The sequence below is a fragment of the Pseudomonas lini genome (assembly GCF_030812475.1).
Classification (GTDB): Bacteria; Pseudomonadota; Gammaproteobacteria; order Pseudomonadales; family Pseudomonadaceae; genus Aquipseudomonas; species Aquipseudomonas lini_A.
Map to the genome: position 1 here is coordinate 55,351 of NZ_JAUSSR010000018.1, position 57,523 is coordinate 112,873.

Sequence of the window (57,523 nt, forward strand, 5' to 3'; positions counted from 1 at the left end):
CGGCAAAGGGGCACGCCAGCACACGGGCCAGCTCAACGACCGTTACACCTTCCAGGGGTTTCATGACTGCAACTCCGTTTGGCGAAAGGCACGCATCTGCGCATTCAATTGCTGACCGATCTTCAGGCCTTCGCTGAAGGGCAATTCGGTCACCCGGTGGAAAATGCCCTTGGTGGCCTGCATCGCCTGCACCGGATGGGCGGCGATCTGCCGGGCCAGGGCGCGGGCCTCGCCAAGCAAATCGGCGTCGGCCACGACCCGGTTGACCATGCCCAGCTGCCGAGCCTCATGGGCATCCAGGGTGCGACCCGTGGCGACCAGGTCGAAGGCGGCTTTGCGCCCGACATGCTCGACCAGCCCGGCCATGACAATCGCCGCGACGATGCCGTGCTTGACCTCCGGATAGCCGAAGCGTGCACTTTCGCCCGCCAGCGCCAGATCGCAGGACAGCGCCAGGCCGCTACCGCCGCCCATTGCGTAGCCATTCACGGCTCCGATCACCGGCTTGCTCATCTGCTTGACCAGCCCCTGCAACTCGGTGGTCAGCGCGGCGCGCTGCTCGACCAGCGGTTGATTGTCCGGGGTCAGTACCGTGAACTCGCGGGTGTCGGCACCTGCGCAGAAACCACGACCGGCACCGGTGACGATAACCACCCGCACCGATGTGTCGGCATCGGCCTCCTTCAGCGCCTGGACCAGCCCCTCGGTGAGTGCAAAGTTCAAGGCATTGAGTTTGTCCGGGCGGTTCAGCGTCAGCGTCTGTACGCCATCCCGGGTTTCGCGCAGAACGACCTGTTGTTCGGTCATATAAAGTGCTCCTGTCAGGGTTGCATGGCGCGCAGGCGGGCAAGGGCCTGTTCGAGTTCTTCAATGAGGGAGTGCATGATGGCCGCGGCGGGCAGCAATTGATGGATCAGTCCGGCACTTTGCCCGGCTTCCACTTTGCCGTTGTCGACATCGCCATCGAATGAAGCCTGTTTCAGGCTGGCCGAAGCCAGCAGTGCCGCATAGTCATCGGGAGCCACCTGTGGCATGCCGTCGCGCTCGGCCAGGGCAACACGCTCGGTAAAAGCGTTGCGCACGCTGCGCACCGGTAACGATCCGCGCCCGACCAGGACGGTATCGGCAATGTCAGCGTCGAGAACCTTCTGCTTGTAGGCCGGATGAAGGTTCGCTTCCTCGGACAACATGAAGCGGGTACCCAACTGCACGGCATCGGCACCGAGTGCGAGCAGGGCGGCAATGCCGTAACCGTCGGCGACCCCGCCGCCGGCCACGAGCGGGCAGTCGACCTCCTGCAAGACCCGTCGTACGTTGACCAGCGTGCTCACTTCATTGGCGGGCGGATGACCGCCTGCTTCGCTGCCGACCACGACCAACCCATCGACCCCTGCTGCGGCTGCCTTGCGTGCGTGCTCGACGAACGCGACAACGTGCAGCCAGGTGGCGCCGTAAGCCTTGAAACGTTGCAAGTGCGCCTTTGGCGAGCCTTGGCTGGCAACGATCACCGGTACGCGTTCGGCCACCAGCAGGTCCAGGACTTCATCTGCGCCTTTGCGATACAGCGGGATATTCACCGCAAACGGTTTATCTGTCAGCTCACGCACCTGGCGCAGTGTGCTGGCCAGGTCGGCCAGGCGCATCGGCCCTGCGGCGATAACGCCCAGGCCACCGGCATTGGACACGGCGGCGGGCAGGGCTGCGCAACTGGACGCCCAGCTCATGCCGGCCTGAATGATCGGGTAGCGGATGCCGAGCAAACGGGTCAGGCGGGTGTCGATCGACATGCTTCATTCCTCATCATCATTCTCCGGACTCAGGTTGTACGGATTGTTTTTCTTGAGTTCGCCGTAGTACTCGAGGCTGTTGCTGTAGACGCGCTGCATCAGTTCACGCAGTTGCTTGAGCTCGTTGGCCGATAAGCCGCTCAACATGCGTTCGTTTCGTTCCAGGGAGTCTTCGAGGATCCGGTGGACCATCGCCTTGCCTTCCGCACTCAGGCAGAGCAGTGCGCTACGCCCGTCCTCCGGGTTGGGTTGACGCTCGATCAATTCCCGCTTGGTCAGGTTGGTGACGATCCTGCTCATCTGGCTTTTCAATACGCTGGCATGCTTGGCGACTTGGACCAGAGGCGCCTGGCCGAGGTAATCGAGAATCGCCAGGGTTCGCCACTCAAGCACCGTGATAGCGAAATGCGCGGGGATGGTCATGGCGGCGATACGACTCGACAGGCCGGCCAGACGTTGCAGCTGGACAGAGAACAGGTCGCGCATGTCCGTGGTGATTTCAGGGTCTCGAGCGGCGGCTGCTGTGGTTTTTTTCATAAGGCACCGAAGGGCTATCTAGGGGAAGGAATCAGCCTCTCATTGTTCGGGAGTCCGGACCTGGGCTCAACCGCTAAACCGCGATTGCTCGCGCAGTTGCGCCAGGCTGGCATCCAGACCTTTGCCAAAAGCCTCCAGCACCACGTCGACTTCCGCGGCGGTGATGATCAGCGGCGGTGCGAACACTACGCTGTCGTTCAACGAGCGGGCCGTGACTCCATTGGCTTCGGTGTTCTTCGACACGCTCAAGCCGACCTTCCAGTCTTTCGGGAAGGCCGCCTTGGTGGCTTTGTCCGCCACCACCTCGACGCCCCACATCAGCCCGGCGCCGCGTACCTCGCCCACCAGCGGATGGTCGGCCAGCTTGCGCAAGCCCGCGCCCAACCGGGCACCGACGTGTTGCGCGTGCGCCGGAAGTTGCCGTTCTTCGTAAATATTCAGGCATTCCAGTGCGACGGCGGCCGGGACCGGATGGCCGCCATAGGTAAAACCGTGGCCGAAGATGCCGATTTTTTCGCTCTGGCTTTTCATTGCCTGATACACCGGCTCGGAAATCATCAGTGCGGAAATCGGCAGGTAGGACGCCGAAAGTGCCTTGGCGCAGGTGATCATGTCCGGCTGCAAGCCGAAGGTTTGCGACCCCCACCAGTTTCCGGTGCGGCCAAAGCCGCAGATCACTTCATCGGCCACCAGCAAAATGTCGTGACGCTTGAGCACCTGCTGGATTTTTTCGAAATAACCGGCCGGTGGCGTGATAACCCCGCCGGTGCCCATCAGGGGTTCGGCGAAAAAGGCCGCAATGGTGTCGGCACCTTCGTGCTCGATCAGCGTTTCCAGCTCGGCGGCCAGGCGGGTGGAGAAGTCCTCTTCAGTCTCGCCTGGCAACCCTTCGCGGTAAAAGTGCGGGCAGGTGACATGCAGGAAACCCGGGAGCGGCAGGCCGAAATCCTGATGCAAATGAGCCAGGCCGGTGAGGCTGGCACTGGCGATGGTGGTGCCGTGATAAGCACGATTGCGACTGATGATCTTGCGCCGTTGTGGCTGGCCGAGGGCGCTCCAGTAGTACCAGGCCAGCTTGATCGCGGTGTCGTTGGCTTCGGAACCCGAACAGGCGAACAGCACTTTGGACATCGGCACCGGCGCCAGCGAAATCAGGCGCTCTGCCAACTGAATGGCCGGCTCGGTCGAGCGATGCGCAAAGTTCTGGTGGTAGGGTAATTGCTTCATTTGGCGCAGCGCCGCAGCTTCCAGACGTGCTTCGCTGTAACCCAGCGCAGCGCTCCACATGCCGGACATGGCGTCCAGATACTGCTTGCCCTGGTCATCCCAGGTATAGATGCCCTCGCCACGCACCATCACCGTCGGGCCGACCGTTTCATGGCTGGCAAGGTTGGTCTGGCTATGGATGTGATAAGCGATGTCGCTGGCGTGCAGTGGGTTGGACATGGCGGTTCTCCGTTCGGGTTGCGATTGGCGCATTGAGTGCAATCGTCGTTGATTGGGTGGCTTCAATATGGTTGACAATGTGAATCATGTGGTTCATGTTGTCAACCATCTTCTGGCGCTTCATGCCGTGAAGAGAAACGACCGCAGACACGGTCGGGCTGGTGCAAAGCTGCTCCAAGGTTTGATCTTTATCTCTGCCTAATAACAAGTCCGCGCTCATCGGGCGCTAGAAACAGGAGATGGCAAATGTTCGACACCCTGAAATTTTCAGCAGTAAGGCGGCATCTGTTGGCGGTTGCGGGCGCAGCGTTGATCGCGCCGCAGGTGTGGGCGGCCGATCCGTCTACAGTGACCGTCGCCGGCTACGGTGGTGGTTTGCAGGATGCGTTGATCGCCACGTTGTGGAAGCCGGCTGCGGAAAAGGCCGGTTTGAAGCTGCGCACAGAGTCCCATGACGGACAACCCGCCGTGCGCCTGCAGGTGCAATCCGGCAAGCCCGCATGGGATGCCATTCATATCGGCGCCAACGACTGCGCGGCGTTGGCCAAGCAGGGGATGCTCGAACCGCTGGACTACTCCGTGATCGATGCCAACGGTGTCCCGAGCCTGGCGCGGGATAAAAACTGGATCGCGACCAACAGCTATTCGGTGGTCATGGGCTGGCGGACAGACAAATTCAAGGAAGGCCCGAAAAGCTGGAAAGAGTTTTGGGACGTGAAGAAGTTTCCGGGTCGCCGTGCGCTTTCCGTAGCGCCGGATGAAATGCTTGAAGTGGCCTTGCTCGCCGATGGTGTGCCGCGAGATCAACTCTACCCGCTCGATATCAAACGCGGCCTCGCATCGCTGGAAAAGATCAAACCTCATGTCGCCGTCTGGTGGACCTCCGGTGCTCAATCCGCGCAACTGATCAAGGATGGCGAAGTCGATCTGATCGCGATCTGGAGCAGCCGCGTCGACTCCGTGGTGAAGGACAAGGCGCCGGTAGCCTATACCTATGAAGACGGTCTGCTGGGTTATGGCTGCATGGCCATTCTCAAAGGTGCCGGGAACGTGCCAGGTGCACAGAAGCTGATCGCCAATTCCGTCTCCGCGCCGATCCAGGCCCGGATCGCGACCATGATGGGTTACTACGGCCCGACCAACAGCCTGGCCTTCGAGCAACCCGGTGTCCCGGCCGACGCGCTGAGCAGTTCAAACATGTCGCCAGCCAATCGGGCCAGGCAAACCCTCATGGACGCTCGGTGGTGGGGCGAACACATCGGTGATGTCCAGGAAGACTACAAAGAGTTGATTGCACGGTAAACGGTGTTTTATGGAGGTCGGCGTTATGCAAGGCAATATAGCGATTCGGGATGTCTATAAAGGTTACGGGTCGTTCACCGCAATCGATCATGTTTCCCTGGACGTCAATCCTGGTGAATTCCTGACGCTTCTGGGCCCGTCGGGGTCGGGGAAGACAACCTTGCTCAATGTGTTGGCGGGCTTCATCCGCCCGGATTCGGGGAGCATCAAGGTCGATGGCGTAGAGTTCCTGACCTGCCCGCCGCACAAGCGGGACATCGGCATGGTGTTTCAGAACTACGCGCTGTTCCCGCATATGACCGTTGCAGAAAACGTCGCTTATCCCTTGCGCTTGCGCAAGGTCAGCGGTGCGGAGCGAACCCGCAGGGTCAAGGCTTCCCTGGAAATGGTGCAGATGGATCACCTCGGCGAGCGCGGGATCCATCAGCTGTCAGGCGGCCAACGGCAGCGCGTTGCGTTAGCCAGGGCAATGGTGTTCGAGCCGAAGATCATGTTGATGGACGAACCGCTCTCGGCGCTCGACAAAAACCTGCGCGAGCACATGCAACTGGAGCTCAAGCGCCTGCACGCCCGACTGGGCATGACCACGATTTATGTCACCCACGATCAGAAGGAGGCGCTGACGCTCTCCCACCGCATCGCGGTGTTGAACAAGGGCAAACTAGCGCAACTGGATACACCGGACGCGCTCTACGAGCGACCGCAGAATCGTTTTGTCGCGGGCTTTATCGGCGAAAGCTGTTTCTTCCCTGTGGAAGAGGGCGGGGATGCCGTGCTGTTCCAGGGGCGGCCGCTGAAGTTGCCGCCGGGAACGCCCCTCAAGCAGTCGCAACCGCGGGTGTTGATGGTACGCCCCGAGCGTCTGCAATGGCAGGTTCCGACCGACGCCAGCGCGATGAACCGGATCGACGCCGTGGCCCGTGATGTGGTTTATCAGGGCGACAGCTATCACGTCGGTCTGGTGCTGTCCGACGGCAGCGAGCTCACGGCTCGCCACCAGAAAGGATTCCGCGACGTAGCGGTACCGACACCCGGTGCTGCGGTTCAGCTTTGGCTGCATGCCGAAGACACCTTGCTGGTGACGGAGGGTGCATGAATGCCGATCTTCCCCCTCGTCAAAAGCTCCAGAGGGTCAAGCCGATGAAAGAAGTCAGTCTCTATACTCGCACAAGGGACAGGGGCGCCAGCGGCGAAGACCCGATGGTCCGTCGCCTGGCGATGGCCGAACTCAAGGAACGCTGGGCCCTGCTGTCCTTGACGCTACCGGGTTTCATTCTGGTCTTCCTGGTGCTGGCGGTGCCGCTGGGCTGGCTGTTCTGGCTCTCTGCGTTTGACAGCAATGGCGCGCTGACGCTGGACAACTACCTGCGCCTGTTACGGCCGGTGTACCTGAGCAGTTTCCTCATCACCTTCCAGATGGCGTTCTGCGTCACGCTGGTGTGTGTGCTGCTGGGGTATCCGCTGGCCTACCTGCTGTCGCAACTGCCCGACCGCGCCAGCCAGATCTGCATGGCCTTCGTCCTGCTGCCGTTCTGGACCTCGATTCTGGTGCGCACCTACGCCTGGCTCGTGTTGTTGCAGCGCCAGGGGGTGATCAACAACTGGCTGCTCGACCTGGGCCTGATCCATGAACCGCTGGCGCTGGTGAACAACTTCTTCGGTACCGTCGTCGGCATGGTGCACGTCATGTTGCCGTTCATGGTGCTGCCGCTTTACGACAAGATGAAAAACATCGATCCGCTGTTGATGTCGGCAGCGGCCAATTGCGGTGCCACGCCGTCCCAGGCATTCCGTCAGGTCTTCTTGCGGTTGTCGCTGCCTGGCCTGGCGTCGGGCATCACGCTGGTCTTTGTGATCTGCCTGGGCTTCTACCTGACCCCGGCATTGTTGGGCGGTGGCAGGGTGTCGATGTGGTCGATGAAAATCAGCGACACCATTGCCCTGTACGGCAACTGGGGGGCGGCGAGTGCGTTGGGTGTGGCCTTGCTGGTCGCCACGGTGCTGATCCTCTGGGGGATGCGCAAACTGTTCGGGCTTAATGGACAAGGGAGGACCGACTGATGTTCAAGCTCAATCAAGCGGTGACGCCGACGCAGATCACCCACGCGCACCGGCTCTGGTTATACGCGCTCGTCGGGTTGATCCTGCTCTTCCTGATCATTCCGTGCCTGATCGTCATTCCGATGTCGTTCTCCGCGTCGCAATACCTGGAGTTTCCGCCCCGGGAATGGAGCCTGCGCTGGTACGAGGCTTACCTGGGGTCGCCCGAGTGGATGATGGCGACCTGGGTCACGGTGAAAGTGGCGGTCATCTCGACCTGCATCGCCACGGTGCTGGGCACGCTGGCAGCCTATGGCCTGTCGCAGGTGCGCGGCAGCGCGGCGAAGCTGGTCAACAGCCTGATGATGCTGCCGATGCTTGTACCGATCATCCTGGTGGCGGTCGGCGTGTTCTTCGTCTATTCGCGTACCGGGCTGAACAACTCCATCACCGGCCTGGTATTGGCTCACAGTGTGCTGGCGATACCCTTTGTGCTGATCGCCGTGGGCAATGGCCTGCAGGGCTACGACATGAATCAGGAAATGGCGGCACGCAGCCTGGGCGCTTCGCGGCCCTGGGCTTTCCTGACAGTGACCTTGCCGCAATTGCGCTTGTCGATCTGTTCCGGCGCGCTGTTTGCCTTTATCGCTTCATTCGATGAGGTGGTCATTGCGCTGTTCATCGTTGGCGGTGAAAGCTCGACGCTGCCCCGGCGCATGTTTGCCAACATTCGCGATCAGATCGATCCGACTGTGGCCGCGGTGTCGACCTTGATGATTGTGCTGTCGATCCTCCTGCTGGTGGCGATGCAGTACATCAAGCGTCTGGAGCGTCGTCAGCAACACTGATTCGCTACGCGGGTGCCCATAAAAAAACGCATGGACCCGGGTCCATGCGTTTTTTTTCGGCCCTACGAGTGCAGCGCTGTTACTCGAAGTAGATGGTTTTCGCCGAATCGTATGCCGGAGCGTCGAAGCTGATGAACAGCGCCGATTGCTTGCCTTCGACGTAATACTTGTGTGGGACATTCTGCGGAATGGAAACGTAATCGCCTTGCTTCAGGATGCGATCTTCAGTCGGGGTCACGACCCGCGCGCTGCCGCTGAGAAGAATCAGCGAGTGATCGGCGTCAGGGTGACTGTGATTTTTCAGCTCGGAGAACATCTCCACCAGATTGACGCGCTTTTGCGGCGTCTTGATCAAGGTCCAGCCACGGTCACTGGGGTCATTCCAGCCAGGCGGGCTGGCCATGACCGCTTGCTGTTTCTTGACGACTGGCGTGGGGCCATTGGTTGGCGTGGAGAAATCGACGGCAGTGGCCTTCGCCATGTCGATGGTGGGCACATCAAAACCCAGGAGCAGGACTTTCTCCTTATCCAGCGGCGTCATCCGATAAGCCTGTCCCGGCGGGATCGCCAGGTAATCGCCGGCTGCGAGGGCCACTTCCCGGTCCGCGAAGCGAACCTGCACGTTGCCTTGCAGCACGATCAGCGTGCGCTCGCCGATGTCATGCCTGACCACCGGCGTCTGCTGGTCGAGCTGCACCAGGGTCGTGCGCGACAGGGCGGTCTTGTGCATTTCCCAGATGTGCTGGCCCAGCAGTGTTTCGCTCGCCGGGCCGCTGATCAAATCGTCACGTTCGACCAGCAGCAATTTATCACTGGCGAACACGGGCGTCGAAAGCAATAACACGCCGCAGAACAACCGTAGCTGGCGGGCAACCGGATTGAGACTGAGCATTTTTATACCTCTTCTTCAGATGATGTCGCTTGGGGGGAATGGGTGTTCAGCAGTGGATTCAGCCCGCTGCGCAGCACCCGGCTGTGCAGTTCGCGACCGAGAGCGGCTTCACATTCGGCCGCCACGTCAAGCAGGCGGTCCAGGTCGATACCGGTGCGCACGCCCATTGACTCCAGCAGGTTGATCCAGTCTTCGGTGCTGACGTTGCCGGTATGGCCGCCGCCATACTTGACCTTGGCCGGATGTCCGCCGACACCCCCGAAGGCGCAGTCGTAATGGGTGACCCCGGCTTCCAGGGCCGCGACGTAATTCACCAGTCCGGTCGCGCGGGTGTCGTGGAAATGAGCGATCGGAGTGATCTCGGGAAACGTCGCCAGCACCGCACTGAACAGGCGTCTGGTGCTCTGTGGCGTCGCGACGCCGGTGGTATCGCCCAGGGTGACGAACTTCACCCCGCGCCTGGCAAACCGTTCGACATCCGCCAGTACAGCGGCCTCACTGACGCGCCCTTCGAACGGACAGCCGAACGCCACGGAAATCGTGCCGATCAGGCGGAATCGATTGAGGGCCTTATCGGCCATCTGTTCTATGTTCAACCATTGATCTTCGCGGCTGCGCTTGAGGTTTTTCAGCGAGTGCGACTCAGAGGCGGATACCAGCAGGCTGATTTCATTGGCACCGTGGCCAGCGGCGAGGTCGCTGGCCGCTCGCTCCACTGCCCGCACGTTGGCGCAGGTCGCTTTATAGAAAACCCCGGCACGCCGTTGCAGCGTCGCCAACAGCGCGCTGGCGTCGGAAAATTGCGGAATCACCGCGGGGTTGGAGTAGGAGGTTGCTTCGATCCGTTGAAAGCCGATTTGAGCAAATCGCTCCACCAGTTGGCGTTTTATCTGGGTAGGCAGAAAGTCCGGTTCGTGCTGCAGACCGTCGCGGGCGAAACATTCACACAGGATGACGTCTCTCATTGGGGCCTCAGAGGTGATCATGAAACATGGTTGACATGGTGAACCAAATTTACGAGTATATGGTTGATAGTGTCAACCTGTTACTGCGTTTTCAGGACCGCTGATGCAGGGTCGATGCCTGCACCATCGCCTGCGTCCAATGACCTTTTCCGAGGAGTGATCCATGTACACCGACTTGTTGTTCTACATCGACGGCCAATGGACTGCCGGCAGCGCCGGCAACACGGCGGCGGTTCTCAATCCGTCGACGGGGGAGACGCTTGGGCAGTTGCCACTGGCTTCGAGCGACGATCTCGATACGGCACTGGCTGCCGCTGCCAGCGGATTTGAAACATGGTCTGCGACGTCTGCCTTCGACCGCTCGGGCATCCTGCGGCGAGTGGCTGCACTGGTACGTGATCGCCATGCGCTGATGGCCGAGTGCATGACGCTGGATCAGGGCAAGCCGCTGGCGGAATCGACCATGGAAGCCAAAAGCGCGGCGGACCACATTGAGTGGTATGCGGAGGAGGGGCGGCGTGCCTATGGCCGTATCGTGCCCTCACGTCACGCAGCGGTACGCCAGTTGGTGGTGCGCGAGCCGGTCGGCCCGGTAGCGGCTTTCACCCCGTGGAATTTCCCTATCAATCAGGCGGTGCGCAAGATTGCAGGGGCGCTGGCGGCGGGTTGCAGCATCATCATCAAAGGTCCGGAGGAGGCGCCTGGCGCCGTGATCGAACTGGTGCGCTGTTTCCACGATGCCGGTGTACCCAAGGGCGTGCTGAACCTGGTGTTCGGTAACCCGGCACACGTTTCCGAGTACCTGATCCGGTCGCCGGTCATCCGCAAGGTCTCGTTCACCGGTTCGACGGCCGTGGGCCGGCAGCTTGGAGCCCTGGCGGCGACGCATTTGAAACTGACGACAATGGAGCTGGGTGGCCACGCGCCGTTTATCGTTTGCGCAGATGCCGATGTGGAAGCCGCCGCTGCGTTGGCCTGCGCCCTCAAGTTCCGCAATGCCGGACAGGTGTGCGCTTCGCCCTCGCGCTTCTATGTGCATGACGACGTGTTCGATCTGTTCGCCCGGCGATTTACCGAACTGGCAGTGCAATTGAAGGTGGGCGACGGTTTCGACCCCTCCAGTCAGATGGGGCCGCTGGCGAACGCCCGGCGCTTGATGATGGTCCAGGAGTTGATCGCCGATGCCCGGGATCTGGGCGCCACGGTGCTGACCGGCGGAAACCGCATCGGTGCCACCGGGCATTTTTTCGAACCGACGTTATTGACCGACTTGCCGAAGCAGGCGCGGCTGCTTAATGAAGAACCCTTCGGTCCGGTGGCCCCGTTATTGCGTTTCAATGACCTGGACAGCGTGATCGCGCAAGCCAATAGTCTGGAGTACGGGCTGGCTGCGTTTGCATTCACCCGCTCACTGAAAACGGCCACCGAATTGGGCAATCGCCTGCAAGCCGGGATGGTCTCGATCAACCACTTTGGTCTGGCCCTGCCGGAAACGCCGTTCGGCGGCATCAAAGCCAGTGGTCACGGCAGTGAGGGCGGGACTGAAGGCCTGGATGCCTATCTGACGACCAAGTTCATCAGCCAGGCGGGGCTCTGAAGTTTAAAGAGACCCCGGTAACGGGGTGCATGGCGCACTGGGGAGGCGGTTGATCCCTGGCCCTATAGCGTTGTCGCAAGGCAACCCCGGGACCGCCCGGCCCACGAAAACCGGGCGGTCACGGGTTGATTGGTGCGGGGCAGCATCCGAAGCCAGTCAGGACTTCGACCCGCGACCTCTTTAATTGTCCAGATAGCTTTGAACGCTATCCAGATACCAGTTGACGAAGTCGATGACCTTTTTCTCATCATTCGAAGAGTACGGACCCGGGACATAGCCCGCGCCCTGCACGCCACGGAAGTTGTTCTCGGCCAGCCATTTGTCCTGGTCGTTGGTCGCACTCCACAAGGCGGTCAGATGCGGCAGTTCGTAATCACGACCCTCCACCGCATCCTTGTGCACCAGCCACTTCGCCCGCACGTGCGTGGTGCCGACATCGATCGGCCAGGCCTCGAAGGTGAAGGCGTGATCCCGTAGGGCATGGCTGAACGCGTTCGGCTCGGTGGCCCATCGCAACGTGCCGATGTTGCCTTCTCCGGTGGGAATCAGCAGTTTCGAGCAGGCGTAGCGTCCATCCAGCGTGAGGGATTGGACGCCGTCCTTGATCGGGAAACGCAGGATGTCGAACCACGGACCTTCGGCCGGACCATTGATCAGCCCGTTGCTGCGGCAGATGTCCTCGAAGTGGGTCATCCAGTCTGGCTGGCCTTCAAAGTAATCGTCTTCGGTGGGATCGCGGAAGGACGACAGCAGCTCGGGATGCCGTGCGCTGCAGTGATAGCACTCCCGACCGTTCTCCATGACCAGTTTCCAGTTGGCGTGTTCGGGCAGTACCGCGGCGTGAGCGATCTTGGCGTTTTCCAGATCATGGGGCGCCAGCATCGGTTCGATCTGGCGGCGGAATTCGCCGAAGTCAGGCACGTCATCAGACAGTGCGATAAAGATCACGCCGGCCACCACTTCGCATTGAAGCGGGATAAGACTGTGCCGGCTTTGATCGAAATCGGCCGGCATGTTTTTGGCGAAGATCAGGTTGCCTTTAAGGTCGTAGGTCCACTGGTGATAAGGGCAGACCAGGCGCCGAGTCGAGCCTTTTTCGCTGGTGCAAATCATCGAGCCGCGATGCCGGCAGGCATTGAAATAAGCACGCACCGAACTTTCCGATTCACGGATGATGACGACGGATGTTTTGCCCAGCTGCACGGTGATGTAATCGCCGACTTTGACGACTTCCGCCAGATGCCCGGCCTGTAGCCAAGAACGTGCGAATACCGCTTTCATCTCGAAGTCGAACACGGCCTCGGACGTGTAGAGCTGTTGCGGCAAGGTGTGACCCCGTACGCATTGCCCAAATAGATCGGCCATTGCACTGCGTGCGAGCGTGCTTGCATTGCTGTTGTGGCTGCAGCCTGTCATCTCCATTCCTCATCAAGTATCGCCGGCACGGGCGTTCATTATTTTTATCCCGCCGGGTATCTGTTCGAGAGGCCGGCTTTGGTCTGAAGCCTGCTTTTTATAAGGCATGCACCTGCCCCCGCCAAACGAAAACGCGGCATGGCAGTCATTCCGTTTTTCATGGGTTCGGCAGGCTATTCCACGAGGGAATCGGCGCATGTCAAACGTTCCTTTGCGGTGGTTGTGGGGGACATTCACTATTGAAATCGCAGCGTGACCCGTAGAACAACAATCAAGAGCGGACTCGATATGAATACCTTCGCGCAATCCACTACTGCGCAGACCTGGAACAACGGCCGGCATCTCGTCCGTTGTGTCAGGACTGTTCAAGAAACACATGACGTTCGAACGTTCAGTTTCGTAGCCGAACAGCCGCTGATGTTCTTCTTTAAACCGGGTCAGTTTGTCACCCTGGAGCTCGAGATCGACGGCGAACCTGTCATGCGCTCCTACACGCTATCCAGTTCACCCTCGCAGCCCTATAGCTTTTCCCTGACCATCAAGCGCGTGCCGGGTGGCAAGGTCTCCAACTGGCTGCACGATAACCTCGGGGAAGGCGATCAACTGGCAGTGCACGGCCCGTCGGGTCAGTTCAACGCCATCGACTTTCCGGCGGACAAGGTGTTGTTGCTCTCCGGCGGTGTCGGCATCACCCCGGTAATGTCCATGGCACGCTGGTTCTTCGATACCCATGACGCGGTGGACATGGTGTTCGTGCATAGCGCGCGCACGCCCAGGGACATCATCTACCACCGCGAACTGCGCCACATGGCATCGCGCAGTGAGCAGTTCAAGCTGCATCTGGTGTGCGAAAGATACGAGACTGGCGAAGCCTGGGCCGGCTATCGCGGTTACTTCGGGCGAGCGATGCTCGACCTGATGGCGCCCGATTTTTTTGCGCGGGAGATCTTCTGCTGTGGCCCGACGCCCTACATGTCGGCGGTCCGGCAGCTTCTGGAGATGGCCGGTTTTGATATGCGTCGCTATCACGAGGAAGCGTTCGCTCCACCTCCCGCCAAGGCGTGCAAGCCGATCGCCGAAGCCCCGGAGCAGGTGACGCACCTGGTAGCGTTTTCCCGCAGCGGAAAAAGCGTGCGCGTGACGCCGGGCGAGACCTTGCACGCGGCGGCCGGCAAGCTTGGTCTGCATATTCCCAAAGCCTGCGGCATGGGCATTTGCGGCACCTGCCTGGTACTCAAAAGCGCCGGTGAGGTGGTTCTGGAGCACAAGGGTGGCATCAGTGACGAGGAGTTGGCGCAGGGCTATGTGCTGTCCTGCTGCAGCACGCCAAAAGGCGATGTGACCATCGATTATTGAACGCTGCAACAAATTGCCCAGGTGAATGTTTGGCAGTACCCTCAAGCGCTTCCGATAAAGCGTCTGATCGATAGGGATCTGTCCATGAGCTCGAAGAAGTTGCCGCCCTTGAGTGCCATCGTGGCCTTCGATGCAGTCGTACGGCTCGGCACTTTCACCAGGGCGGCCAGCGAACTCCATCTGACCCAAAGCGCTGTCAGCAAACAGATCAAACGCCTGGAGCTGAGCCTCGGTACGCCTCTGTTCGAACGCAAGGGCAACGATGTGATTCTCACCTCCAGCGGCGCCGTGCTTTATCGGGCGGTGACCCAGAGTCTTCAGTGCATCAAGGAAGCGGTGCAGCAGATCGATGACTGTCTGGCGCCGAGCCTGTCCATCAGTGCCAGTTCCGGCATCGCCAGTTATCTGGTCATTCCCATGATTTCCCTGTTCCGCAAATCTCATGCCCAGATCGATGTGCGGGTGGTTGGCGCACAAGATCGTTTGAACATGAAGGGTGCCGACACCGATTTCGCCATCGTCTACGGCGATGGCAGCTGGAAGGATCTGCGGGCGCACCGTATCGCGGAGGAAGAGATTTTTGCCATCTGCACGCCAGAATACCGTGACGAACATCGTATTCGATGCCTGGCCGACCTGTCCCACTGCGACCTGATCGAACTTGAGTCCAACGACCCGGCAACAATCTCCACGCGTCAGTGGATGCGTCAGGTGGGGTACCTGGGGGCGCACAAGGGCTCGATCATTCGAGTGTCCAGTTATGACCTGGCGATCAAGGCGGCTCTCGCCGGCGAAGGTGTTGCACTTGCCTGGGCGGAAGCACTTCCCGACGAACTCCGCACCCGGCAGCTATGCCGGGTTTGCGACGAGACGTTGAAGACCGGGCTAGGTGAATACCTCACCTGCCCGGCAGCGCGTGAGCTGACGCCAATGGCGCAGACGTTGTGGGATTGGGTAGTCGCCACTACAGCGCAACAGCTTGTGCGCGACTGATCGCCATTCCTCAGGCATCCGTCGGGAGGTGTTGCGCCTTGGCGGCGTTTGCATGCGCCTGACGCATGCAGTGCACAAGGAAAATGCGCTTTTGCCAATCCCTTGCCGCGGGTAGTTTGGACCTGCACACGGACTTTGCCGTCCATCCCTTCCAACAAGAACAACGTCTGAGGGAAAACCATGTCCATACCGTCGAACAGCATCAGCGGCACCTTGTCGCCCAGTGCTTCATCCGTGGTCGCCAGTTCCGGCGCCTGGACCACGCTTTTTATTCTCACCGCGGTGTATGCGATCAATATCGCCGACCGCTATGTCCTGTCCACTCTGATCGAACCGATCAAAAACGAGTTTCAACTCAGCGACGCCTCGGTCGGCTTTCTTACCGGTGTGGCGCTGGCGATCTTCTATGTAGCCGCTGGCCTTCCGCTGGGGGCGCTGGCAGACAGGACCAACCGCAAGCGCATGATCGGCGCGGCGGTGGCGGTCTGGTCGGCCATGACCGTGTTCTGTGGCCTGAGCAGCAGCTTCTGGCAACTCTTGCTGGCGCGTATCGGTGTTGGTATCGGAGAGGCAGGCGGCACACCCCCTAGCCATTCGATCATTGCCGACAAGTTTCGACCTAAACTGCGCGCCTTTGCCCTGTCGGTTTACGGTATCGGCGCCAGTGTCGGTGCCTGGTTCGGTGCATCAGGCGCGGGTTACCTGAATGACGCCTATGGCTGGCGCACCACGTTGCTGGTCTTCGGGCTATGCGGACTGCCGTTCGCCCTGTTGGTATGGCTGTGCATCCGCGAACCGAAGAGGGTGCACGATGAGGGCATCAGCCCTGACATCCACAGCGAAAACACCAGCTTCAGGGAGACATTCCGATACACACTGCAGAGCCGGGCGCTCTTCCACCTGATCGCCGGGGCCACTGTAGTCACCTTCTGGGGGTGGGGCATTCTCTGGTGGACAACGTCCTTCCTGGTGCGTACCTACTCGATGTCGGTGGGTCAGGCGGGCGGCATGCTCGGGCCGATCCATGGCCTTGCCGGTACCGCGATGATGGTGATCACCGTGCTGGTGATGCTGCTGTTGCGCAGCAAGCCGATGCACCAGCAATCGAGCTTCGTGGCCTGGACGACGCTGCTCGGCACGCTGTTCTCCATCGCCCTGTTCGCCACCGACAGGCTGGAGATCGCGCACGTCCTGCTCTGGCTCTTCATACCGATCACCTACATCTACATCGGCCCTTCCATCGGTCTGCTGCAGAACCTCTACCCCGCGGGCATGCGCGCCAAGGGTTCGGCCATCCTGCTGTTTACCGCGAACATCGCCAACCTCGCGATCGCGCCACAGCTCGTTGGCCTGCTGTCTGACTTCGTCGCGCCACGCATCGGCAATCCGGCCGAGTCGTTGCGCTACGTGCTGCTGGGCTGCGCCTTCACCGGCCTTTGGGCGGCCTACCACTATTGGGCTTGCGCCCGGCACATGAAAAGGGAATCGCTATGAACCAGCCACTCAGTGTCAACGAAGCGCAGGTGCGCTATAGCCAGCGACCGCTCTCCGGCAATGCCCGGGTCGAAATGGGCTGGTCCATCGCGCAAGACGATGACGGGCCGTTGCTGGCCGGATTTGCGAAATGGGACGGGGATGAGTCGCCTTACAAGACGCTGAACTACGACGAGGTGATGATCGTGCTGGAGGGGACGTTCGGCTTCCAGCTGGAGTCCGGTGAACGTTTTGAAGGCGGGCCCGAGACCACCTTGCGGATCCCCAAAAACACCGCGGTGAAGTATTTCGGCTCGAAGGCGAAAGTCTTCTTCGTCATCACACCGCCAGGCGAGTGACGGATCATGGATGCAGCGCAGATGGACATAAAACTCAAACCTCATGATGACCGCACCAATGGCTGGTCGGCGATTCTTGCGCCGCGGCGTCCGCATCCCGCCTTGCGGCAGCAGGTGGATGCCGACTGGCTGATCATTGGCGCAGGGTATGCCGGACTTGCGGCCGCCCGGCAGTTGGCGCACAACTGCCCGAACGACATGATCGTGGTGCTCGAGGCGGGCGAGGCGGGGGACAATGCTTCCGGTCGCAATTCCGGATTCGCCATCGATGTGCCGCACAACGTCGGGAGCTCCGTTGCGGAGCTGGAAAAGGCGGGCAATTACAAGCGCCTGATGAAGGCGGGCATCGCCTACCTCGATGACATCGTCAAGGCGCGGCAGATCAAGTGCGACTGGAGCGAGAAGGGCAAGTATCACTGCGCAGCCGCGCCGCATCTGGCCGAGACCTTGCTCAGGCATCATGCCCACGAATTGCAGTCGCTCGGTGAGCCTTACGAATGGCTGGAGCAGGCGGCGCTTGCCAAGCGCCTGGGCACTTCATTTTTCCATGCCGGGATCTACACGCCGGGCTGCATCCTGCTCAACCCTTCGGCGTTGACCCGCGGGCTGGCGGATTCCTTGCCGGACAACGTCTCGGTCTTCGAGAACAGTGCCGTGACCCGCCTGGAATGTGGCAGGATGATTTGCGCCACCACCGCGCAAGGTTCAGTCAGCGCACGCAAGCTGATTCTTGCCAACAATGGCAGTGCCTCACAGCTGCCCGGCTTTGAACGGCAAATGTTCAACGTCGCTTCCTATGGCACGCTGACCCGGCCATTGACGCCGGAGCAGCGCGCGCGGATAGGCGATGTGGAGGAGTGGGGCGTGACACCCGCGAACGCGGTCAGCGGCGCGACCATGCGCTATACCCGCGACCACCGCATCCTGATTCGCCAGCAGTTCGATTTTACCCCGAGCATGCAGGTCAATGAGAGCACTCGCTCGCGGGTACGCGAACAGCACAAGACGGTGTTCCTGGCGCGTTTCCCTGACCTCGGGGACGTGGCGATGGAACACTTCTGGATGGGCTTTTTCAGCATTACGCGTAATGGCGCGCCGCGCTGGGGCCGTATTGACGATAATGTCTATGCGGCGGTGGGGTGCAACGGCGTCGGTATTGCCAAGCAGACCATTGCTGGCGTGACGTTGGCTGACCTCGCCTGCGGTGTGGAGAATGACCTGATCGCCGATATGCTGGAGCTGGGCGAGCCGCAGAAATTGCCGCCCAGACCATTCCTGGATATTGGCGTGAAAGCCTATCTGGCCAAGGAACGCTGGGTCGGGAGGCAGGAGTACTAGACAGACGATGTTTCCCAGGGTGGCCATGAGCATTTCACGAAAACGACTTCCTCCGCTGCAGAATCTTGAAGCGTTTGAATCCGCCGCGAGGCATCTGAGTTTTACCAAGGCGGCGGAGGAGGTAAACCTCTCGCAAAGTGCCGTGAGCCGTCAGATCAAGCATCTGGAAGAGTGCATGGACGTGCAATTGTTCACTCGCACGCACAAGACCCTCAACCTGACGAAGGCCGGCAGAACGTTGTTGGGCGGTATCGAGCGAAGTTTGTCGGAGCTGCGCCGGACGCTGGATACCATCGAGAACGACAGGAGCCCGACCGTCACGATCAGTGCCAGTATGGCGATCGCCAGCTTCTGGCTGTTGCCCGGGATCGCTGAATTCAAGGACCAGCATCCGGATATCCGGGTCCGGGTGATTGCCGGTGACGGTGACGATTACACCGCTATCCAAAACAATGAAACCGACTTCACGATTCTCTATGACCAGGGACAGCGGGGCGGTTTTGTGTCCACTGGCCTGTTCGAGGAAGTGATCTTTCCCGCCTGTACTCCGCAATATCTGAGGGGCCGCAGCATCAGCAGTATCGAAGACCTTTCCCGGGAAAAGCTGATCGATTTCGAGGTCAAGCACCTGCGCACGGTGAAGGGCTGGCCGGACTGGTTCAGCCGCGCGGGTTGTGAAACCGGCGGCATCAACTACACCATCTCGGTTTCCAACTACGACCTTGCCTGTCGCGCGGCCTTGGCCGGGCAGGGCGTGGTGCTGATGTGGGCCTATGTCGCGCCGCTGGCGGAGTTCAGCAACGGTACGCTGCTGCGACCGGTCGCAGAAGTGGTGAATACCGGGCACGTCGAGCATCTCGTTTATGCCAAGGCGTTGGAGGAATCTCGCCCGCACATGGTGTTCAAGGACTGGATCCTCGGCTACGCAAAGCGCACCAATGAGGCGACCCGAAGCCTTCTGGGGCTTGCCTCGGACAGCTGATTGTCGCCTTTTCTCCAGCATGCAAAATGCGCATGCACTGCACTGAAAATGATCGTTTGTCCGGCTTTGGCCGACGCAGCAACACTGGCGCCTCCTCATACAAGAACAACTAGAGGTTGGCCAACGTGTCCTATCCTGTCCGTACTCCATGCATGCTCTGTGCATGCACCTTAATGCTGTTCAGTCTGCCCCTGATGGCCGCCGACGACGCCGCGCGGCCGCAGGGTTTCGTTGACGGCAGCTCGCTGCAACTGATCAACCGCAACTTCTACTTCAACCGGGATTTTCGCAGCCGCGGCGATGGCGTTTTCAACTCGCGCCAACAGAGTTATCGCGAAGAGTGGGCCCAGGGTTTCCAGGCATTTTTCAGCTCCGGCTACACCCAGGGGCCAGTTGGCATCGGCGTCGATGCCCACGCGTTGCTGGGGTTGAAGCTGGACAGCGGCGGCGGCACCTCGGGCACCAATCTGCTGCCGTTGGACAGCCAGCGCCGCGCCGAGGATGATTTCTCCGCAGGCGGCGGGGCGCTGAAGCTGCGAGCGTTCGATACCGAGCTGAAGGTGGGCGATCTGTTTCCGGTCACACCGGTGTTCCAGCGCGGTGACGGACGTCTGTTGCCGCAGAGTTTTCGGGGAGTCTCGCTGCAGAACGCTTCCATCGACGGCCTGACCCTGCAAGGCGGTCATCTGCATGCGGCGCGCCACAAAGCCAGCAGCAATCATGACGACGAAATAACCACCGAATACGGCGGTACCCGCTTCCGTTCCGCCAGCTACCTGGGCGTCGACTACAGCTTCGCCGACGGCACGTTGCTGAGTGTGTATCAGGCCCGTTTCGAGGATGTCTGGAATCAGACCTACATCAACCTTGCCAGGACCTTCAACTTCGACGATGGCCAGTCCCTGGCGCTGGGTGCCAATCTTTATCGCACCCGCGATCAGGGCAGTGCCCAGGCGGGTGAAATTCATACCAATAGTTGGAGCAGCTATGCGCGGCTGCGTACAGGCGCGCATTCCATGATGCTGGCGTACCAGCGTATCGATGGAGACCAGCCCTTCGATTATCTCGGCGACGGCGATTCCATTTACCTCGCCAACTCGGTGCTCTATTCCGATTTCAACTCACCGAACGAGCGCTCCTGGCAACTGCGCTATGACATCGATCTCGCCGCCTTCGGCTTGCCGGGCTTAAGCTTCATGACCCGTTACCTGCGTGGCTCCGGCATCGACAACACCAAGGTCGATCCCAATGGCGCCTATGCCTATTACGCAACGCTGGGTGACGGGGGCAAGCACTGGGAGCGCGATGTCCAGCTGCAATATGTCATCCAGAGCGGCCCGGCCAAGAACCTTTCCTTCACCGTGCAACAAACCATCCACCGCGCCAATTCAGCCCAGGCTGATGGCGATGTGGATCAAGTGCGGATCATTACTAATTACCCACTGGATTTATTCTGATCGGGGGCGGCGTTCAATTCTGTGGGGGAAAAAAAGCGAGCCGATGAAGGCTCGCCGTTTTGCGGTTCCTTCACGTGCCTGGTGGATACATTATCGGTGACGTGCGCTCTATGACTTGCTCGATTTTGGTCAGCAGTGAGGAGTCGAGGTGTGGCATGACTTCGAGTGCGCCAAGGTTCTCTTGCAACTGTTTCAGACTAGAGGCACCGATCAATACCGATGTGACCGAACGGTTTTGCAGCGCCCAGGCCAGCGCGAGCTGCGCGCGTGTCGCCCCAAGCTCGCAAGCAATGTCCTTCAACTGCCTGGCCGCCGCGATACGTGCTTCGCGTTTGTTCTCGAACACAAAATCTTCAAGCCACGCGAAACCTTCGGTTGTCAGTCGGCTGCCCGGCGTCGTTCCTTCATCGTAACGACCAGCCAGAATGCCTGATGCCAGCGGAGACCAGGTGGTCAGCCCCAAGCCGTGTTCATGGACAAGGGGTTGATACTCATCTTCAACGCGTTGGCGATGAAAAAGATTGTATTGCGGCTGTTCCAGCTGCGGAGGGATCAGGTTGTGGTTCTTGCAAAAAACGATCAGCGCCAGAACATCTGCTACAGGCCATTCAGATGTCCCCCAATACAACACTTTGCCTTGGTGGATCAGGGTATTCATCGTCCAGGCAATTTCCGCTATCGACATGCCAGGCTCGGGACGATGGCACAGGAAAAAGTCGAGATAATCGACCCCAAACCGTCGCAGCGACTGATGGCAGGCCTCAGTGATGTGTTTTCGACTCAGCCCTTGCTGAGTAGGGCGTGATGGGTGCTTGGCGTCGTGATTGTCGCCTGTTCCGAACAAGACTTTGCTGGAAATGCAGTAACCGTCGCGAGGCCATCCAAGCGTCCGGATGCCTTCGCCGAGCATGCGCTCCGCTTCGCCGCCGAGATAGACCTCGGCGCTGTCGAAGAAGTTGATGCCATGGTCGTAGGCGCAAGCAAGGCACTCGTTAGCGCCGCGTTGATCAAGGCTCGTACCAAAAGTGATCCAGCTGCCGAATGACAAAACTGAAAGCTGCAAGGAAGAGCTGCCCAATGAGCGATAGTGCATGACCGACCTCCAGGAAGAAAAGACAGGAACATGCTGCGTTCCGGAAGGTTCGGCGTGAAATACCGTTTATGTAGGCTGGCAATACGCTGGAGGTATCAGAGGTACCGTTTGATGATGTCGATAAACGCATCGCGCAGGGGCGAGCGAACCGTGCAATTGCTGGCAATGTTGAGTGCCACGCAGCCGAGTTCCGGCGGCGCCTCATGCAACAGTGGGCGAAAACTCACGCCTTGCATGGCAACGCTATCGAAAGACGCCGGAACCAGCGCTACGCCATACCCCGCCGCGACCAGGCCCAGAAGCGTCTGTATTTGCCGAGCGTGTTGAGCAATCCGTGGCGTGACTCCGGCAGTTTTGCAGAGTGTGAGTATCTGATCGTGAAATCCTTGGCCTAATGCGCGAGACGACATGACAAATGTTTCGTCGGCAAGCTCCTCAAGCTTGACGACACTGGCTGCCGCCAACCGGTGATTGCACGGCAAAGCCAAGTGTATGGGGTCAAGCAACACTCGCTCGATGGTCAATGAGGGCGTTGTTGTCCCCGGCGTACGCATGAACCCGACATCGGCTTCGCCGCTTTCCAAAAGCGCGACCTGTTCACTTGTCGTCGCCTCGATAAATCGCATCTCGACAGCAGGCATCTGTTCCCTGAACACCCCCAGGGCTCGCCAGAATTCCGGATGATGGTTGAGATTAATCATGGCCACCACGAGATGCCCCGCAATGCCTTGAGCCACTCTGCGGGTGTGAGCCACGCTTTCGTCCAGGTTATTCAGGAGTTCGTGTGCCTTGTCCAGCAGGGCCAACCCTGCGCTCGTGAGTTCCACGGTGCGCTTGTCGCGAATGAAAAGCGGATAGCCGATGTGGTCTTCCAGCCGTTTGATCGCCTGACTGAGCGGAGGTTGTGCCATGTGCAGTCGCTCTGCCGCGCGGCTGAAATGCAGCTCCTCGGCGACAACCACAAACTGTCGTAACAGGCGAGTCTCGATCATTAGTTCTGTTCTCAGTGCCTTTTCCATATGCCGTGTCGTGGAGAAATTTGCAGGGTCGTCCGACTCGGCAGGTCTTCAGTATCCGCTAGGGCAAAGTGTCCCGCTTGGCGAAATGCTCAATAATGAAGGAGAGGAATGATGTGCGAGTGAGGGAGGGCATACCCGCACGGGCAGCGAATACGATGCCATTGGCATCGTCTGGCAGTATCGCTTCGGCGGAGGGCTTTGACTGGATTTTCTTCGGCTACGTAATCGTCCAGGCACTTCGGCAAAAGCGTCACTTGCGTCCGAGACTCACCTTCGATGAATCGCTTCATGGTCGTGGCATCGGCAGCCAGCGTTCCCGACCCGTAAGACCTGCCGCCCGCGCGGTTGAGTTCACTGACAGCTAGCCACCTGGTAGCCGATCGACGAGGAAATTCACTAAGGTCTTCACCCTTCGGATCGGCGTGCCAACGGTAGTGACCTAAAGAAGCGACTTACTTAATGTTGTGTTGGATCTCCAGCATCCTGAACGTCACTCTTGCGCCCTCGGTGGGATAGCCGGTGTTGTCCTGCACATACGCACCCGCTTTGAAATACAGTGGTTTGGTCTTCCAGCTCGGGTCGATGGTGGTTCTCCAGTTGTATCCTGCTGCGCTGATGCCCAGCGCGCCCTTCGGGCTGAGGTGGAGCTGGTAGGAAAAGTTGCGGTTGAGCGGCACACCCGTCGCAATGGTAATGACCTGGCCCTCTTCATCGTCGGGGCGCATGCGCACCTTGGCGACAATGTTTCCCGTCGAAGCCGACGTTTTGTATTGGTATTCCAGCTTCACCATGGGGCTGTTGCTGTCCTTGTTGTGAATCTGACCGATCACGACCTTGCCGGTGCTGGGCACCTGGCTGACGGTCAGAGTCGCCCGCAGAATGTTATCCGCCGCTGAGTACTGCCAGTTACGCAGCCTTCCATCACTATAGGTTTCCCGCAACTCGCTACGCGGGTAAATAGCGTTGGCCGTCCTGGAGCCGGTTACAGGTGCCCAGAAGGAAAGGGCAGCGGCTTCAGAACTGAAATACTGGCCCTTGAAGCCTTGCGCCAGTCGAGGCGTTTCTACGGTCGCCGGTGGGCTGCCTTCAGGGATGCTTAAATTCCAGGTGGCGAGGTCGATCATGTCAATAATCCTGTATGCGGGGAATGTTGCGGCCACAGTTGCGCTCGAACCGACCTACTGAGCTGTGTCAATTGGTCGACTGATCAGGAAATACGTATGGCGGTAGATTGACGTCAAATGTTCGTCGAGAGGGGTATTGCAGGCTTCATGCCTGCAAGTGTTACCGTTGGTCGGCTATTTAGAAAATCGATGGAACTAATCCGGTTCGCTTGCGGCGTTTGCGTCGATGCGCAAAAGCCTTTCGGAAAACCGCAGCGCCAGCGGAAGACCGTACCGGACCGTCCTGCTCCATCGTTGGGGTGGGATGACTGGCGATAGATATTTTTCAGGTAGCCGTGAAACAGGCTCATATCTACAATTTTCTGCGGGCAATACGCGGCAACCGGGTTGTTAACCCGTTGCGCGTAATACCTGCAAAAAGAAAAGCGTTTAAATCAATTAAGGGTCTTGATGCGGCCAATCACCGAGCCGGCTTCAAAATAGTCGCCGGCCTGTTTGGCGATCTGCACCTGGCCTTCACAAGGTGCCAGGACCGACGTTTCCATTTTCATGGCTTCTACCACCGCGATCACTTGCCCGGCACTCACCGACTCGCCGTCTTCGACGACCCAGGTATGCAGGTTCCCCGCCACGGGCGTCAGCACCGCCTGCGGATCAGTGACCTCGGACGGGACCGTGCTTTCGCTGGCGGTGCCCGCTGCATTCAGGCTGACGCCTCGCAGCAGCGCCGCCGGAAGGCCCAGTTCGTGGCGTTTGCCGTCGATCTCGACAAATGTGCGCAGGATGCCAGGGTCGACCGAGACAGCAGCACGTGGGGCGAGCGTGATCTGTTCGGCGAAATCGGTCTCGATCCAGCGCGTGTGTACGGCGAATTTATCAGCACCGGTGAAGTCGTCATGGTCCATCACGGCCCGGTGGAACGGCAGCACCGAGGCGATGCCCTCAATATTGAATTCAGCCAGGGCGCGCCGGGCGCGGACGATAGCCTGTTCGCGGGTAGCGCCGGTGACGATCAGTTTGGCCATCATCGAATCGAAGGTGCTGGGCACTCGCGAGCCGCTGATCACGCCGCTGTCCAGACGCACGCCCGGGCCAGACGGTGGCAGGAAATCGGTGATCTGACCGGGGGTGGGCAGGAAGCCCTTGCCGGGGTCTTCCGCGTTGATGCGAAATTCGAAGCTGTGGCCACGCGGGGTCGGCGTCTCATTGAAGGACAACGGTAAACCATCGGCGATGCGCAGTTGTTCGATCACCAGATCAACCCCAGTGGTCTCTTCGGTCACCGGGTGCTCGACCTGCAAGCGGGTATTGACCTCCAGGAACGACAGGGTGCCATCCTGGCTGAGCAGGAACTCCACAGTGCCGGCACCGACATAGCCGGCCTTGGCGCAAATATCCTGAGCGGACTGATGAATACGCTGGCGCTGTTCGTCACTGATAAAGGGCGCCGGCGCTTCCTCCACCAGCTTCTGATTGCGCCGCTGCAAGGAGCAGTCACGCGTGCCGACGACGACGACCTTGCCGTGTTTGTCGGCGAGGATCTGCGCTTCGATGTGCCGGGGACGGTCGAGGAACTGTTCGACGTAGCATTCGCCACGACCAAAGGCCGCTTGCGCCTCGCGTACGGCGGAGGCGAACAATTCAGCCACTTCATCCATGCGCCAGGCGACTTTCATGCCGCGTCCGCCGCCGCCAAAGGCCGCTTTGATGGCGATTGGCAGGCCGTGCTGTTCGGCAAAAGCCAGTACTTCGGCGGCGCTTTCGACCGGGCCAGGCGTACCGGCCACCAGGGGCGCACCGACCAGGTGGGCAATTTTTCGCGCCTCGACCTTGTCGCCGAGCACGTCGATGGTCTCTGGGTTGGGACCGACCCAGATCAGCCCGGCCTCGATCACCGCCCGGGCGAAGTCGGCTCTTTCCGACAGAAAACCATAGCCGGGGTGCACGGCATCGGCGCCGCTGCGTTTGGCGACGGCAATCAGTTTGCCGATATCCAGGTAGGTCTCGGCCGGGCGCTGGCCATTCAGCGAGTAGGCTTCGTCGGCCTGGCGTACGTGCAGGGCGTCGATGTCCGCGTCGGCATACACCGCGACAGACTGCACGCCATAGTCGCGGCAGGCGCGGGCGATGCGGACGGCAATTTCACCACGGTTGGCAATCAGTAATTTTTTCATGGGATTTTGTTCACGTCGGCAGTTGAAGAAGAGGCGGGTGTAACGGGTTGAAGCTCTTTGAAGCCGTTCAAAGGGTTGAAGCGAATCTGCGCATTGATCGGTATCTGGCCAGCCAGATCGAGGTGGTAGCTGGCGACTGCGGCGATCACCGGATAGCCGCCTGTCAACGGGTGATCGGCGAGAAACAGCACCGGTTGGCCGCTGGCCGGAACCTGAATGGCGCCGACGGAAGTGCCTTCGCTGGGCAACTCCTGGTGGTTGCTGCGCTCCAGCGGCGTTTCACCGGCCAGACGAATACCGACGCGGTTGGACTGTGAGGTGACGCGCCAGAGCTGGCTGCTCAGACGCTGAATGGCGGCTTCGGTAAACCAGTCGGTGCGCGGCCCCATGACCACGTCGAGGGTCACGATGTTGGCCGTAGTGGGCAGATCGAAGGCGGGTGCTTCGTTCAGCGATACGCTGGTGCCTGTCGTCAGCGCCGTAAAACCCAGTCGGTCACCGGCCGCGAGAGCAGGGGGACCGACCTGGGCGAGGGTATCTGTCGACAGACTGCCCAGCACCGGAGCGACCTCAAAGCCGCCGCGAATCGACAAGTAGCTGCGCAACCCTGCCAAAGGTGAACCCAGGCTGACCTTGTCACCGTCCTCCAGCTCGATGGGCTGGTAGTTGGCGGCAGGCCATTGCAGGCCACTGGCGTTGGTGATGGTGACCGGGGTTTGCGCGCCGGTGATCGCTATCACCGCACGGCCATGACAGACGAAGCTCAGGCCGCCGAGTACCGCTTCCACACAGGCCATGTCCGAGGGATTGCCGACCGCGCGGTTGGCCGCTCGCAGGGCGCCGAGGTCCAGCGCGCCGGAACGGGATACGCCTTGGCCGGTCTGGCCGGGACGACCCATATCCTGCAAGACGCTGTGCAAACCGGGCGTGATGATTTCCAGACAGGCACCGCTGGGCGCGGCGGCACTTGCAGGCACCGTGGGGGCGGGCAGGCCGCCCGCCGGGAGCGGCCCGGCATCGGTAAAACGCACTTTATAGCCGGGGCGCAGCAGGGCCGACTCAGCGCGGTTCAGGTCCCACATCTGCAAAGGCGTGACGCCGATGATCTGCCACCCACCGGGGCTGGCTTGCGGATAAACGCCGCTGAATTCACCCGCCAAGGCAACCGCACCTGCGGGTATGCGGGTGCGCGGAGTTTGTCGGCGAGGCACCTGGAAACCCGCACCGCCGGTCAGGTAGGCGAAGCCCGGAGCGAATCCGCAGAAGGCCACGCTGTAGTCATGGGCGGTGTGGCGCCGGACCACCTCGGCGCGGCTGATTCCCAGCAGCGTGGCGACCTCGTCGAGGTCTTCGCCATTGTAGTGAACGGGGATTTCCACCCGGCGATGCTCGATCGCGCGGCGCTGGCTCAGATCCTGGCCAGCGATACGATTGACGAGCGCCTGCTGCGTAATGGCGCTGGGACGGAATTGGATCAGCAGGGTGCGTGCGGCGGGAATGATTTCTTCCACGCCCGCAATTGGCTCCGCCGTCAGGGCGTCGAACAATGCCAGGGTCTCGTCCAGGTCGTTCAATTCGACGAGCAGGGCGTCCAGGTTGACGGGTAAAAAACGCACGGCAGACTCCTAGACGTGGTACGTGCTGTCAGGCACATCGGTGATGAACATATGGCCGGGCGAATGGGTGATTGCGAAGGGCACGCCCGAGGCCATGACCGCCGCCTGAGGCGTTACTCCGCAAGCCCAGAACACCGGGATCTCTCCCGGCTCGATGCGTACGGCGTCGCCGAAGTCGGGACAAGCCAGGTCCTGGATACCAAGCAACCCAGGCTCGCCGATGTGCACCGGGGCGCCATGGACCGAGGGGTAGCGCCCGGAGATACCGCAGGCCTCGGCCACGCGATCGGCGGGGATCGGTCGCATGGAAACCACCATCTCACCCTTCAGACGTCCGGCCGGACGGCAGGCACGGTTGGTCAGGTACATCGGTACGTTGCAGCCATCGGCGATATGCCGCACTTCTATGCCGGCCTCTTGCAGGGCCGTTTCAAAGGTAAAGCTGCAGCCGATCAGAAAGGTCACCATGTCGTCATGTTCGGCCCAGGCTTTCGTGGCGTCGCTGACTTCTTCCACCAGCTTGCCGTCACGCCAGATGCGGTAGAGGGGCAGGTCAGTTCGCAGATCAGCGCCTTCAGCCAGCAGGGTGCTTGGGCTTGCGGCATCGGTGACGTCAAGGACCGGACACGCTTTCGGGTTACGCTGGGCATACAGCAGGAAGTCATAGGCCCAGTCACGCGGCAAGGCAATCAGGTTCGCTTGAGTCATGCCCGGTGCGATACCGGCGGTGGGGGTGACCAGACCGCCACGGTAGGCGCAGCGTGCTTCACGGCCAGCGGCGATGGCCGCCTGACGCGCGCGATCAAGGGCGTTCATCGACGACCTCCGGCAAAGGGTTGCAAGGACATGTTGGCCTGTTCCAGCACGCGGCGCAGCTCGCGGGCCATTTCCACCGCTGCCGGGCTGTCGCCATGGACACAGATCGAGTCGGCCTGGATTCTGGTCAGGCTGCCGTCGATCGCTTCGATGGTGCCGTCTTCAACCAGGCGCAACATGCGTTGGGCGACGAGCTTGGGATCGTGCAGCACGGCGCCTGGTTCGCGGCGAGAGACGAGGGTGCCCTGAGGCGTATAGGCGCGGTCGGCGAACGCTTCGGCGATACACTGCAAACCCTCGTTACGGGCCAGTTCAATCAGGCTTGAGCCTGCCAAGGCGACCAAAATGAGGTTGGAGTCGATCGCGCGGATGGCTTCGATCACGGCCAGCGCCTGACGGCGATCGTGAGCAATGGTGTTGTACAAGGCGCCATGGGGCTTCACATAGCGCACGCAGGTGCCGGCGGCCTTGGCCAGGCCCTGCAGCGCGCCGATCTGGTAGATCACGTCGGCCGTCAGCTCATCGCTGGCCACATCCATGTTGCGTCGGCCAAAACCCACTTTGTCCGGGTAAGCGACATGGGCACCGATGGTGACGTTTTTTGCCGCTGCAGCTTTCAGTGTCCGCAGGATGCCGGCCGGGTCGCCGGCGTGAAAACCGCAGGCGACATTGGCGCTGGTCACGACATCGAGCATCGCGGCATCGTCGCCCATGCTCCAGGCGCCAAAGCTTTCGCCCAGGTCGCTGTTGATATCTATCGTTGGCATTAACGTGACTCCTTTTTCGTTATCGGGCTCAGGCAACGTTGAGGAAGGCAAAGATCGGCACGACGGAGTTGATAGCCATGTACCAGGTCAGCAGGCAGGTCAGGGCGCCCAGCACCAGCAGCCAGCGTGGGTAATGGTAACCGTCCATGAGGTCCGGCCGGCGCCAGCCGACGTAGATAAAGATGCTCAGGCCGATTGGCAGTATCAGGCCATTGAAACCGCCCGCAAACAGCAGCAATGCGGCAGGCGCGGTACCCATCAGGACAAAGATCAGCAGCGACAGGGCGATGAACACGGTGGTGGCGCGGTTGCGACCCTGCTCGGTGATGTCCGGCTTGAACACGGTGATAAAGGAGATGGAGGTGTAAGCGGCGCCGATCACGCTGGTGATACTGGCGGCCCAGAGGATGAGACCGAAGACGCGCAGGCCGATCTGCCCGGCCGCTGCCTGGAAGGCTTGTGCGGCCGGATTGGCGCCCTGACCCGAGGTGTCGATCACTACGCCGCTGGCAACAACGCCGAGGATGGCGAGGAACAGGATGTAGCGCATGAGACCGGTGACCAGGATGCCGCTCAGGGCTGCCTTGGTCACTGCCTCAAGATTTTCTACCCCGGTAGTGCCGCGGTCGAGCAGTTTGTGAGCCCCCGCATAGGTGATGTAACCGCCGACCGTGCCGCCGACAATGGTGGTAATGGTGGCGAAGTTGATCTGGTCCGGCAGTACGGTCTGGTAGAGGGCTTCACCCAGTGGCGGGTTAGAGGCAAAGGCCACGAACAGCGTCAGGCCAATCATCACCACACCCAGCACGACGATCAGCCGGTCGACGGCCAATCCGGCGCGGTGGGAGAGGAAGATGCCGATGGCCAACAGCGCGCTCAGGCTGCCGCCCCATTTTGCATCAAGCCCCATCAGCGCGTTCAGACCCAGCCCGGCACCGGCGATGTTGCCGACGTTGAACACCAGCCCGCCGAAGATCACCAGCACCGCCAGCACATAACCACTGCCTGGAATCGCTTTGTTGGCCAGATCCGAGGCACGCATCCGGGTCAGGGAGACGATACGCCAGACGTTAAGTTGAACCACGAAGTCGATCAGGATCGACGCCAGGATACCGAAGGCAAATGCTGCGCCCATCTTGGCCGTGAACGTGGCGGTCTGGGTGATGAAGCCAGGGCCGATGGCGGAAGTCGCCATCATGAAAATGGCGGCGATCAGGGAAGAGCGTCGCGCCTTTGTAAATGCTTGAGCGGTCTGGGTCTGTGTCACGGCTGACTGTGTCACGGCATCATTCCTACGGGTGGGAGATGGTTTGATTGAGCAACGAGCGTGCCAAGATTCAATGATCGGCTTGTATGTGTTGATACATATGGCTTTGATTGTTGAACAATATGATTGCCGTAGGTCGACAATGTGCACCGGTTTGTAACCTTATCACTCCTGCGTGTTACTTAATGATGCACACGGCACCCTTGCTCCTTGCCATGCGCTGAGCTCTGATGGAACATCAAAATGACTTTCTCTGACTGCGGATCGCATATGAACGACGTTTCACCTTCCCTACCTCGCTCGCTGGGAGAATCCATTACCCAGAAGGTCCGCAGAATGCTGGTCGAAGGTGAATTGGCTCCGGGCCAGCGGCTGTCCGAAGCAGCTCTGGCCGAAACCCTGCAGATTTCACGCAACACCTTGAGAGAAGCGTTCAGGGTCCTGACCCGTGAGGGGTTGCTCAAGCATGAACCCAATCGCGGGGTGACCGTGGCGGAACCGGATATGGCGTCGATCATTGACATCTATCGTGTACGCCGCTTTATCGAATGCAAGGCCATTGCCCAGGGTTACCCGCTGCACCCGGGAGCGCTGCATATGCGTGAAGCGGTGGAGGTCGGCAAGCGAGCGCGTGAAGCCAGGGACTGGATGGCGGTCGGCACCGCGAACATGATGTTCCACAAGGCGATCGTCGAGCTGGCCGACAGCCCGAGACTGGTGGTGTTCTATGGGCAGATATCAGCCGAACTGCGGTTGGCCTTCGGCCTGCTCGGTGATCCCGAATTCCTGCATATGCCTTATGTCGACATGAACGCTTCAATCCTGCGCTGTATAGAAGAGGGACGACCAGAGGAAGCAACCCAGATGCTCGAAGCCTATCTGGTGCAATCGGAGCGCACCGTGCTGGCAGCCTACGAGCGCAGCAGGAAACGATAGCGTCTGAGTAGCGCTACGAACGCTTAAGAAACCGGGGTTGCCCTACGAAGCGGTCGAGTAAGCAGCCTATGCTTGATGGTTAAAGACCGGCGCACCACGCCATCAAGACAGGAGACCGTTCATGAGCGAGCGAAGCAATGCAGCGATGTTGAGCTTTGATCCGGCGTTTGCGTCGTTGCGCGATGGCCTTTCGGTCGCTCAGCAGATTGGCGACACACTCTGGGTGGCCAATGACGAAACCACGAGCCTGGAGCGTCTGAAAATCCAGGAGGCTGCGCCCGGCGACGTCGTGACGTGCGATGAGCACCAAACGTTCCAGCTCCTGGAGTATCTGGATCTGCCCCTGCCCAAGCAAGACGCCGAGATCGATATCGAGGGGTTGGCCTATGCCCATGACAGTGGTTATCTCTGGGTGGTGGGCTCCCATAGCCTGAAGCGAAGGACCGCCGAGACCGGCACTTCTGCACAGAAAAATATCAAGCGCCTGTCGACGGTAGAGGCGGACGGCAATCGCTTTCTGCTGGCCCGCATCCCAGTGGTGCAGCAGAACGACGGCTACGCACTCGCCAGGAAGGTGGATGCCGATGGACGCACGGCGGCGCAGTTACGTGGCAACGAGGTCGGTAACGACCTGACCGCGGCAATCGCTGAAGATCCTCAACTACGCGACTTCCTGAGTATCCCGGGTAAAGACAACGGCTTCGATATCGAAGGGTTGGCGGTGATCGGCTCGCGCCTTCTGCTGGGGTTGCGTGGCCCGGTCCTTCGCGGCTGGGCTGTGTTGCTGGAGATCGAGCCCGAGCTCGACGACGATTCGACCGACACGCTGGTGCTCAAGAAGATCGGTCCGGAGGGACGCCGCTACCGCAAGCACTTCTTCGCGCTCAATGGCCTGGGTGTGCGAGACCTGTGCACTGACGGTGACGATCTGCTGATCCTGGCGGGTCCCACCATGGATCTGGACGGTCCGGTAACGGTCTTGCGCTGGCGCGGCGGTTTCGCGTCCGACAAGGAGAGCGTGGTCTTTACGGATCAATTGGAGAAGGTGTTGGAGGTGCCTTTCGGGCAAGGCAACGATCACGCCGAGGCCATGTGTCTGTTCGAATCGGGAGAGCCGCTTGGGGAGGTTTTACTGATCCTCTATGACGCTGCGGCGCAGAGTCGTAAACACGGCGATACGGATGTGGAAGGGGACCTGTTCATTCTGAATCAGTCCCCTGTTCGGTCCTGAATAAGGTTTGCACCTACGGATCGCCGGCATAACCAATGCAGTTATTCAGAGGTTTCTCGCACGCACGAAAAACGGTCAAGGACATTTTTGGTAATCATCACGGTATAGGGATCGTTCACCATGAGGCCGTGCACCCATTCACAGGTAGCAGCAGTGAAAACCTGTCCCTTACCTTTGTTGAAATGAACAATCATGCCGGTGCCGCGACTGTGCTGACGGACACTTTCCTCAGAAAGCTCAGGCGCCAATAAAGATGCACGGTACCGGGCATCGCGGTCGCCAAGCATGAAAGAGTACGCATCTTCACCCCGACCATTTTCGGCAGAAGTAGCCCACCCCATGGCCAGGATTTCCAGCCCCGGGGGCGCACCATCAGTGCCCAGTGGTTCAGGAAGGCCTTGGACAAAGCTGTAGTCGAGCCCGTCTACTTCGTAGCCGAAAATGTTGGCCTCATCGCCAAACATATCGGCATAGACAAGGCCCGTGTCTGCAAAACACCAATGTTGCGGCCTGAACACTTGATATCCGCGCGGGCTGCGTCGGGCCATGCCGCCAAAGCCCGCGTAGATGCCGCGAAGTCCATTCACGCCAAATGTGCTGGCGCCCGGGTAGTTCACCAAAGGGTCTTCCCATGCGCTTGTCAGTCTCGCGGGATCAATTCGAACGAAGGGGTCAAGCGTGCGAGCATCGTACTTGTAGGCAACTTGCCGCTTGTGGTCATCCTCCAGTCGAATCTGCCACATGAAGTTGCCGGCGAAGCGTGCAACGTTCCCGCCGCGCTCGACAAAGGCATCCACGTGGTCGCGCATTTCCCGGGTCCAGTACTCGTCGTGTCCGACAAAAACAGCGCAAGCATAGCCGTCAAGGGCGTCGGGCTCTCGATGCAGGTCTTCCTGGGTAATGATATCGACCGAGTAGCCTTGCTCTTCTGCCCAGATCACGAACGGACGCTCGTAGGAGGCCCATCCAGCGAGTGCATAGTATTTGCTGAAACCGTGGAGCGAAGCCCATTCGATGAATTCGTACCGTGCAGGCCCCGGTTTTTGCGGACGTCTGGCGTTAATCGAACGCGGCGCATCCGCTGGCAGCCAGACTTGTCCACGCGCCCAGGGACGCTGAGTTGACAGCAGGGGAGAGCGTCCTCGCGCCGTGCCCGGATGTATGCCGAAATAGTGGTTCGCACCGCCCCAATCGTTGTACGCGGTCCAGGTAGAAGTTGCGGCTACCAGTACTAAAGAGTCCGAATGCTTTTGAATCGCCCTCACGAAAAACAGATGATGCCCGAGGACGACACCTGCTGCATTGACAACTTCGACCCCATAGGCGCCTGCCTGGGTGTCCCCGGCAATGGTCCATTGCGAGAAGACCGGCCAGTTGCATCCACGCTCATAGACCCGGTCGGGCAGGGCATGAAAAGGGGCTTCGAGAAGCGTTGTTTCATACACAGTCCGCGTCATAGCGCCATCGCGGTAGATCCTCAGGGCGACTTGATCGGTGTTTGAGGACACATGCAACAGCACTGTTTCACCCGGCATATAAGAGTGGCGATCGCAGTAGCACCAAGCCGCTGCAGGCCCGTTCTCTGTCGGGACTTCGACCCAGGTTTCGCGAGCGCCCTGACGCGATGCTGAAGTCTGGCTGACGGTGATGTCGGCGCCGGCTTGCTTATCGGATGTCGGGAGTGTCTTCATCTCGGTCATAAATATTTACTCCGCGAACTGTAATGAGTGATCGAATAGCTGAGTGCATACGGCTATCTGAATTTAAGCCCGAGCCTTGCATTGATGTCAACTAGTGATATATTGAATCATCAGGTGATACTATTTGGCCAATTTGACATTTATTTGGAGTAATTGCATGACCGAGAAGACAGCCAGCCCACTGTCCAAAGTGCGCGCGGTGGAGCGCGCGATGACGATCCTGCGCGCGTTTGGACCTAACACGCTGCGTCTGTCGCTGGCAGAGCTGACTCGACTGACAGAGCTGGACAAGGCAACCACGCGTCGCCTGTTACACACCCTTGCAGGCGGCGATTTCATCGAGTTCGACGATGCCACAAAGACGTACGCCCTTGGCCCGGGTGTGCTGCTTCTGATGCCGGGCGTGCAATATGGCAACGATCTGCGCGCCATCGCGGCTCCAGCCCTTACGCGTCTGGCAGAAAAAACCGGCGCGACCGCTTTCCTCTGGACTTACTTCGATGGTTCGGCCCTGTGTCTGGACAGAGTCAACTCGCCTGATTTGCACATCCACACACGCTGGTCCGGCATTGGCACCCGGGTTTCGTTGAACCATAGCGGCGGTCCCAGGGTGCTGCTCGCCTACCTTTCAGCCGAGGAGCGCGCCAAAGTCCTGAACGGTCCGCTGGAGCGTCCGACCGAGCTCTCAACGGTCGATCCGGTCGCTCTGGAATCAGCGGCGGCAGACATCAGACAGCGGGGGTGGGAGTTTGCGGTTAATGACTTCACGCTTGGTATGTCAGGCCTTGGGGCGCCCATTCTGGATCACAAGGGAGACTTGGTTGCCAGCGTCAGCATTGCGACCCTGACCCCGCAATTTGCGATGAGCAATGGTCAGCCGGAACATCTTCCTCTCGTCCTGAAGGCCGCCGCCGAGATCGGTGCGAGCCTGCGGCGAGATTGATCTTCCTGCGAGCAAATTCCGGATCGAAATCCAGGCGGGCATCGCATGTCGAACAGATCATCCAATGAGCAACGCCGCGAGCTTGGGGTCTTCCTGGCCAGCCGCCGGGCGCGTCTGACCCCGGCGGACTTTGGCCTCCCGCCAGGGCCCCGGCGGACCCCCGGGCTTCGTAGAGAAGAGGTGGCATTGCTCGCCGGGGTCAGTGTCAGCTGGTACACGTGGCTTGAGCAGGGGCGCGATATCAAACCCTCGACCGCAGCACTGCAACGGCTGTCGAAAGTCTTCAATCTCGACAGCGTGGAAGCTGCGCATTTACTGGCTTTGGGAGCACGCACAGCGCGCCCGGTTTCGATGAGCGGCGAGGTAAGCTCCGGTCTGAAATTGCTGGTTCGCGAGATGGATCCGATACCTGCCTATGTTCGCAACTCACGGCTGGATATCCTCGCCTGGAATGACGCGATCGCTGCTTTGTTTGTCGATTATGGATCGCTGCAACCTGACGAGCGCAATACGTTGCGCCTTTTATTCCTCTATCAGCCTTACCGCACGCTGATCCTGGACTGGGAGAGCATGGCGCGAGGCATGATCTCCACCTTCCGTGCAGCCCGTGCTCAGGCCGATGACAAGGCGCCTTTCGATAGCCTGGTGAATGAACTCAATGACCTGAGCCCCGAGTTCCGTGACTGGTGGCCGGATACGGATGTGAAGGGGTTCGATGAAGGCTGTAAACGCCTCTTGCACCCCAAGACAGGACCTATCGAGTTTACGTACATAGCGCTGACCCCGCACGGTCGACCGGATCTTTCGCTGGTGACTTATATTCCGCGGCCCGCTGACGGTGAGTCGCAGTCATAGGTTCACAAGGCACCTTCTTGGTGACGCATGTGTTGCATAAGCTCTACGGCTTGGGCAGAGCACTCCGCAACGGGCAAGACGATCGGCTCGGTCGGCGTACGGATTTAACAATGTGCCGCACGACCGAAAGCTGAAAGTGTCGGACCGCCGGATCCTGCCTTTATCAACCCAGCCTGGAAAGAGCACATCCTATGTATACACCTGATAAAAGTCCGGTCCTTCAACCTGTCACCCTGGGTGGTTTACACCTGAAGAACCGTATTGTCATGGCACCGATGACACGCAGCAGATCCGACGATGACGGGGTCCCTGCGCACTACGCTGCGGACTATTATTCGCAACGCGCCGGGGCCGGTCTGATCATCACCGAAGCGACCAATATTTCCGCGCAGGCCCGTGGTTATCCCCGAACGCCGGGTATCTGGTGCGACACGCAAGTGGCCGCCTGGAAACGCATCACTGATGCAGTGCATCGGCAGGATGGGAAGATTTTCCTTCAGCTGTGGCACACCGGTCGCATGTCGCATCCTGACATGCAGGGTGGCGAACTTCCGGTGGCACCCTCGGCCTTGAAGCCGGCTGGGCAGATCCGGGTGCACGATGGAATGAAGGATTTTGTCATTCCGCGGGCGTTGGAGGCCGACGAGATAGGGCTGATCGTGGAGGACTATCGTCGTGCCGCAGTGAATGCGCAATTAGCAGGTTTTGACGGAGTAGAGGTGCATTGCGCGAACAATTACTTGCTGGAGCAATTCATCCGTGACAGTACCAACCACCGCACTGACCAATATGGGGGCGCGCTTGATAATCGCTTGAGGTTTCCCCTGGAGGTCATCAACGCGGTGATCGGGGTATGGGGTGCGGATCGCGTCGGTGTCAGAGTTTCCCCTATCACCACGACGCCGGGTGACACTCCGCTTGATAGCGACACGATGAACACTTACGGCACTTTTCTGGACAAGTTATCCAATCTGGGATTGCTTTACGTTCACGACATTGAAGGCATCACGCAAATGAGTCGTGAGGAGTCCGGTGGGGTGACCTTTGAACAGCTGCGCAAGCGTTTTCGGGGCGCCTACATAGCCAACAATCAGTACACGCTGGCCTTGGCCGAACTGGCCGTGTCCCAGGGCAATACCGACCTGGTCAGTTTGGGCCGGCCGTTCATCGCCAATCCCGACCTCGTCGACAGGCTCCGCGCCGGCGCGCCGCTGGCAGAGGCCCCCAAGGAATACTGGTACGGAGGTGACGCTACCGGGTATTCGGATTGGCCCGGCATGCGATAGGTAATTAATGATCGAGGATCGCGCGAGCGATCCTCATCTGGCAATCGATCAGCGGATTCGCCCATGCGTGGAGGCAATGTCCGGGCGGACCTGATCCGGGATCTCATGCACAGGCTTGCGGTCGCAGGGGCCAGGCGGCGCCACGGGACAGAAAGCGCTCGGTAAACATCTCTTCATAAGATAAAGCGGCAATCAGAACGTTCTCATCGGCCCCCCGCGCTCCAATGAACTGCAGTCCGACTGGCAAGCCCATACGTGTGCGGCCGCAGGGGACTGAGCAGGCGGGTTGCTGGCTGAGGTTAATGGGAAAGGTGAACGATGCCCACTCGATCCAGCTTGTATAACCGTGGTTGGCGGGGACATCGGCCCCCGCTTCAAACGGCGCGATGGCTACCGTCGGCGATACCACAAGGTCGTATTGGGCGAGAAGCGCATCCATCTTCGCGCCATATTGTGCCCTTGCCACTTGCGATCTTGCGTGGTCCACCGCACTGAGTTCCCGCCCAAGCGCAGCCGCCGCAAGCAGGCCGGGATCACAGTGGGCCTGCGCGTTTTCGTCGATTCCAGCGATTCGCGCCGCGGCCCCCACATACCAATGATTTTTGAACATCTCTGGCAACGAGTCCTGGTCTGGAAGGCGAATCGGTTCCACGGCTGCACCCGCCTGCGCCAGTGCATTGATTGTGGAACGTACGATTGCGTCGACTTCATGATCCACAGGCCCGATGCATGGCATTTCCCAATACCCGATCTTCACCCCCTTCCATTGGAATGGGCGGGCACAGATGCCTGCAAAGGCCGTCGGTGGTTGGCTCCAGTCGCGCAAGCTGCGGCCACTGAGGATGTCGAGCATGAGTATCACGTCGCCGACGGTTCTGGCCATTGGCGCGACGTGGGCCAGGGTTCCGAACGTACTGGCGGGGTGCGTCGGTACGCGGCCAAACGTGGGCTTATGTCCAACCACACCGCAAAAGGATGCGGGAATGCGGATTGATCCCCCACCATCGGTGCCGAGATGGAGCACACCCGCTCCCGTTGCCGCCGCAATCGCAGCGCCTCCTGAAGAACCGCCCGAGGTCATGGATGGATTCCAGGGATTGCGTGAAATTCCGTTGCGCGGGCTGTCTGTCACTCCCTTCCATCCAAACTCAGGGCTTGTCGTCAAACCCAGAATGACAGCGCCAGCGGCTCGCAACCGTTGAACGGAGGGCGCATCCGACATGGCGGGCGAACGACCTGTAGAAAGACTGCCATAGCGAACATCCAGGCCTTCGCACGCGATCAGATCCTTGACCGTGATCGGTATCCCGTCGATGGCAGACAGTTGCTGCCCACGACTCCAGCGCACTTGTGCAGCTTTCGCCGACGCCAGTGCACCGTCGTGATCAATGACCGTAAATGCGTTAAGCATAGAATTGATACTTTCAGCTCGCGCCAGACAAGCAGCGGCGAGTTCGACCGGGGATACGTCTGCGCTGGCAAACGCGGCACAGAGATCGCTCGCTGACGCCTCACACAGCTCAGACAGGGGTTGCGAGATATGTCTCATAGGTATTCAACTATTCCAGCCAAAAGCGCCACGCCGTGGGCGAAGCGCAGTGCAAGGCTTCAGGTTTAACGGGCTGCGTCGCGGTTGGTGTTCGCTGCAGGCATGGAGGGCGTAGCGATGTTTGCCGATACGTTCCTTGCATCAATTTCGCAAAGGTCAACGCCCGCCGTTTCGCGGATCAGAAATCCTGCGGCAACAGCCACGAGTCCCAGGCTCATGACGTAGTAGCTATAGACATGTTCCAGGCCGATGCCCGTCAGGTAAGTATTGAGGTAAGGGGCCGTGCCACCGAACAGGGCAACCGAGACCGACGAGACGAAACCGACGCCCTGGGCGCGGGCCTGGGTCGGTACTTGTTCCGACAACACCGCGGGGAAAATCGAGGCAATCAGCGACCAGGCGCCGAGACCGATCACCTGAGCCCAAAACAGCGTGTGGGGTTCGGTAGTGACCATGACGGAGATCGGATACGTCAACAACACAACCAGAATGCCCCACGCGACAATGACCGGTTTGCGACCGATCCGGTCCGATATCATTCCGCAGATCGGTAACCAGATCACACAAAGAATCATGGCAAACAGGCTGGCGCGGTAGGCGCCCCCGGGGTCCATGCCTCGAGTGATGGCGGTCGCCGGGGCAAAAGTCACCCAGGTGTAATAGGTCAGATTGGCTGAACAGTTGAGCATCACCAGATTACGGGCAATACGGAAAAGTTCGCCGCGCGACAATTTTCGGCTGGGTTGGGATTTCTCTTCCTGCGCTGTAAAGACATGCGACTCCTCAACGTTACGACGCATGAAAAGTACATAAATACCAAGCACTCCGCCGATCCCGAAACCGATACGCCAGCCGTAATCATTCATCGCGTCCGGGCCGAGCATTGACGTTAACGCAGCAGCAACGATCGTCGCCGCGATGACGCCAACAATGACACCCAGATAAATCGAACTGGACCATAAACCGCGATGCTCCTTGGGAGCGATTTCGGCGACATAGGTGTACGACACCCCGGTCTCGCCACCGTGGGCAATCCCTTGCAACAGCCGAAAGAACATCAGTGCAATTGAAGCGAGCAAACCGATATCGCCGTAACTTGGAATCAATGCGATGCCAACGCTGCTGAGTGCCAGCAGTGACATGGTGATCAGCATGATCTTCTGTCGCCCAAGACGGTCAGCCAGCCGGCCGAATATCAGTCCCCCCACCGGGCGCGCAAAAAACCCGACTGCAAATACCGCAAGCGTCGAGAGCATGGCAGAGCGCGCATCGGTTTTATCAAAAAGATTTCGGGCCAGATACACAGAAAACGTCGCATAGAGCGTCCAGTCAAACCATTCAAGCGCATTGCCCAGCCCCACAGCGCGTAAGGACCTGAGGCGCCCGCGATAGGGATTCAAATCAACCATGCCTGTTCTCCAAATTGTTTTTATCAAGAACGGCGACCGGGTACGTCCGGTCGCCAGTTCATTAGAGGATCAAATGCTTTTTGTGTCAATGGATGATTCGATGTGTCATCAGATGATACTTGCGTACAAAACCGTCCCTTTTGGCTGCTCAGATTGAAGATGAGAGATAGCCCTGCGTTATTCGGTCGGGATACCGAAAACCAAAGTGGCCCGACGCCTTAAAGATGCAACGCCAGACCTGTGGAATCGCCGACAGGGGACGGCTGGACTTTGACGCGCCATGCAATAAGCAGCGCAGACAGCAGCATCACGATCCCTCCAGCGATAAAGACGCCAGTGATGCCACTGGAGCTGAACATCGCGCCGCCCGCAGCGGCACCCGCAGCGATAGAAGACTGCACCGAAGCCACCACCATCCCGCCCGCACTTTCCGCCTGATCGGGCACTGAACGTGCTACCCAGTTGGACCACGCGACTGGCACGCCCCCGAACGCCAATCCCCAAAACGCAACCAGCAGCGCTTGCCCCGGCACCGAGGCAGGCAAAAACACCAAAGCCAACGCTGCCAGCCCCACCAGCGCAGGCATGAGCGCCAGTGTCACGCGCAGGCTCCGCGCAATCAGCCACCCGGTCAGCATTGTGCCGGCAAAGTTTGCCACCCCGAATCCCAGCAACATGAGGGCGAGCCCATCGGTGTTGACGCCGGTGGTGCTTTCCAGGAATGGACGGATATAGGTGAACAGTGCGAAATGGCCGGTGTGTGCGAGTACACAGCCAAACATGCCGATGGCAATGCCGGGACGCATGAGCACGTCCAGCACAGTTCTGAGTCGTGCCGGACTGCGCGGCGCCATCTGTGGCAGGGTGAACCACTGGAAGAGCAGGGTAATGCCGCCCACGGCCGCAGCGGCGAGGAAAGCGGAGCGCCAGCCGTACAGTCCGCCCAGGTAACTGCCGAGTGGGACCGCGACGACCGTTCCTACTGCGATGCCACTGAAAATGATTGACAGCGCTCGGGGAAGCAGCGAGGCCGGGACCAGACGCATTGCGACGGCCGCGGCCATGCACCAGAAACCACCCAGTGCCACCCCCAGCAGAACGCGCATGACCATCAGCACCCATATGCTGGACGACAAGGCAACCAGCAGATTGGATGCAATCATGAGGACTGAAAACCCCAAAAGCACTGTGCGTCGGTCAAGCGTTCGCGTGAAGCCTGGCACCAGCAATCCGGCAAACAGTGCCACGACGGCGGTCACCGTCACCGCTTGTCCCGCGATAGCTTCGGAAACACCCAGGTCGGTGGCCATGGGGGTCAGCAGACTGGCCGGAAGATACTCGGCGGTCAGCAATCCGAACACACCCATTGCCAGCGAGAATACCGCCATCCACGCCGGTATCTTCGGTTCTACATCATCAAAACTGCCATGGTCGATATCGGATCCGGTGTCACACACGCTGCTATTCATTTATAAATATCTCCCTAAAATTGACGCGAGTCCAAAGTCTATGCGTCAAAATCAGGATGATCTATGATGGAGCGTCTGTAGTTATTGATCAAAACCCCGGAATAAACATGTCTGAGCATTTCGCCCTTTCTTCCGATCTCATCAGCGAACTACTGACCGGCATGCGCCTGCGTGGCGTCCAGTACCGTCGCATCCAAACCGGTCCATCGTTCGGCATCAGCTTGAACGCCAAGCCTGGACATGCCTACTTTCACTACCTCGCTGTCGGCTCTGCTGTGCTGCGCACGGAAGATGGCGTGCTGCATGAATTGTCCGCAGGGAATGCGGTGTTCCTGCCCCAGGGCGCGGCGCATCAGCTTCTGTCCAGCGCGGGGGAACCGACCCAGGACATCAGCTGCTTCGAGTCGGCGCCGTTGGGTGACACAGTCAGCGCCGTCAACCTGTGCCCTACGACCAGCGCCATTCCCAGCGCCATTCTTTTTTACGGCTGCATGCAGTTCGATCTTGGTGGAATGCAGGGGCTGGGGCCCTTGATGCCGGGCCTGATGGCCGCCGATGCCACGAGCGATCGTTATCCCGGGCTCATGCCGATACTCGCCGCCATGAAAGGAGAAATCTGCTCCGGCCGTATCGGCTTCGCCGGGATTCTTGCCCGGCTCGCCGATGTGGTCGCGGCGATGATCGTACGGGGTTGGGTTGAATGTGGCTGTGACTATGCGTCGGGCTTGGTCGCAGCCTTGCGTGACCCCAGGCTTGCCCGCGCAATTCTGGCGCTCCATCGCCACCCGGGCCGCAATTGGACAGTGTCGGAGTTGGCAGAGGAGTGCAATTCATCGCGCTCCGTCTTTGCGGAACGCTTCCAGGCAACCATTGGAACGCCGCCACTGCGCTATGCCACCGAGTTGAGGATGCGCCTCGCCAGTCAGTGGCTGATCCAGGACAGGCTCCCCATCGAAACCGTGGCGCAGAACCTCGGTTACACCTCTCAAGCCGCCTTCAGCCGCGCCTTCAAACGCATCACCGGCTGCCCGCCCGGTGCCAGCCGGGGATCACTTATGAAGTCTTTGGGCCGATAGCTGACTGCTGTCGATTTCGTCCGCTGCAGGCAGCTTGGGTTTGTCCTTCTCGGCCGACTTGCCAAGGACGTAGGTCACGCCATTCGCACCGGGTGCAATGGCCAATAATTTCCAACCTTCCTGAACCGCCTTGTTGGCGCCGCTGACCGAATAGGCTTCTTTTAAATCTATCGCTTCATGCATTTGCATACCGGGCCCTTGTGTTGGTGCCGAGATGGCCACCCCAGCGTAGCGCAATAGTAGGCAGTGGGTTCCTATTGATTCAGTCCGCGGGGAATCGATTCTTCAAGGTGGCGACTGCACGCCAGCCTGGCGCTACGTATGGACACTCAATATTTAGCGTCGACTGCCGATACCCTGGTATGCAAATGACTTGCCTCCACGACTAGCGGGAATGTATGCCTGACGATCTCCCCACTATCTTTGTTTCACCCGCCAATCGCACAAGCGTGGCCCTGACCCGCGCTTCGCTGTTCAAGTTTGTCGGTCTTTTGGCCGGGGTGTTCTTGCTCGCCTGCTGTTCACTGGTTTATGTGGCGCAAAATCTGGATCAAGCGAAGGAGGCTGACAGTGCGTTCTACACGAAAAAAGCCGTGGAATCGTTGGAAAAATCCCTGCGCTCGACCGTCAAGGATTACGCCTTTTGGGGGGATGCCTACAAGCACTTGCATATCGAGGTAGACCCGGACTGGGCGTACGTCCGACAAAATGTCGGGACGACACTTTTCACAGACTTTGGATTTCAGGGCGTGTTTGTCGTCAACGATGTCAACCGCACCGTTTATTCCGTGGTCAAGGGAGAGATGGCGTCAGTTGAAGTCGAACAATGGCTCGAGCAATCCATCGATGTGATTCTCGAAAAGGCCCGCGAGGGAGCGGAAAGCGAAACACCGACCACTACCTTCATCAATGTTGGAGGAGTACCAGCCCTGGTCGCCGCCGCTGCGATTACCCCGGGAACCGATCCGACGGTCATGGCGGATGACAGGTCGGCATCGGTGTTGATTTTCGTCGACATTCTGGACAGCGCCAAGCTCGCAACCATAGGCCAGGACTTCGGGGTCGATGGCCTGCACATGGCCACTCCCGACGAAGGCCCCCTGGTGTCTGGTTACCCCTTGGGCGAGACCGGTGCAGCAGGCAGTTTGCATTGGCGTCCGCACAAACCAGGCCTGCAATTACTGGCGCTGGGTTTACCCCTGGTAGGCATCGCTGCGCTGTTGGTGTGCCTGATGACCTGGGTCATCTTGCGTCGTACGACCGCCGCCGCGCAGGCGCTGGACGCCAGCTATTCATCGCTGCAAAGCAGTCAGGCCGACCTCGCCACCAGTGAGTCGCGCTTTCGCGATGTCGTCGAGGCCAGTTCGGATTGGGTATGGGAAATGGACGCTGGCTGGCGCTTCACTTATCTATCCGAGCGGTTTGAAGCTGTCACGGGCCTTTCCAGGGAGGCATGGATTGGTGCGGCGATGGATGATCTGCTGCGCACGGAACTAGGCACATTATCCCAGTGGCTCAGTATTCCAAACCGTCGTCCGGACATCAGTGTTCAGTGTCGCTACGTCGATACAAATGGCAATGAGCGAATCACCCGTCTTTCGGCGCGAGCAATGGCCAGTGGAGGATTCCGGGGCACAGCAACCGACGTCACGGAGGAGGTCGAAGCCCGTCGGCGAATCGAATTCCTGTCACAACATGATGCCCTGACCGGACTTCCCAACAGGACCCGATTACAAGAGTTTCTTGATGGCAAACTCAAAGCGTTGCCGACAGTAGAACAACCCTTGGTCATGCTCAGTCTGGACCTTGATCGATTCAAGCCGGTCAATGACCTGCTAGGGCATGCTGCAGGTGATCTGGTGCTTAACCAGGTGTCGAGCCGCCTGGCAGATTGTGTGCGCCACGGCGACCTTGTCGCCCGGATTGGAGGGGACGAGTTCGTCCTGATACTCACCGATGTCAGTTCCCAGGAGGAAGTCGAGGCGCTGTGTCGCCGTCTCATCGAGTCCATCGAGCAACCGATACAGATCCATGAACAAGAAGTGTTTGTCAGCGCCAGTATCGGCATCGCCATGGCGCCAAATGATGCTTGCGAAGCGACCGAGCTACTCCGTTATGCCGATATCGCGTTGTACGAAGCCAAGGCTGGAGGTCGCAACACCTGGCGTTTCTATGCGGGGGATATGAACGCCCGGATTATCGAGCGGCGTCGTCTGGAAAGCGATCTGCGCTTTGCAATCAAACACGGAGAACTTCGACTGCATTTCCAACCGCGTTACCGTATCTCAGACGGGCAGATGGTCGGCGCCGAAGCCTTGGTCCGGTGGCAACATCCTGAGCGCGGTCTGATACCTCCCGATACGTTCATACCCATCGCTGAAGAATCCGGGCTGATTCTTTCATTGAGTGACTGGGTCATCGACACCGCCTGCCGTTGCGCCGCACGCTGGCCGGAACATTTGTTCGTATCGATCAATCTTTCACCCAGCGAATTCAAGCGGGGCAATCTGATAGAGCGCGTGCAGAAAGCCCTGCACAACTCGGGAATCGCGCCTGCCCGTGTAGAGTTGGAGATCACCGAAAACGTCATGCTCGAAGATGCCCCCGGCGCGCTGGAGCTGATGCGTACCTTGAAGCACCTTGGCGTACGCATCGCCATGGATGACTTCGGCACGGGGTATTCTTCACTGAGTTATTTACGCAGCTTTCCCTTCGATGGCCTGAAGATAGACAGGAGCTTTCTGAACAACCTGGTTGGAAGTGATGATGAGTCGATCATCCAGGCGATTGTGGGATTGGGCCGCGCGTTATCACTCACTGTCACGGCAGAAGGGATTGAAACCGCTGAGCACTTGAAGTTGCTGAAGGCGGTGTCGTGCGATGAAGGCCAAGGCTTTTTTCTGAGTCGGCCGCTTGATGGTGACGCCTTTAACTTGTTGGTGAAGGCCAGGAAAAATACGGTCATCAAGAGCAGGGTTTGAGGGGGATCCAGGATTTTCCCCTACGAAGATGTCCATCAAGCAGCCGATAGGGCAGAGGTGCTCGAGGGTTTCGGTCAGCCAAACCTGGGCTCGGGATCTGTGGTGGAATCGAGGGTACTAAATGGGGGGTTGGCCAACGTCCGCAAAGGGACCCAAATCTATGCCCATTGGATGGGGTCTTCAGGCCGATTACTGCCCTGACGAAAGACTGTAATCGACCTCATGCCACTCTAATTCGGTTCCCGCCATGGATCGACGCGTGGTAAGCGTCGGCGATCGAGGAACTAAACGGTTCTGACTGCCAAGGCTTTTTGCCGACGATACAGAATCGTCGTCGCCGTGAACCCGCACATCGCCGCGAACATCAGCCAGTAGGCAGGTGATGCCTTGTCGCCCGTGGCCTGGACAAGCAGCGTCGAGATTGCCGGGGTAAAACCGCCAAACACCGCGGTGGCCAAACTGAAGGCCAGTGAAAACCCGACTACCCGCACGTTTTGTGGCATGACTTCGGTCAGTGCCGCGACCATGGCGCCGTTGTAAATGCCAAAGAAGAATGAGAAGTACAGCAGAACAGCGAGCAGTCGTTCGAAACTCGCCGCCTCTGCCAGCCAGTGCATGGCGGGATAGGCAGTGAAGATGCACAGCAACGATATCGCCAGCAACAGCGGCCGACGGCCAATGCGGTCGGAGAGGGCGCCGCCGATAGGCAGCCAGATAAAGTTGCTGATGCCGACCAGCAATGTGACCACCAGGCTGTCGGTGGTGCTCAGGTTCAGTACTGTCCTGCCAAACGTCGGTGTATAGACCGTAATCAGGTAGAACGTGGTGGTGGTCATGGACGCCAGCAAGCCGCCCGCCAGTACGGTGCGCCAGTTGTCACGCATCGAGCGAAAAACTTCGCGAGTCGTTGGAAGATGGCTGCGAGCAGTGAAGGCAGCGGTTTCTTCCAGTGAGCGGCGAATAATGAAAATGAACGGGATGATCACGCAGCCAATGAAGAACGGAATACGCCAGCCCCAATCGGCGATTTCAGCGGCTTGCATCGTGGCATTGATCGTGTAGCCCAACGCGGCCGCGACGACGATCGCCACCTGTTGGCTGGCCGATTGCCAACTGGTGTAGAAACCGGTGTGACCGGGGGTGGAAATTTCCGCCAGATACACGGAAACACCGCCCATTTCCGCGCCGGCGGAGAAGCCCTGTAGCAGCCTGCCCAACAACACCAGAATCGGTGCCGCCACGCCGATGGTGGCATAGCCCGGCACCAGGGCGATCAATACGGTACCGGCGGCCATGATCGACAGCGTTACGATCAGCCCCTTGCGACGGCCCACCTTGTCGATGTACGCCCCCAGCACAATGGCGCCTAACGGTCGCATCAGGAATCCGGAGCCGAATACCGCGAAGGTCATCATCAGCGAGGCAAACTCGCTGGTGGCTGGAAAGAAAGTCTGGGAGATGTAGGTCGCGTAGAACCCGAACAAAAAGAAGTCGAACTGCTCGAGAAAGTTACCGCTGGTGACCCGCAAAATGGCGCCCAATTTGGACCCCTTGGCTCGGGCTGTTGCCGTTGTCGTTTTCATCATGGCTACCGTTATGCTCGCTATTGTTTTTGGAATGAGTGCTTTTATCTGTCAGTCGCTGCCGGCGTTGATCGGGTTGGGTTGACGCTTCTCGATGGCGTGTTTGAGCAGCGCTGCGCTGCGGAATATTCCATGGGCAAATTTGCTGTAGGGCATGGTCAGGAAAAACGCCATGACCAGTCCGAGATGGATAGCCAACATCAAGCCCAAGGCGCTGGTTTCACGCAAAGCCAGTAGCGCCAGGCCGCTTGCGCTGACCAGAAACAGCAGCGCGATGAAGCCGCGATCCATGGGTTTTTGGTTCTCATCGCCGTGCGCAGGGTTGCGACGCAGGTTCAGCCAAAGAAGACCCGCCGGGCCGATCAGCAGGCCGATGCCACCGGCAATACCCAACATCACAGGCAAGCTGAAGATCGGATAAGGCGCCGACCACTTCAGCAGATAGTGAAAGAGCGTGGCGACACCGGTTGCAGCGAAGCACAGCATGAAGCCGTAGAAGGTGAGGTGGTGGAATCGGCGTCGCCACAAGGTGAATTGATCGTCGGCGTTGTTGCAGCCTTCGCCATGGCCGCCGTCCAGGTATTTGAGCTTCGCGACGTTGGCCGTAGCCTCCAATGCAGCGGACGTTTTCAACGGCAGTGGCGCGGCGACCGGTGAAACGTTGCGCCAGAAGCGCCGTACCCCCATGGTCAGGGCAAGTACCGCAAAGCCGAACACTGAGCCGAACATCAGCGCCAGGGTGTTATGCGGGAAAATCTTGTAGAAGTCGCCCCCGGGAATGGCCGTGAACAGGTTGCCCATGAGCATCAGGGTCAGGCATAAAAACAAGGCCAGTCCCCCTCCGGAAGCCAGCGCCAGGGTCAGGCCGTTGCGCTGATATAACCTGCCCATCACTTGCGGCCAGGCGTATTCGGCGTAAGTATCCAGGCGCACTTTGGCCATGGCTTTGGGTATGTTGACGTCGAATTCATGTGGGGCGGCGTACTGACAGGCGTGCAGGCACGCGCCGCAGTTATGGCACAAGTTCGCCAGGTAATGGATGTCGGCCTGAGTGAATTCCAAGCGCCGGGTCATCGCCGGAAATACCGCGCAAAAGCCTTCGCAATAACGGCAGGCATTGCAGATGGTCATCTGCCGCTGGACTTCACTTTCGTCAAGATTCAACACCGGGATCAACCCGCCCGACGCTTGGGGATCAAACAGTTGCATGTCGAGACTCCGTGTTTGCAGATGAAACGCCAAAGCCCACCGAAGCGGCCGCCTGCACACCGGCGATGCGGCCAAACGCGGTACCGATGGCCATGCCGATGCCGGCGGTGTAGCCCTTGCCCAGAACATTGCCGGCCATCATTTCTCCCGCGACGAACAGGTTGGGGCTCGCTTTGCCATTGAAATGCACGGCAGCGGTTTCGTCGGTGGCGAGGCCGAGGTAGGTGAACGTGACACCCGGTTTAAGCGGGTAGGCGTAGAAAGGTGGTTTCACCAATGGCCGCGCCCAATGGGTTTTGGCGGGCGTCAGTCCTTGGGTGTGGCAGTCGTCCAGCGCCGTGTGATCGAACGTGCCAACGCGGCAGGCGCTGTTGTAGTCCTCGACAGTCTTGACGAATTTTTCTATAGGCAGCTTCAACTGGCGAGCAAGGTCTTGCAGAGTATTGGCGGTGGTTCCGGGAAAGACCGGCGGCATGAAGCGGCCGATGGCTTGTTGATCGATGATCGAATACGCCTGCTGACCGGGTTGTCCGGCCACCAGACGCCCCCAGATCGCATAACGTTTTGGCCAGAAATCCTCACCTTCGTCGTAGAAGCGTTCGCCATCACGATTGACCACCACACCCAGAGATACGCAGTCGATTCGGGTGCAGATGCCGCCGTCGTAAAGTGGCGCGCGGGCATCAATCGCGACCATGTGTGCTTGCGTCGGATCGCCGATCACATCTGCGCCAAGGTCGAGCATGCGCCGTAGCAAAATGCCGGTGTTAAATCGGGTGCCCCGGATCAGGAAATTGTCCGATGGCCATTCACCGCGTTCGTTCTGACCCCAGGCTTCGCGCAGCCATTCACGGTTGGATTCGAAGCCGCCGGCCGCCAACACGCAGGCCCGGGCTTCAATGCGTTCTGCGGCGAAGCGCTGACCATCGACCTCATGTTCGCCCACATGGGCGGCGACGAATTTCCCCTCATCCAGCTCGATGTCGGTCACTTGCGTGTTGTAGCGAACTTTTACACCCAGGCGCTCGGCGCTGCGGAAATACGCATTGACCAGCGCTTTGCCGCCGCCCATAAAAAATGCATTGGTCCGCGCCACGTGCAGCGCGCCGGACAGCGGTGGCTGAAAATGCACGCCGTGTGAACGCATCCAGTCGCGGCAAGAAGACGATGCCCGAATGGCAATGCGTGCAAGCTTTTCATCCGTGAGGCCACCGGTGACCTTCAACAGGTCTTGCCAGTATTCTTCTTCCGGATAGGCATCGATCAGCACGTCCTGCGGTTCGTCGTGCATGCACCGCAGGTTACGGGTGTGTTGGGAGTTGCCACCGCGCCAGATTTTCGCAGAGGCTTCCAGCAGCATCACGCTGGCGCCCGCTTCTCGCGCCATCAGAGCGGCGCACAAGGCAGCGTTGCCACCCCCTATGATTAAGACATCGATCATTATCGCTCCTCGATTTGCAAGGAAGCGGGAACGAAGTGCTCCTTGCGAGTGGGGAGAACGATAGGGTGGGCAAGGCGTGGCCGAAAGGCTGCTTTTGACGCGGGGTGTTTAGTTTTTCTAAAGGCGTTGTCAGGAGAGACTTATGTGTGTCCGGGGTTGTAGGAGGATTACGGGTCTACCCCTTCTATCCACGTAGCTCCTGGCCACTGTTTGTCGACGACCAACTGTCGCGCCACATCGACGATGACCAACCGCGTTGCCAGCGCCGCCGGAGAGAGTTCGTCGTCAGCCAGCGTCGCCAGAAGATTACGCCGGCCCACATGGGGATCGGCAATCCTGATCAGTGAAAGTCCGGATCCGTCTTTCAATGCAGCGGCCGCCCCCGGTTGTATCGTTGCCGCATGACCGGCCCGAACGGCGTTCATCAAAACAGCGAGACCGTCGACTTCCATAATGACATTGGGTGTTAGCCCGACCCGCTCGAACGCGCTCATCAATGCCGAGCGCAATCCATGTTGCGCGCTGGGCATCACCAGCGGCAGGCCGCCGAGGTCGGCTAACTGCACGCTGTCACCAGAAGGCGCTTGAGGCAGGCTGGGCGAGGCAATGACAAACAGCTTTTCATCCAGCAGCGCAGTCACGCTCCAGCGTTTACCCCCTTCGAGCTGGAACAGGATGGCCAGGTCAATTTGCCGTGCGTTGAGCTGCGCCGCCAAGTGACCGGAAAGCATTTCTACCAAATGCAGTTGTATGTCCGGATAACGCGCACGCATTGCGTTGATCAATGGCAACGCGAGCACCGTTGCGGTAGTCGGTGGTAAGCCGACGCTGACATAACCGCTCATTCGCCCGCGATGGGCGGCCATGATTGCGTTTTCCGCCTGGCGTAGCGTCAATTGGGCATGGTGTAAAAACGCAAATCCGGCGCTAGTGGGCGTCACGCCGGTGGAGGTTCGATTCAGGAGGCGGGTGCACAGTTCGCTTTCCAGCTTGGAGATTTGCTGACTGAGGGCTGACACGCCAACGTCCAGTTCAAGTGCCGCACGCCCCAGGCTGCCAAGCTCGATGATTTTTACGAAATAGCGCAGTTGTCTCAATTCCAATGTGGCTGCTCCCCGCGAATTTGTTATTCAAATACCTGAGCGTTTGCCACGCAAGTTGCGAAGCCCCAGAGGCAGCATTGTCGCAGGTATGGGTTGACCATTGAGCGCGTGCGCTCTGCGTGCTGTGAACATTACGCTCAAAGGTCTCTGAGGAATCATCGCCATGGCTATTCAATCGCGCCTGACACCCCTTGACGAAGCACAGATGAACGAGGCCCAGCGCGCCGTTCTGAACGAAATCCTCAACGGCCCGCGCGGTAACCTCGACGGGCCCTTTCTGGCCTGGATTCACAGTCCCGGACTGGCCAGCCACGCACAACGACTGGGCGCATTCTGCCGTTATGGCACGCGGCTGGAGCTGCGTTTGACCGAGCTGGCGATCCTCTACACCGCGGCATGGTGGCAATCGCAGGCCGAGTGGCAGATTCATGAGTCCATCGCACGCTCTGCCGGCCTGGTCGATCCGATCATCGAAGCATTGCGTCAGCAAACTTTCCCACCCTTCAATCGAACAGATGAACTGTTGGTTTATCGAGTGGGCAAGTCGCTGTACGAGACCCGGCGTATCGACGATCTGCTATACGCTGACGCTGACGCTGTCTCTGCTGACTATCCAAGCACCGACAGCTTTTACGCAGGACGAGCGCGTTAATTGATCTGCACAATGACCGGACCTTCCGTTACGATCGGCGGGGCCGCGTGGATATCTGATGCATTTTTCTGAATCCACTCACGTGCGACTTTCAAGCTCGCATCGCTGCCGGCCTTGTCCGTGCAAACAGTCACCGACGTACCACCATCACCCGTATTCAGCAGTGTGTAGCTTACGAGGCCAGGCACTGTTCGCAGGGTAGCTTCGACGTCGGTTTTGCGCTCTTCCAGACGCTCGAAAAGCTGCTTTGCTCCAGTACCCAAGTAGTTTCTTATAACCGCGTACATAGTCGTCTCCTTTGCGAGCAGCGTCTTGATGCCTATGCAAATCCGCTGATGGCCGCTATCACCAAGGTTTCAGTTCACCCCGATTCATTAAGCTTAGCCACACGCCGGCGACAAGCGAAATGCAACGACCACCGGCCGCTTTGGCCGGACAGCGACGGCTAGCCGCTACCGTCGCAGTGGAGGGTTCGACTTCCTTCTGTTTCGATTTACAGAGCGGCTGTGTGGAGACGAGGATTAGTTCAGCGCACAGCCCGACCTATTGCTCGTAAAAGTTTTACGCAAAATTTACGGGCTTTCAGGTTGGGCATCCGATACTGCGCGGTGCTAATTTGGAACGCACCTGTTATGTCCCCTCTCAGCAATTCGGCTTATCGGCTTCATCCTGGGCATTTTTCTGATAACGCTGGCCGTAAGCATGGCCATTCCCTTGATCACACTGGTGGTCTATGGGCGTAACGACGATCTTTCAGCATTGAGCGGCGCCGCCACTGTGGTGTGTAACGTCGGGCCAGGGCGGTGCTGGGTGTATCGCTACCGCTTGATCCACATGGGTGTCAGGCACGACTCGGTCGTAGCCAACGATGAGGAAACGGATACGACGGGTCAACCAGTCGGGTTTAGTTACAGGAGAAACCCTGCAGCAAAAGCTGCAGGGCAAGTTGGCTTTTAGCCTTGACTCGAGACCGGCTAATGGGCGTCCCCTTTTTTACTCATATGACTCGCAACTGACTGACGAGTGCGGATTTTCAGCGTTGTGCTAATCGTTGGCTAAAGCCGGACTGCTGATACGCGATGCGTCCCATAAGGTCATGATTTGCGTGATTGCTTTGTCTATCTTCTCGAAGGGCTCTCCGTCCCGGGCTAAAACCGAAATCCCTAGCAGAAAGCTGTCAAACACGGTGGCCAACGCATCGGGCACCACAGTTGCCGGCAGCTCCCCGGCTGCAATAGCTCGTTCGATACAAGCCACTATGCCGGCACGGTTAGAGGCACGTGCCTGTGCGAGCGGTTGAGATATGGTTTTGCTCTCATCCGTACAGGCACTCAACAGACCCAGCGCCACCAAGCACCCTGCGGGGTGGTCGGGCTCACACTGCATTTTCGCGGAGCGCCGCAGCGTGAGTTCGATCGACTCTCCCGGGGAGAGCGTGGTGTCAAACAGGCTATCGGTCACCCGACCGTGGGTGTTCAGATAACGTTCCATCACCTCATTGAACAGCGCCTGCTTTGAGCCGAATGCAGCGTAGAAGCTGGGTGCGGTGATGCCGCCGCCGATATTTGCCTTGAGCTGGCTGAGTGATGTTGCGTCATAGCCGTGCTCCCAGAACAAATGCATCGCCTGAGTAATCGCCACGTCACGGTCAAAGGTGCGTGGACGTCCCATTTGTGCCATGTGAACCTCCTCTCGATCAATTAAATACTAATCGATATATAAGTCGTTGACTAGATCGCAGCACGCCTCCATATTGTACCGATCGGTATATATGTGAGGTGACAAATGACTACAGATGAGCGACAGAGCGGAAAGCTTCCGCTTGGGGCATTACTTGCACTGGCCATGACGGGTTTCATTTGCATTGTCACCGAGACCTTGCCAGCGGGCTTGCTGCCCGAAATTGGCAGTGGCCTGGGTGTCTCTGCGTCTCTGGCCGGACAGATGGTGACTGTCTATGCGTTGGGGTCGTTGCTGGCGGCAATCCCGCTGACTATTGCCACGCAAAGCTGGCGCCGCAGAACGGTACTGCTGGTGACCATTGTCGGCTTCCTGGTATTCAACTCCCTCACGGCGCTGTCTTCCGATTACTGGCTGACGCTGATTGCACGGTTTTTCGCCGGGGTTTCAGCGGGGCTGGCCTGGAGCCTTATCACGGGCTATGCACGGCGCATGGTCGCCCCTCATTTGCAGGGGCGCGCATTGGCGGTGGCGATGGTGGGTACGCCCATCGCGTTGTCATTGGGTGTGCCGATGGGAACCTGGCTCGGTGGATTCATGGGCTGGCGCATGGCCTTTGGATTGATGTCCGGCATGACCCTTGTGTTGATCGTTTGGGTGCTGATTAAAGTGCCGGATTACCCAGGCCAATCATCCTCACAGCGCATGCCGTTACGTCAGGTGTTCTTCACTCCAGGCGTCCGCTCGGTATTGGCTGTCGTCTTCACCTGGATGCTGGCCCACAACATTCTTTACACCTATGTCGCGCCCTTCGTTTCCAAGGCTGGGCTTAACAGTGACGTCGATTTGGTCTTGCTCACATTTGGTGTCGCGGCGCTGGCCAGCATCTGGCTCACGGGGCGACTGGTTGACCGGCACCTGCGAACAACCGTGCTGGCCAGCCTTGCAACATTCGCAGCGGTTTCGATTTTCCTCGGAGTGTTCTCAGGCTCCGCCGCGGCCATTTACGTGGGTGTCTTCATTTGGGGGCTGACCTTTGGTGGCGCGGCCACCCTGCTGCAAACAGCACTCGCCGACGCCGCAGGTAAGGGCTCTGACGTTGCGCTCTCCATGAACGTAGTGGTCTGGAACAGTGCTATCGCCGGCGGTGGACTGCTGGGTGGCGTGTTACTCGGCCAATGGGGAGCGAGTGCATTTCCGGGCGTGTTGCTGGCGTTGCTATTGATCAGCTTGGCCGTTGCATTTCGGGCACGGGCGCATGGTTTTCCGCAAGGTCAACGGCACACCACCCAGGCGATCCACAGTCATTGATCGGGGGATAACACGCCTTCGCATGGTCGTGATTTTCAGTCATAACTCGATGGAGAAATAAAATGAAAAAGCGCTTTGGATTGGCCATTGCCGCAGTCGCAATCACCCTGGCTTTGCCATGCTTGGCTCAAGCGGCAGAGTTTCCTGTTCCAGCGGGATTCAAGAGTGAATTCAAAACCATAGACGGCGTCAAGCTCCACTATGTGAAGGGCGGTTCCGGGCCTTTGGTTTACCTGGTCCACGGATTTGGTCAAGCCTGGTATGAGTGGCACACCTTGATGCCCGAACTCGCGAAGACTCACACCGTAGTTGCAGTGGATTTACCGGGCCTGGGCGAGTCGGAACCGCCCAAGACCAGTTACACTGGCACTGACGTCTCGAAATATCTGTTCGCCCTCGCGACACAACTAAGCGCAAACCAGCCGTTTGACTTGGTTGCGCATGACATCGGTATCTGGAACACCTATCCCATGGCGGTAACCCACCAAAGCCAGATAAGGAAACTGGTGTACATGGAGGCACCGATTCCCGACAAGCGCATTTACGATTTCCCGGCATTCTCACCACAGGGTGAATCGCTGGTCTGGCATTTCAGCTTCTTTGCCGCTGGCAACCAATTGGCCGAGCAGTTGATCACAGGGCATGAAAAGTTATTCCTCTCGCACTTCATCAAAGAACACGCGACCAACAAGGATGCCTTTACGCCTGAGCTGCTCGATCTTTACGCCAAGTCATACGCCAAGCCACATACGCTGAACGCGTCGTTCGAATACTACCGAGCGCTTAACCAATCGGTCACTGAAAACGTCGAGCTGTCAAAGACTCCCCTGAACATGCCCGTGCTGGCAATCGGCGGCGGAGGGCACGGCGGAATGGGGCAATTTCAAGTGGATCAGATGAAAGAGTACGCGACCAATGTAGAAGGCCAAGTCTTGCCCAATTGTGGGCACTGGTTGCCGGAGGAGTGCTCCGCTGAATTGAATCCTCTAGTGGTCAAATTCTTGAATAACTGACGGATGCTCTTGATGCCGAGTTTTCAAAACCAAACACAACGTTCTGTTCCATCCAAGCCTGAGCCAGGTTCAGATGAGCCGACGCTAGATCCAGACGATCCGAACAAATACGATCCGTTGAAAAATCCAAGCGATGATCGTCCAGAAGACTGGCAGGATCCTGGTGAGAGGACTACCCCAGAGGCGGATGAACAGACGCTACTGAGCCAGTGACCAGCACCCTCGTTGCGGGCGTGGATGGAGATGTCTGGCTCGCGCCGTCAAAAATCCCAGCGAGTCGACACCATCACATTCCGCGGATCTCCGTAGTACGACGATCTGTAGAACCCGATATTGGTGAAGTACTCCTTGTCGAACAGATTGTTCACATTCACCGAGGCGGACAGATTCTTGCTCAACTGATAGCGCGCCATCAGGTCGACCAGCCAGTACGGGTCCTGGGAGAACTCTTGAGTGACACCTTTGCCGCTGTTGTACACGTCTTGCCAGCCTTTGCCTTGCCAGCGCGCGCCGCCGCCGAGTGTGAGGCGGTCGAGGCTGCCGGTGAGTTTGTAGCTGGTGTAGAAGTTCAGTTGGTCTTCAGGCTCCCAGGTGGAAAACTTTTTGCCGCTGTCATCAAGGATGACCTTGTGGGTGTAGCCCGCTTGAACTTGCCAACCCGGTGCCAGTTCGCCGGAGACCTCCGCTTCGTAGCCTTTGGTTTTTGCCTTGATGCCGACGTAGGCCCAATCCACGAGCGCGTTGGGCGGGAGGTTGTTGTTGTAGTCGATGTCTTCTTCAGCCCGGTTTTCTTCATGGATTTCGAAGTAAGCGAGGCTGGTGTTCAGGCGTCCGTCGAAGAACTCGCCCTTGATGCCTACTTCGTAGTTTTTGCCTTCGTCGGGCTCGACCATTTTGTTGTTTCGGTCGGGGCGCAGCATCTGCGGCATGAAAATTTCGGTGTAGCTGGCGTAGGCCGAGAAGTGTTCGTCGAGGTCGTACACCAGGCCGGCGTAAGGGATGAGTTTCCCGGTTTCCCTGGAGTCGTTGCTACCGGTCAGGCGGTAGTCCGTGAGGCGAGAACCCAGCAGCAGGGACAGGTCATCGGTGAGGCTCAGGCGCGTCGAAAAGTAGCCGGCGGTCTGGCGTGTCACGTCATCTTTCCTGGCGCTGACGTTACCCCAGTCGGGCTCGTCGCTGTCGCCGTCCCATGAATAGAGATCGAAGGTGTTGTTGCCATGGGTTGCGTTGTAGTAGTCCTTGCCTTTCCAGTGCGAGCGGGAGGTCGATGCGCCCACCACCAGTTGGTGTTCGCGGCCCATCAGGCTAAAAGGCCCGGAGAGGTAGAAGTCGGCGTTATTGCTGAGGGTCCTGCCGGTGTATTTGGCGGCATAGACGGAGGCGGTCGAGGTGCTGCTCGGGGACGCGTAGCCGAGCGGGGCGTGGTAGCCGT

General features: G+C 59.2%; 51 protein-coding genes and 2 pseudogenes (2 of these 53 running past the window's edge). 24 read left to right on the forward strand and 29 right to left on the reverse strand.

From position 1 onward, the window contains the following. The 5 genes from J2W17_RS27620 to J2W17_RS27640 all read right to left on the reverse strand — a co-directional run. A protein-coding gene (locus tag J2W17_RS27620) for a CaiB/BaiF CoA transferase family protein (RefSeq protein WP_307342316.1) crosses the window boundary here: on the reverse strand, positions 1-64 show its beginning. It extends 1,178 nt beyond the left edge of the window; only the first 64 of its 1,242 coding nucleotides appear in the window; its start codon is at positions 62-64; its stop codon lies off the left edge, out of view. Continuing rightward, positions 61-807, reverse strand: a complete 747-nt coding sequence (locus J2W17_RS27625) for an enoyl-CoA hydratase/isomerase family protein (protein ID WP_307342318.1) — start codon at positions 805-807, stop codon at positions 61-63. The genes J2W17_RS27620 and J2W17_RS27625 overlap by 4 nt, the downstream gene beginning before the upstream one ends. A gap of 14 nt (positions 808-821) precedes the next feature. Further along, positions 822-1,787, reverse strand: coding sequence for an NAD(P)H-dependent flavin oxidoreductase (locus J2W17_RS27630; protein ID WP_307342321.1), 966 nt, complete (start codon positions 1,785-1,787; stop codon positions 822-824). A gap of 3 nt (positions 1,788-1,790) precedes the next feature. Next, positions 1,791-2,324, reverse strand: coding sequence for a MarR family winged helix-turn-helix transcriptional regulator (locus J2W17_RS27635; RefSeq protein WP_307342324.1), 534 nt, complete (start codon positions 2,322-2,324; stop codon positions 1,791-1,793). A 66-nt stretch (positions 2,325-2,390) separates the two neighbouring features. Next, positions 2,391-3,770: an aspartate aminotransferase family protein gene (locus tag J2W17_RS27640; RefSeq protein ID WP_307342327.1), complete on the reverse strand. Its 1,380-nt coding sequence runs from the start codon at positions 3,768-3,770 to the stop codon at positions 2,391-2,393. Between the two features lie 246 nt (positions 3,771-4,016). On the opposite strand from J2W17_RS27640, the gene J2W17_RS27645 reads away from it, so the two are divergent. From J2W17_RS27645 to J2W17_RS27660, 4 genes are read left to right on the forward strand one after another with little or no spacing between them, the layout of a single operon-like run. Then, a complete protein-coding gene (locus J2W17_RS27645; protein WP_307342331.1) occupies positions 4,017-5,072 on the forward strand; it encodes an ABC transporter substrate-binding protein in 1,056 nt (351 codons plus the stop codon). Between the two features lie 25 nt (positions 5,073-5,097). Further along, positions 5,098-6,168, forward strand: coding sequence for an ABC transporter ATP-binding protein (locus J2W17_RS27650; RefSeq protein WP_307342334.1), 1,071 nt, complete (start codon positions 5,098-5,100; stop codon positions 6,166-6,168). Continuing rightward, positions 6,165-7,133 carry an ABC transporter permease gene (locus J2W17_RS27655; protein ID WP_307342337.1) on the forward strand — a complete coding sequence of 323 codons (969 nt, stop codon included), beginning with the start codon at positions 6,165-6,167 and terminating at the stop codon, positions 7,131-7,133. The genes J2W17_RS27650 and J2W17_RS27655 overlap by 4 nt, the downstream gene beginning before the upstream one ends. Continuing rightward, entirely contained in the window at positions 7,133-7,960 is an 828-nt protein-coding gene (locus J2W17_RS27660; RefSeq protein ID WP_307342341.1) for an ABC transporter permease, read from the forward strand. Before J2W17_RS27655 ends, J2W17_RS27660 begins: the two co-directional genes overlap by 1 nt. Positions 7,961-8,039: 79 nt before the next feature. On the opposite strand, the gene J2W17_RS27665 is transcribed toward J2W17_RS27660, so the two are convergent. Together J2W17_RS27665 and J2W17_RS27670 are read right to left on the reverse strand one after the other, a co-directional pair. Beyond that, a complete protein-coding gene (locus J2W17_RS27665) occupies positions 8,040-8,852 on the reverse strand; it encodes a cupin domain-containing protein (RefSeq protein ID WP_307342344.1) in 813 nt (270 codons plus the stop codon). A gap of 2 nt (positions 8,853-8,854) precedes the next feature. After that, positions 8,855-9,817, reverse strand: coding sequence for a hydroxymethylglutaryl-CoA lyase (locus tag J2W17_RS27670; RefSeq protein ID WP_307342347.1), 963 nt, complete (start codon positions 9,815-9,817; stop codon positions 8,855-8,857). 163 nt (positions 9,818-9,980) lie between these two features. On the opposite strand from J2W17_RS27670, the gene J2W17_RS27675 reads away from it, so the two are divergent. Then, the gene (locus J2W17_RS27675) at positions 9,981-11,414 is read left to right on the forward strand and encodes an NAD-dependent succinate-semialdehyde dehydrogenase (RefSeq protein WP_307342350.1); all 1,434 of its coding nucleotides are present in this window, start codon (positions 9,981-9,983) and stop codon (positions 11,412-11,414) included. Positions 11,415-11,594: 180 nt separating this feature from the next. Here J2W17_RS27675 and J2W17_RS27680 read toward each other — a convergent pair whose 3' ends face one another. Beyond that, the gene (locus J2W17_RS27680; RefSeq protein WP_307342353.1) at positions 11,595-12,779 is read right to left on the reverse strand and encodes an aromatic ring-hydroxylating oxygenase subunit alpha; all 1,185 of its coding nucleotides are present in this window, start codon (positions 12,777-12,779) and stop codon (positions 11,595-11,597) included. 339 nt (positions 12,780-13,118) lie between these two features. On the opposite strand from J2W17_RS27680, the gene J2W17_RS27685 reads away from it, so the two are divergent. From J2W17_RS27685 to J2W17_RS27715, 7 genes are all read left to right on the forward strand, one after another. Then, on the forward strand, positions 13,119-14,186 hold the full coding sequence (locus J2W17_RS27685; protein WP_307342356.1) for a hybrid-cluster NAD(P)-dependent oxidoreductase: 1,068 nt from the start codon (positions 13,119-13,121) through the stop codon (positions 14,184-14,186). Positions 14,187-14,270: 84 nt separating this feature from the next. Continuing rightward, on the forward strand, positions 14,271-15,179 hold the full coding sequence (locus J2W17_RS27690; protein WP_307342358.1) for a LysR substrate-binding domain-containing protein: 909 nt from the start codon (positions 14,271-14,273) through the stop codon (positions 15,177-15,179). A 180-nt stretch (positions 15,180-15,359) separates the two neighbouring features. Next, positions 15,360-16,673, forward strand: coding sequence for a spinster family MFS transporter (locus tag J2W17_RS27695; RefSeq protein WP_307342362.1), 1,314 nt, complete (start codon positions 15,360-15,362; stop codon positions 16,671-16,673). Continuing rightward, entirely contained in the window at positions 16,670-17,011 is a 342-nt protein-coding gene (locus tag J2W17_RS27700; RefSeq protein WP_154855613.1) for a hypothetical protein, read from the forward strand. The genes J2W17_RS27695 and J2W17_RS27700 overlap by 4 nt, the downstream gene beginning before the upstream one ends. Positions 17,012-17,032: 21 nt before the next feature. Further along, entirely contained in the window at positions 17,033-18,349 is a 1,317-nt protein-coding gene (locus J2W17_RS27705) for an NAD(P)/FAD-dependent oxidoreductase (protein WP_307342365.1), read from the forward strand. Positions 18,350-18,374: 25 nt separating this feature from the next. Next, a complete protein-coding gene (locus J2W17_RS27710) occupies positions 18,375-19,331 on the forward strand; it encodes a LysR substrate-binding domain-containing protein (protein ID WP_307342368.1) in 957 nt (318 codons plus the stop codon). A gap of 173 nt (positions 19,332-19,504) precedes the next feature. After that, complete coding sequence (locus J2W17_RS27715) at positions 19,505-20,788, forward strand: OprD family porin (protein ID WP_307342371.1); 1,284 nt, start codon at positions 19,505-19,507, stop codon at positions 20,786-20,788. Positions 20,789-20,858: 70 nt separating this feature from the next. Here J2W17_RS27715 and J2W17_RS27720 read toward each other — a convergent pair whose 3' ends face one another. The 9 genes and pseudogenes from J2W17_RS27720 to J2W17_RS27755 form a co-directional block, all read right to left on the reverse strand. Further along, on the reverse strand, positions 20,859-21,881 hold the full coding sequence (locus J2W17_RS27720) for an aldo/keto reductase (protein ID WP_307342375.1): 1,023 nt from the start codon (positions 21,879-21,881) through the stop codon (positions 20,859-20,861). Positions 21,882-21,976: 95 nt separating this feature from the next. After that, a complete protein-coding gene (locus J2W17_RS27725) occupies positions 21,977-22,900 on the reverse strand; it encodes a LysR substrate-binding domain-containing protein (protein WP_307342378.1) in 924 nt (307 codons plus the stop codon). A gap of 191 nt (positions 22,901-23,091) precedes the next feature. Beyond that, positions 23,092-23,190, reverse strand: a pseudogene (locus J2W17_RS31210) (hypothetical protein); the annotation flags it as partial. Between the two features lie 162 nt (positions 23,191-23,352). Next, a complete protein-coding gene (locus J2W17_RS27730) occupies positions 23,353-24,024 on the reverse strand; it encodes a polysaccharide lyase family 7 protein (protein ID WP_307342379.1) in 672 nt (223 codons plus the stop codon). Positions 24,025-24,458: 434 nt separating this feature from the next. Further along, a complete protein-coding gene (locus tag J2W17_RS27735; RefSeq protein ID WP_307342382.1) occupies positions 24,459-26,198 on the reverse strand; it encodes an acetyl/propionyl/methylcrotonyl-CoA carboxylase subunit alpha in 1,740 nt (579 codons plus the stop codon). Then, the gene (locus tag J2W17_RS27740; protein WP_307342385.1) at positions 26,195-27,814 is read right to left on the reverse strand and encodes a 5-oxoprolinase subunit B/C family protein; all 1,620 of its coding nucleotides are present in this window, start codon (positions 27,812-27,814) and stop codon (positions 26,195-26,197) included. Before J2W17_RS27740 ends, J2W17_RS27735 begins: the two co-directional genes overlap by 4 nt. Before the next feature lie 9 nt (positions 27,815-27,823). Further along, positions 27,824-28,630, reverse strand: coding sequence for a putative hydro-lyase (locus J2W17_RS27745; protein WP_307342388.1), 807 nt, complete (start codon positions 28,628-28,630; stop codon positions 27,824-27,826). Further along, on the reverse strand, positions 28,627-29,397 hold the full coding sequence (locus tag J2W17_RS27750) for a LamB/YcsF family protein (protein ID WP_307342391.1): 771 nt from the start codon (positions 29,395-29,397) through the stop codon (positions 28,627-28,629). Before J2W17_RS27750 ends, J2W17_RS27745 begins: the two co-directional genes overlap by 4 nt. A gap of 28 nt (positions 29,398-29,425) precedes the next feature. Continuing rightward, a complete protein-coding gene (locus J2W17_RS27755) occupies positions 29,426-30,679 on the reverse strand; it encodes an NRAMP family divalent metal transporter (RefSeq protein ID WP_307342394.1) in 1,254 nt (417 codons plus the stop codon). 255 nt (positions 30,680-30,934) lie between these two features. Between J2W17_RS27755 and J2W17_RS27760 the strand changes: the two genes are divergently transcribed. Both J2W17_RS27760 and J2W17_RS27765 read left to right on the forward strand, forming a co-directional pair. Further along, positions 30,935-31,600, forward strand: coding sequence for a GntR family transcriptional regulator (locus tag J2W17_RS27760; protein WP_307342396.1), 666 nt, complete (start codon positions 30,935-30,937; stop codon positions 31,598-31,600). Positions 31,601-31,721: 121 nt separating this feature from the next. Further along, on the forward strand, positions 31,722-32,831 hold the full coding sequence (locus J2W17_RS27765; protein WP_307342399.1) for a DUF3616 domain-containing protein: 1,110 nt from the start codon (positions 31,722-31,724) through the stop codon (positions 32,829-32,831). A 41-nt stretch (positions 32,832-32,872) separates the two neighbouring features. On the opposite strand, the gene J2W17_RS27770 is transcribed toward J2W17_RS27765, so the two are convergent. Beyond that, positions 32,873-34,531: a N,N-dimethylformamidase beta subunit family domain-containing protein gene (locus J2W17_RS27770; RefSeq protein ID WP_307342401.1), complete on the reverse strand. Its 1,659-nt coding sequence runs from the start codon at positions 34,529-34,531 to the stop codon at positions 32,873-32,875. A 157-nt stretch (positions 34,532-34,688) separates the two neighbouring features. Between J2W17_RS27770 and J2W17_RS27775 the strand changes: the two genes are divergently transcribed. The 3 genes from J2W17_RS27775 (at position 34,689) to J2W17_RS27785 (ending at position 37,615) form a co-directional block, all read left to right on the forward strand. Next, positions 34,689-35,474 carry an IclR family transcriptional regulator gene (locus tag J2W17_RS27775; protein ID WP_307342404.1) on the forward strand — a complete coding sequence of 262 codons (786 nt, stop codon included), beginning with the start codon at positions 34,689-34,691 and terminating at the stop codon, positions 35,472-35,474. Positions 35,475-35,519: 45 nt separating this feature from the next. Continuing rightward, positions 35,520-36,329, forward strand: coding sequence for a helix-turn-helix transcriptional regulator (locus J2W17_RS27780; RefSeq protein WP_307342406.1), 810 nt, complete (start codon positions 35,520-35,522; stop codon positions 36,327-36,329). A 191-nt stretch (positions 36,330-36,520) separates the two neighbouring features. Continuing rightward, positions 36,521-37,615: an alkene reductase gene (locus J2W17_RS27785; RefSeq protein WP_307342409.1), complete on the forward strand. Its 1,095-nt coding sequence runs from the start codon at positions 36,521-36,523 to the stop codon at positions 37,613-37,615. 103 nt (positions 37,616-37,718) lie between these two features. Here the strand turns inward: J2W17_RS27785 and J2W17_RS27790 are convergent, their stop codons facing one another. From J2W17_RS27790 to J2W17_RS27800, 3 genes are all read right to left on the reverse strand, one after another. After that, on the reverse strand, positions 37,719-39,164 hold the full coding sequence (locus J2W17_RS27790; RefSeq protein ID WP_307342412.1) for an amidase: 1,446 nt from the start codon (positions 39,162-39,164) through the stop codon (positions 37,719-37,721). Positions 39,165-39,229: 65 nt separating this feature from the next. Continuing rightward, positions 39,230-40,573, reverse strand: coding sequence for an MFS transporter (locus tag J2W17_RS27795; protein WP_307342415.1), 1,344 nt, complete (start codon positions 40,571-40,573; stop codon positions 39,230-39,232). Between the two features lie 218 nt (positions 40,574-40,791). Continuing rightward, on the reverse strand, positions 40,792-42,042 hold the full coding sequence (locus J2W17_RS27800) for an MFS transporter (protein WP_307342418.1): 1,251 nt from the start codon (positions 42,040-42,042) through the stop codon (positions 40,792-40,794). A gap of 107 nt (positions 42,043-42,149) precedes the next feature. On the opposite strand from J2W17_RS27800, the gene J2W17_RS27805 reads away from it, so the two are divergent. After that, positions 42,150-43,118, forward strand: coding sequence for an AraC family transcriptional regulator (locus tag J2W17_RS27805; RefSeq protein ID WP_307342422.1), 969 nt, complete (start codon positions 42,150-42,152; stop codon positions 43,116-43,118). On the opposite strand, the gene J2W17_RS27810 is transcribed toward J2W17_RS27805, so the two are convergent. Further along, positions 43,092-43,307 (reverse strand): hypothetical protein, encoded by a 216-nt coding sequence (locus J2W17_RS27810; RefSeq protein ID WP_307342425.1) that lies wholly within the window; start codon positions 43,305-43,307, stop codon positions 43,092-43,094. The genes J2W17_RS27805 and J2W17_RS27810 overlap by 27 nt on opposite strands. A 209-nt stretch (positions 43,308-43,516) precedes the next feature. Between J2W17_RS27810 and J2W17_RS27815 the strand changes: the two genes are divergently transcribed. Beyond that, positions 43,517-46,099 carry a bifunctional diguanylate cyclase/phosphodiesterase gene (locus J2W17_RS27815; protein ID WP_307342428.1) on the forward strand — a complete coding sequence of 861 codons (2,583 nt, stop codon included), beginning with the start codon at positions 43,517-43,519 and terminating at the stop codon, positions 46,097-46,099. Positions 46,100-46,383: 284 nt separating this feature from the next. Here the strand turns inward: J2W17_RS27815 and J2W17_RS27820 are convergent, their stop codons facing one another. From J2W17_RS27820 to J2W17_RS27835, 4 genes are all read right to left on the reverse strand, one after another. Then, positions 46,384-47,685, reverse strand: coding sequence for an MFS transporter (locus J2W17_RS27820; RefSeq protein ID WP_307342431.1), 1,302 nt, complete (start codon positions 47,683-47,685; stop codon positions 46,384-46,386). A gap of 48 nt (positions 47,686-47,733) precedes the next feature. Beyond that, positions 47,734-48,891, reverse strand: a complete 1,158-nt coding sequence (gene tcuB, locus J2W17_RS27825; RefSeq protein WP_138967864.1) for a tricarballylate utilization 4Fe-4S protein TcuB — start codon at positions 48,889-48,891, stop codon at positions 47,734-47,736. After that, positions 48,878-50,332, reverse strand: a complete 1,455-nt coding sequence (tcuA, locus tag J2W17_RS27830) for an FAD-dependent tricarballylate dehydrogenase TcuA (RefSeq protein ID WP_307342439.1) — start codon at positions 50,330-50,332, stop codon at positions 48,878-48,880. The genes tcuB and tcuA overlap by 14 nt, the downstream gene beginning before the upstream one ends. A gap of 167 nt (positions 50,333-50,499) precedes the next feature. Beyond that, a complete protein-coding gene (locus tag J2W17_RS27835) occupies positions 50,500-51,435 on the reverse strand; it encodes a LysR family transcriptional regulator (RefSeq protein WP_307342441.1) in 936 nt (311 codons plus the stop codon). Positions 51,436-51,598: 163 nt separating this feature from the next. On the opposite strand from J2W17_RS27835, the gene J2W17_RS27840 reads away from it, so the two are divergent. Further along, positions 51,599-52,087 (forward strand): carboxymuconolactone decarboxylase family protein, encoded by a 489-nt coding sequence (locus J2W17_RS27840; RefSeq protein WP_307342444.1) that lies wholly within the window; start codon positions 51,599-51,601, stop codon positions 52,085-52,087. Here the strand turns inward: J2W17_RS27840 and J2W17_RS27845 are convergent. Further along, the gene (locus tag J2W17_RS27845) at positions 52,084-52,374 is read right to left on the reverse strand and encodes a hypothetical protein (protein WP_307342447.1); all 291 of its coding nucleotides are present in this window, start codon (positions 52,372-52,374) and stop codon (positions 52,084-52,086) included. The genes J2W17_RS27840 and J2W17_RS27845 overlap by 4 nt on opposite strands. Before the next feature lie 340 nt (positions 52,375-52,714). On the opposite strand from J2W17_RS27845, the pseudogene J2W17_RS27850 reads away from it, so the two are divergent. Beyond that, positions 52,715-52,879, forward strand: a pseudogene (locus J2W17_RS27850) (potassium transporter TrkH); the annotation flags it as partial. 252 nt (positions 52,880-53,131) lie between these two features. On the opposite strand, the gene J2W17_RS27855 reads toward J2W17_RS27850, so the two are convergent. Then, positions 53,132-53,767: a TetR/AcrR family transcriptional regulator gene (locus J2W17_RS27855; RefSeq protein ID WP_307342449.1), complete on the reverse strand. Its 636-nt coding sequence runs from the start codon at positions 53,765-53,767 to the stop codon at positions 53,132-53,134. A 105-nt stretch (positions 53,768-53,872) separates the two neighbouring features. Between J2W17_RS27855 and J2W17_RS27860 the strand changes: the two genes are divergently transcribed. The 3 genes from J2W17_RS27860 to J2W17_RS27870 all read left to right on the forward strand — a co-directional run bounded on the left by J2W17_RS27860 (position 53,873) and on the right by J2W17_RS27870 (position 56,304). After that, on the forward strand, positions 53,873-55,078 hold the full coding sequence (locus J2W17_RS27860; protein ID WP_307342452.1) for an MFS transporter: 1,206 nt from the start codon (positions 53,873-53,875) through the stop codon (positions 55,076-55,078). Positions 55,079-55,140: 62 nt separating this feature from the next. Next, entirely contained in the window at positions 55,141-56,091 is a 951-nt protein-coding gene (locus J2W17_RS27865) for an alpha/beta fold hydrolase (RefSeq protein ID WP_307342456.1), read from the forward strand. 12 nt (positions 56,092-56,103) lie between these two features. Further along, a complete protein-coding gene (locus J2W17_RS27870) occupies positions 56,104-56,304 on the forward strand; it encodes a hypothetical protein (RefSeq protein WP_307342459.1) in 201 nt (66 codons plus the stop codon). A 47-nt stretch (positions 56,305-56,351) separates the two neighbouring features. Here the strand turns inward: J2W17_RS27870 and J2W17_RS27875 are convergent, their stop codons facing one another. Beyond that, on the reverse strand, positions 56,352-57,523 hold the final stretch of the coding sequence (locus tag J2W17_RS27875; protein WP_307342462.1) for a TonB-dependent siderophore receptor. Its footprint extends 1,231 nt past the window's final position; the window shows 1,172 of its 2,403 coding nt (coding positions 1,232-2,403); its start codon lies off the right edge, out of view — the gene reads right to left on this strand; its stop codon occupies positions 56,352-56,354.

Coding starts and splice junctions, on each gene's coding strand:
- J2W17_RS27640 (WP_307342327.1), bottom strand. CDS start 3,770: ATGTCCAACCCACTGCACGCCAGCGACATCGCTTATCACATCCATAGC.
- J2W17_RS27780 (WP_307342406.1), top strand. CDS start 35,520: ATGTCGAACAGATCATCCAATGAGCAACGCCGCGAGCTTGGGGTCTTC.
- J2W17_RS27860 (WP_307342452.1), top strand. CDS start 53,873: ATGACTACAGATGAGCGACAGAGCGGAAAGCTTCCGCTTGGGGCATTA.
- J2W17_RS27870 (WP_307342459.1), top strand. CDS start 56,104: ATGCCGAGTTTTCAAAACCAAACACAACGTTCTGTTCCATCCAAGCCT.
- J2W17_RS27625 (WP_307342318.1), bottom strand. CDS start 807: ATGACCGAACAACAGGTCGTTCTGCGCGAAACCCGGGATGGCGTACAG.
- J2W17_RS27735 (WP_307342382.1), bottom strand. CDS start 26,198: ATGAAAAAATTACTGATTGCCAACCGTGGTGAAATTGCCGTCCGCATC.
- tcuA (WP_307342439.1), bottom strand. CDS start 50,332: ATGATCGATGTCTTAATCATAGGGGGTGGCAACGCTGCCTTGTGCGCC.
- J2W17_RS27760 (WP_307342396.1), top strand. CDS start 30,935: ATGAACGACGTTTCACCTTCCCTACCTCGCTCGCTGGGAGAATCCATT.
- J2W17_RS27855 (WP_307342449.1), bottom strand. CDS start 53,767: ATGGCACAAATGGGACGTCCACGCACCTTTGACCGTGACGTGGCGATT.
- J2W17_RS27675 (WP_307342350.1), top strand. CDS start 9,981: ATGTACACCGACTTGTTGTTCTACATCGACGGCCAATGGACTGCCGGC.
- J2W17_RS27685 (WP_307342356.1), top strand. CDS start 13,119: ATGAATACCTTCGCGCAATCCACTACTGCGCAGACCTGGAACAACGGC.
- J2W17_RS27795 (WP_307342415.1), bottom strand. CDS start 40,573: ATGGTTGATTTGAATCCCTATCGCGGGCGCCTCAGGTCCTTACGCGCT.
- J2W17_RS27790 (WP_307342412.1), bottom strand. CDS start 39,164: ATGAGACATATCTCGCAACCCCTGTCTGAGCTGTGTGAGGCGTCAGCG.
- J2W17_RS27720 (WP_307342375.1), bottom strand. CDS start 21,881: ATGCACTATCGCTCATTGGGCAGCTCTTCCTTGCAGCTTTCAGTTTTG.
- J2W17_RS27690 (WP_307342358.1), top strand. CDS start 14,271: ATGAGCTCGAAGAAGTTGCCGCCCTTGAGTGCCATCGTGGCCTTCGAT.
- J2W17_RS27710 (WP_307342368.1), top strand. CDS start 18,375: ATGAGCATTTCACGAAAACGACTTCCTCCGCTGCAGAATCTTGAAGCG.
- J2W17_RS27715 (WP_307342371.1), top strand. CDS start 19,505: ATGCTGTTCAGTCTGCCCCTGATGGCCGCCGACGACGCCGCGCGGCCG.
- J2W17_RS27695 (WP_307342362.1), top strand. CDS start 15,360: ATGTCCATACCGTCGAACAGCATCAGCGGCACCTTGTCGCCCAGTGCT.
- J2W17_RS27680 (WP_307342353.1), bottom strand. CDS start 12,779: ATGGCCGATCTATTTGGGCAATGCGTACGGGGTCACACCTTGCCGCAA.
- J2W17_RS27705 (WP_307342365.1), top strand. CDS start 17,033: ATGGACATAAAACTCAAACCTCATGATGACCGCACCAATGGCTGGTCG.
- J2W17_RS27845 (WP_307342447.1), bottom strand. CDS start 52,374: ATGTACGCGGTTATAAGAAACTACTTGGGTACTGGAGCAAAGCAGCTT.
- J2W17_RS27745 (WP_307342388.1), bottom strand. CDS start 28,630: ATGAACGCCCTTGATCGCGCGCGTCAGGCGGCCATCGCCGCTGGCCGT.
- J2W17_RS27810 (WP_307342425.1), bottom strand. CDS start 43,307: ATGCAAATGCATGAAGCGATAGATTTAAAAGAAGCCTATTCGGTCAGC.
- J2W17_RS27865 (WP_307342456.1), top strand. CDS start 55,141: ATGAAAAAGCGCTTTGGATTGGCCATTGCCGCAGTCGCAATCACCCTG.
- J2W17_RS27815 (WP_307342428.1), top strand. CDS start 43,517: ATGCCTGACGATCTCCCCACTATCTTTGTTTCACCCGCCAATCGCACA.
- J2W17_RS27700 (WP_154855613.1), top strand. CDS start 16,670: ATGAACCAGCCACTCAGTGTCAACGAAGCGCAGGTGCGCTATAGCCAG.
- J2W17_RS27750 (WP_307342391.1), bottom strand. CDS start 29,397: ATGCCAACGATAGATATCAACAGCGACCTGGGCGAAAGCTTTGGCGCC.
- J2W17_RS27730 (WP_307342379.1), bottom strand. CDS start 24,024: ATGATCGACCTCGCCACCTGGAATTTAAGCATCCCTGAAGGCAGCCCA.
- J2W17_RS27660 (WP_307342341.1), top strand. CDS start 7,133: ATGTTCAAGCTCAATCAAGCGGTGACGCCGACGCAGATCACCCACGCG.
- J2W17_RS27770 (WP_307342401.1), bottom strand. CDS start 34,531: ATGACCGAGATGAAGACACTCCCGACATCCGATAAGCAAGCCGGCGCC.
- J2W17_RS27725 (WP_307342378.1), bottom strand. CDS start 22,900: ATGGAAAAGGCACTGAGAACAGAACTAATGATCGAGACTCGCCTGTTA.
- J2W17_RS27800 (WP_307342418.1), bottom strand. CDS start 42,042: ATGAATAGCAGCGTGTGTGACACCGGATCCGATATCGACCATGGCAGT.
- tcuB (WP_138967864.1), bottom strand. CDS start 48,891: ATGCAACTGTTTGATCCCCAAGCGTCGGGCGGGTTGATCCCGGTGTTG.
- J2W17_RS27665 (WP_307342344.1), bottom strand. CDS start 8,852: ATGCTCAGTCTCAATCCGGTTGCCCGCCAGCTACGGTTGTTCTGCGGC.
- J2W17_RS27630 (WP_307342321.1), bottom strand. CDS start 1,787: ATGTCGATCGACACCCGCCTGACCCGTTTGCTCGGCATCCGCTACCCG.
- J2W17_RS27765 (WP_307342399.1), top strand. CDS start 31,722: ATGAGCGAGCGAAGCAATGCAGCGATGTTGAGCTTTGATCCGGCGTTT.
- J2W17_RS27645 (WP_307342331.1), top strand. CDS start 4,017: ATGTTCGACACCCTGAAATTTTCAGCAGTAAGGCGGCATCTGTTGGCG.
- J2W17_RS27635 (WP_307342324.1), bottom strand. CDS start 2,324: ATGAAAAAAACCACAGCAGCCGCCGCTCGAGACCCTGAAATCACCACG.
- J2W17_RS27655 (WP_307342337.1), top strand. CDS start 6,165: ATGAATGCCGATCTTCCCCCTCGTCAAAAGCTCCAGAGGGTCAAGCCG.
- J2W17_RS27775 (WP_307342404.1), top strand. CDS start 34,689: ATGACCGAGAAGACAGCCAGCCCACTGTCCAAAGTGCGCGCGGTGGAG.
- J2W17_RS27650 (WP_307342334.1), top strand. CDS start 5,098: ATGCAAGGCAATATAGCGATTCGGGATGTCTATAAAGGTTACGGGTCG.
- J2W17_RS27805 (WP_307342422.1), top strand. CDS start 42,150: ATGTCTGAGCATTTCGCCCTTTCTTCCGATCTCATCAGCGAACTACTG.
- J2W17_RS27785 (WP_307342409.1), top strand. CDS start 36,521: ATGTATACACCTGATAAAAGTCCGGTCCTTCAACCTGTCACCCTGGGT.
- J2W17_RS27820 (WP_307342431.1), bottom strand. CDS start 47,685: ATGATGAAAACGACAACGGCAACAGCCCGAGCCAAGGGGTCCAAATTG.
- J2W17_RS27840 (WP_307342444.1), top strand. CDS start 51,599: ATGGCTATTCAATCGCGCCTGACACCCCTTGACGAAGCACAGATGAAC.
- J2W17_RS27670 (WP_307342347.1), bottom strand. CDS start 9,817: ATGAGAGACGTCATCCTGTGTGAATGTTTCGCCCGCGACGGTCTGCAG.